The 56,805-nt window shown below is 72.6% G+C and carries 51 protein-coding genes (2 of these 51 running past the window's edge); 37 read left to right on the top strand and 14 right to left on the bottom strand.

Features of this window, described 5'->3' with window-relative positions; genetic code table 11:
• Positions 1–560: the 3' end of an allantoinase AllB gene (gene allB / locus ACFY0D_RS16285; protein WP_390799095.1), read on the top strand. Its footprint begins 775 nt before the window's first position; the window shows 560 of its 1,335 coding nt (coding positions 776–1,335); its start codon lies off the left edge, out of view; it ends in the stop codon at positions 558–560.
• 3 nt (positions 561–563) lie between these two features.
• The gene (gene alc / locus ACFY0D_RS16280) at positions 564–1,682 is read left to right on the top strand and encodes an allantoicase (protein ID WP_390798946.1); all 1,119 of its coding nucleotides are present in this window, start codon (positions 564–566) and stop codon (positions 1,680–1,682) included.
• A gap of 326 nt (positions 1,683–2,008) precedes the next feature.
• On the opposite strand, the gene ACFY0D_RS16275 is transcribed toward alc, so the two are convergent.
• Entirely contained in the window at positions 2,009–2,746 is a 738-nt protein-coding gene (locus tag ACFY0D_RS16275; protein ID WP_390798945.1) for an SDR family oxidoreductase, read from the bottom strand.
• Positions 2,747–2,943: 197 nt separating this feature from the next.
• Between ACFY0D_RS16275 and ACFY0D_RS16270 the strand changes: the two genes are divergently transcribed.
• Positions 2,944–3,561 carry a dihydrofolate reductase family protein gene (locus ACFY0D_RS16270; RefSeq protein ID WP_390798944.1) on the top strand — a complete coding sequence of 206 codons (618 nt, stop codon included), beginning with the start codon at positions 2,944–2,946 and terminating at the stop codon, positions 3,559–3,561.
• 22 nt (positions 3,562–3,583) lie between these two features.
• Here ACFY0D_RS16270 and ACFY0D_RS16265 read toward each other — a convergent pair whose 3' ends face one another.
• Positions 3,584–4,036, bottom strand: a complete 453-nt coding sequence (locus ACFY0D_RS16265; protein ID WP_390798943.1) for a hypothetical protein — start codon at positions 4,034–4,036, stop codon at positions 3,584–3,586.
• A 24-nt stretch (positions 4,037–4,060) separates the two neighbouring features.
• A complete protein-coding gene (locus ACFY0D_RS16260) occupies positions 4,061–4,441 on the bottom strand; it encodes a hypothetical protein (protein ID WP_390798942.1) in 381 nt (126 codons plus the stop codon).
• Between the two features lie 112 nt (positions 4,442–4,553).
• On the opposite strand from ACFY0D_RS16260, the gene ACFY0D_RS16255 reads away from it, so the two are divergent.
• Positions 4,554–5,504: a DMT family transporter gene (locus tag ACFY0D_RS16255; protein ID WP_390798941.1), complete on the top strand. Its 951-nt coding sequence runs from the start codon at positions 4,554–4,556 to the stop codon at positions 5,502–5,504.
• Positions 5,505–5,567: 63 nt separating this feature from the next.
• Here ACFY0D_RS16255 and ACFY0D_RS16250 read toward each other — a convergent pair whose 3' ends face one another.
• Positions 5,568–6,581 carry a Gfo/Idh/MocA family oxidoreductase gene (locus tag ACFY0D_RS16250; RefSeq protein WP_390798940.1) on the bottom strand — a complete coding sequence of 338 codons (1,014 nt, stop codon included), beginning with the start codon at positions 6,579–6,581 and terminating at the stop codon, positions 5,568–5,570.
• 225 nt (positions 6,582–6,806) lie between these two features.
• On the opposite strand from ACFY0D_RS16250, the gene ACFY0D_RS16245 reads away from it, so the two are divergent.
• The 9 genes from ACFY0D_RS16245 to ACFY0D_RS16205 all read left to right on the top strand — a co-directional run bounded on the left by ACFY0D_RS16245 (position 6,807) and on the right by ACFY0D_RS16205 (position 14,420).
• A complete protein-coding gene (locus ACFY0D_RS16245; RefSeq protein ID WP_390798939.1) occupies positions 6,807–7,787 on the top strand; it encodes a sugar ABC transporter substrate-binding protein in 981 nt (326 codons plus the stop codon).
• Positions 7,784–8,827, top strand: a complete 1,044-nt coding sequence (locus ACFY0D_RS16240) for an ABC transporter permease (RefSeq protein WP_351156553.1) — start codon at positions 7,784–7,786, stop codon at positions 8,825–8,827. Before ACFY0D_RS16245 ends, ACFY0D_RS16240 begins: the two co-directional genes overlap by 4 nt.
• Complete coding sequence (locus tag ACFY0D_RS16235) at positions 8,794–9,765, top strand: ATP-binding cassette domain-containing protein (protein ID WP_390798938.1); 972 nt, start codon at positions 8,794–8,796, stop codon at positions 9,763–9,765. The genes ACFY0D_RS16240 and ACFY0D_RS16235 overlap by 34 nt, the downstream gene beginning before the upstream one ends.
• Positions 9,762–10,934, top strand: a complete 1,173-nt coding sequence (locus ACFY0D_RS16230; RefSeq protein ID WP_351156548.1) for an ROK family glucokinase — start codon at positions 9,762–9,764, stop codon at positions 10,932–10,934. The genes ACFY0D_RS16235 and ACFY0D_RS16230 overlap by 4 nt, the downstream gene beginning before the upstream one ends.
• Positions 10,931–11,521 (top strand): hypothetical protein, encoded by a 591-nt coding sequence (locus ACFY0D_RS16225; protein WP_390798937.1) that lies wholly within the window; start codon positions 10,931–10,933, stop codon positions 11,519–11,521. Before ACFY0D_RS16230 ends, ACFY0D_RS16225 begins: the two co-directional genes overlap by 4 nt.
• Positions 11,522–11,550: 29 nt before the next feature.
• Positions 11,551–12,183 carry an MBL fold metallo-hydrolase gene (locus ACFY0D_RS16220; RefSeq protein ID WP_390798936.1) on the top strand — a complete coding sequence of 211 codons (633 nt, stop codon included), beginning with the start codon at positions 11,551–11,553 and terminating at the stop codon, positions 12,181–12,183.
• Positions 12,184–12,213: 30 nt separating this feature from the next.
• Positions 12,214–12,999 (top strand): exodeoxyribonuclease III, encoded by a 786-nt coding sequence (locus ACFY0D_RS16215; RefSeq protein ID WP_390798935.1) that lies wholly within the window; start codon positions 12,214–12,216, stop codon positions 12,997–12,999.
• An 88-nt stretch (positions 13,000–13,087) separates the two neighbouring features.
• Entirely contained in the window at positions 13,088–13,528 is a 441-nt protein-coding gene (locus tag ACFY0D_RS16210) for a DUF6278 family protein (protein ID WP_390798934.1), read from the top strand.
• Positions 13,529–13,676: 148 nt separating this feature from the next.
• Positions 13,677–14,420, top strand: a complete 744-nt coding sequence (locus ACFY0D_RS16205) for an amino acid ABC transporter ATP-binding protein (RefSeq protein WP_301374399.1) — start codon at positions 13,677–13,679, stop codon at positions 14,418–14,420.
• Between the two features lie 73 nt (positions 14,421–14,493).
• Here ACFY0D_RS16205 and ACFY0D_RS16200 read toward each other — a convergent pair whose 3' ends face one another.
• Positions 14,494–16,080, bottom strand: coding sequence for a CocE/NonD family hydrolase (locus tag ACFY0D_RS16200; protein ID WP_390798933.1), 1,587 nt, complete (start codon positions 16,078–16,080; stop codon positions 14,494–14,496).
• A 138-nt stretch (positions 16,081–16,218) separates the two neighbouring features.
• Positions 16,219–17,388, bottom strand: coding sequence for an Ig-like domain-containing protein (locus ACFY0D_RS16195; protein WP_390799094.1), 1,170 nt, complete (start codon positions 17,386–17,388; stop codon positions 16,219–16,221).
• Between the two features lie 246 nt (positions 17,389–17,634).
• On the opposite strand from ACFY0D_RS16195, the gene ACFY0D_RS16190 reads away from it, so the two are divergent.
• The 6 genes from ACFY0D_RS16190 (at position 17,635) to ACFY0D_RS16165 (ending at position 24,562) form a co-directional block, all read left to right on the top strand.
• Positions 17,635–18,804, top strand: a complete 1,170-nt coding sequence (locus ACFY0D_RS16190; protein WP_390798932.1) for a lipid II:glycine glycyltransferase FemX — start codon at positions 17,635–17,637, stop codon at positions 18,802–18,804.
• Between the two features lie 116 nt (positions 18,805–18,920).
• Positions 18,921–20,522: a murein biosynthesis integral membrane protein MurJ gene (gene murJ / locus ACFY0D_RS16185; protein WP_390799093.1), complete on the top strand. Its 1,602-nt coding sequence runs from the start codon at positions 18,921–18,923 to the stop codon at positions 20,520–20,522.
• Positions 20,523–20,563: 41 nt separating this feature from the next.
• Positions 20,564–21,247, top strand: a complete 684-nt coding sequence (locus tag ACFY0D_RS16180; protein WP_390798931.1) for a response regulator — start codon at positions 20,564–20,566, stop codon at positions 21,245–21,247.
• A 6-nt stretch (positions 21,248–21,253) separates the two neighbouring features.
• Complete coding sequence (locus tag ACFY0D_RS16175; RefSeq protein WP_390798930.1) at positions 21,254–22,699, top strand: ATP-binding protein; 1,446 nt, start codon at positions 21,254–21,256, stop codon at positions 22,697–22,699.
• On the top strand, positions 22,696–23,229 hold the full coding sequence (locus ACFY0D_RS16170) for a hypothetical protein (RefSeq protein WP_390798929.1): 534 nt from the start codon (positions 22,696–22,698) through the stop codon (positions 23,227–23,229). Before ACFY0D_RS16175 ends, ACFY0D_RS16170 begins: the two co-directional genes overlap by 4 nt.
• A 73-nt stretch (positions 23,230–23,302) precedes the next feature.
• On the top strand, positions 23,303–24,562 hold the full coding sequence (locus ACFY0D_RS16165) for a cytochrome P450 (RefSeq protein ID WP_390798928.1): 1,260 nt from the start codon (positions 23,303–23,305) through the stop codon (positions 24,560–24,562).
• Here ACFY0D_RS16165 and ACFY0D_RS16160 read toward each other — a convergent pair.
• The gene (locus tag ACFY0D_RS16160; protein ID WP_390798927.1) at positions 24,522–25,247 is read right to left on the bottom strand and encodes a hypothetical protein; all 726 of its coding nucleotides are present in this window, start codon (positions 25,245–25,247) and stop codon (positions 24,522–24,524) included. The two genes, ACFY0D_RS16165 and ACFY0D_RS16160, sit on opposite strands and share 41 nt — an antisense overlap.
• Positions 25,248–25,348: 101 nt before the next feature.
• Between ACFY0D_RS16160 and ggt the strand changes: the two genes are divergently transcribed.
• Positions 25,349–27,148, top strand: a complete 1,800-nt coding sequence (gene ggt, locus ACFY0D_RS16155) for a gamma-glutamyltransferase (RefSeq protein WP_390798926.1) — start codon at positions 25,349–25,351, stop codon at positions 27,146–27,148.
• Between the two features lie 49 nt (positions 27,149–27,197).
• On the opposite strand, the gene map is transcribed toward ggt, so the two are convergent.
• Positions 27,198–27,965 (bottom strand): type I methionyl aminopeptidase, encoded by a 768-nt coding sequence (gene map, locus ACFY0D_RS16150; protein ID WP_390798925.1) that lies wholly within the window; start codon positions 27,963–27,965, stop codon positions 27,198–27,200.
• A 64-nt stretch (positions 27,966–28,029) separates the two neighbouring features.
• Between map and ACFY0D_RS16145 the strand changes: the two genes are divergently transcribed.
• From ACFY0D_RS16145 to ACFY0D_RS16095, 11 genes are all read left to right on the top strand, one after another.
• Positions 28,030–28,281, top strand: coding sequence for a helix-turn-helix domain-containing protein (locus tag ACFY0D_RS16145; protein ID WP_030714642.1), 252 nt, complete (start codon positions 28,030–28,032; stop codon positions 28,279–28,281).
• A 100-nt stretch (positions 28,282–28,381) separates the two neighbouring features.
• Positions 28,382–29,581, top strand: coding sequence for an alginate lyase family protein (locus tag ACFY0D_RS16140; protein WP_390798924.1), 1,200 nt, complete (start codon positions 28,382–28,384; stop codon positions 29,579–29,581).
• Positions 29,582–29,600: 19 nt separating this feature from the next.
• On the top strand, positions 29,601–29,981 hold the full coding sequence (locus tag ACFY0D_RS16135) for a PPOX class F420-dependent oxidoreductase (RefSeq protein WP_390798923.1): 381 nt from the start codon (positions 29,601–29,603) through the stop codon (positions 29,979–29,981).
• A 45-nt stretch (positions 29,982–30,026) separates the two neighbouring features.
• On the top strand, positions 30,027–31,529 hold the full coding sequence (locus ACFY0D_RS16130; RefSeq protein ID WP_390798922.1) for a hypothetical protein: 1,503 nt from the start codon (positions 30,027–30,029) through the stop codon (positions 31,527–31,529).
• 177 nt (positions 31,530–31,706) lie between these two features.
• The gene (locus ACFY0D_RS16125) at positions 31,707–32,549 is read left to right on the top strand and encodes a nitrilase-related carbon-nitrogen hydrolase (RefSeq protein WP_189740752.1); all 843 of its coding nucleotides are present in this window, start codon (positions 31,707–31,709) and stop codon (positions 32,547–32,549) included.
• Positions 32,546–33,841: an aspartate aminotransferase family protein gene (locus ACFY0D_RS16120; RefSeq protein WP_390798921.1), complete on the top strand. Its 1,296-nt coding sequence runs from the start codon at positions 32,546–32,548 to the stop codon at positions 33,839–33,841. The genes ACFY0D_RS16125 and ACFY0D_RS16120 overlap by 4 nt, the downstream gene beginning before the upstream one ends.
• A gap of 9 nt (positions 33,842–33,850) precedes the next feature.
• Positions 33,851–35,251: a dihydropyrimidinase gene (gene hydA, locus ACFY0D_RS16115; RefSeq protein WP_382550316.1), complete on the top strand. Its 1,401-nt coding sequence runs from the start codon at positions 33,851–33,853 to the stop codon at positions 35,249–35,251.
• Positions 35,252–35,270: 19 nt separating this feature from the next.
• On the top strand, positions 35,271–36,272 hold the full coding sequence (locus ACFY0D_RS16110) for a TIGR03842 family LLM class F420-dependent oxidoreductase (protein WP_390798920.1): 1,002 nt from the start codon (positions 35,271–35,273) through the stop codon (positions 36,270–36,272).
• A 188-nt stretch (positions 36,273–36,460) separates the two neighbouring features.
• Positions 36,461–37,285 (top strand): inositol monophosphatase family protein, encoded by an 825-nt coding sequence (locus tag ACFY0D_RS16105; RefSeq protein WP_301365014.1) that lies wholly within the window; start codon positions 36,461–36,463, stop codon positions 37,283–37,285.
• A gap of 101 nt (positions 37,286–37,386) precedes the next feature.
• On the top strand, positions 37,387–38,805 hold the full coding sequence (locus ACFY0D_RS16100; RefSeq protein ID WP_390798919.1) for a phytoene desaturase family protein: 1,419 nt from the start codon (positions 37,387–37,389) through the stop codon (positions 38,803–38,805).
• Positions 38,805–39,323 (top strand): O-acetyl-ADP-ribose deacetylase, encoded by a 519-nt coding sequence (locus tag ACFY0D_RS16095; protein ID WP_390798918.1) that lies wholly within the window; start codon positions 38,805–38,807, stop codon positions 39,321–39,323. The genes ACFY0D_RS16100 and ACFY0D_RS16095 overlap by 1 nt, the downstream gene beginning before the upstream one ends.
• Before the next feature lie 16 nt (positions 39,324–39,339).
• On the opposite strand, the gene ACFY0D_RS16090 is transcribed toward ACFY0D_RS16095, so the two are convergent.
• Positions 39,340–39,825, bottom strand: coding sequence for an Lrp/AsnC family transcriptional regulator (locus ACFY0D_RS16090; protein WP_390798917.1), 486 nt, complete (start codon positions 39,823–39,825; stop codon positions 39,340–39,342).
• A 135-nt stretch (positions 39,826–39,960) separates the two neighbouring features.
• On the opposite strand from ACFY0D_RS16090, the gene ACFY0D_RS16085 reads away from it, so the two are divergent.
• The 4 genes from ACFY0D_RS16085 to ACFY0D_RS16070 all read left to right on the top strand — a co-directional run bounded on the left by ACFY0D_RS16085 (position 39,961) and on the right by ACFY0D_RS16070 (position 45,821).
• Entirely contained in the window at positions 39,961–40,938 is a 978-nt protein-coding gene (locus ACFY0D_RS16085) for a DMT family transporter (RefSeq protein ID WP_390798916.1), read from the top strand.
• Positions 40,931–42,187: an aromatic amino acid transaminase gene (locus ACFY0D_RS16080; RefSeq protein ID WP_390798915.1), complete on the top strand. Its 1,257-nt coding sequence runs from the start codon at positions 40,931–40,933 to the stop codon at positions 42,185–42,187. The genes ACFY0D_RS16085 and ACFY0D_RS16080 overlap by 8 nt, the downstream gene beginning before the upstream one ends.
• A 327-nt stretch (positions 42,188–42,514) precedes the next feature.
• Entirely contained in the window at positions 42,515–43,618 is a 1,104-nt protein-coding gene (locus ACFY0D_RS16075; RefSeq protein ID WP_390798914.1) for a molybdopterin-dependent oxidoreductase, read from the top strand.
• 136 nt (positions 43,619–43,754) lie between these two features.
• Complete coding sequence (locus ACFY0D_RS16070) at positions 43,755–45,821, top strand: SpoIIE family protein phosphatase (protein WP_390798913.1); 2,067 nt, start codon at positions 43,755–43,757, stop codon at positions 45,819–45,821.
• Positions 45,822–45,902: 81 nt separating this feature from the next.
• On the opposite strand, the gene ACFY0D_RS16065 is transcribed toward ACFY0D_RS16070, so the two are convergent.
• The gene (locus tag ACFY0D_RS16065; RefSeq protein ID WP_390798912.1) at positions 45,903–48,704 is read right to left on the bottom strand and encodes a SpoIIE family protein phosphatase; all 2,802 of its coding nucleotides are present in this window, start codon (positions 48,702–48,704) and stop codon (positions 45,903–45,905) included.
• The gene (locus ACFY0D_RS16060; protein WP_390798911.1) at positions 48,701–49,696 is read right to left on the bottom strand and encodes a GlxA family transcriptional regulator; all 996 of its coding nucleotides are present in this window, start codon (positions 49,694–49,696) and stop codon (positions 48,701–48,703) included. Before ACFY0D_RS16060 ends, ACFY0D_RS16065 begins: the two co-directional genes overlap by 4 nt.
• Positions 49,697–49,794: 98 nt before the next feature.
• Between ACFY0D_RS16060 and ACFY0D_RS16055 the strand changes: the two genes are divergently transcribed.
• On the top strand, positions 49,795–50,376 hold the full coding sequence (locus ACFY0D_RS16055) for a cysteine hydrolase family protein (protein WP_390798910.1): 582 nt from the start codon (positions 49,795–49,797) through the stop codon (positions 50,374–50,376).
• Positions 50,377–50,732: 356 nt separating this feature from the next.
• Here the strand turns inward: ACFY0D_RS16055 and ACFY0D_RS16050 are convergent, their stop codons facing one another.
• Positions 50,733–51,881 (bottom strand): glycerate kinase, encoded by a 1,149-nt coding sequence (locus ACFY0D_RS16050; protein WP_301364999.1) that lies wholly within the window; start codon positions 51,879–51,881, stop codon positions 50,733–50,735.
• Between the two features lie 143 nt (positions 51,882–52,024).
• Between ACFY0D_RS16050 and ACFY0D_RS16045 the strand changes: the two genes are divergently transcribed.
• Entirely contained in the window at positions 52,025–53,752 is a 1,728-nt protein-coding gene (locus tag ACFY0D_RS16045) for a BCCT family transporter (RefSeq protein WP_390798909.1), read from the top strand.
• A gap of 21 nt (positions 53,753–53,773) precedes the next feature.
• Here ACFY0D_RS16045 and ACFY0D_RS16040 read toward each other — a convergent pair whose 3' ends face one another.
• Both ACFY0D_RS16040 and ACFY0D_RS16035 read right to left on the bottom strand, forming a co-directional pair.
• On the bottom strand, positions 53,774–56,197 hold the full coding sequence (locus tag ACFY0D_RS16040) for a hypothetical protein (protein ID WP_390798908.1): 2,424 nt from the start codon (positions 56,195–56,197) through the stop codon (positions 53,774–53,776).
• Between the two features lie 83 nt (positions 56,198–56,280).
• A protein-coding gene (locus tag ACFY0D_RS16035) for a glycosyltransferase family 2 protein (RefSeq protein ID WP_390798907.1) crosses the window boundary here: on the bottom strand, positions 56,281–56,805 show its 3' portion. It continues 495 nt past the right edge of the window; the window shows 525 of its 1,020 coding nt (coding positions 496–1,020); its start codon lies beyond the right edge, outside the window — the gene reads right to left on this strand; it ends in the stop codon at positions 56,281–56,283.

The following is a 56,805-nucleotide window of genomic DNA, read 5'->3' as shown; positions in this document are numbered from 1 at the left end:
TCGAGTCCTGCCCGCACTACCTCACCCTCACGGCCGAGGAAGTGCCCGACGGCGCCAGCGAGTTCAAGTGCTGCCCGCCCATCCGCGAGGCCGCCAACCAGGACCTCCTGTGGGACGCGCTCGCCGACGGCACGATCGACTGCATCGTCTCCGACCACTCGCCCTCCACCGCGGACCTGAAGACCAGCGACTTCTCCACCGCGTGGGGCGGCATCTCCTCCCTCCAGCTGGGCCTTCCCGCCATCTGGACCGAGGCGCGCCGCCGCGGCCGGACCCTGGAGGACGTCGTCCGCTGGATGTCCGCCGCCCCGGCGAACCTCGCGGGCCTCGGCCAGAAGGGTGCCATCGAGGCCGGCCGCGACGCCGACTTCGCCGTCCTGGCACCTGAAGAAACGTTCACTGTGGACCCCGCCGAGCTCCACCACCGCAACCAGGTCACGGCGTACGCGGGCAAGACCCTGCACGGCGTCGTGAAGTCCACCTGGCTGCGCGGCACGCAGATCGCCGACCACGGCACCCCGACCGAGCCCACGGGCCTCCTCCTCGAAAGGCAGAACTGACCAGTGGCGATTGAATCCTTCACCGGCAACGCGAACCCGTACGGGGGCGGCGACCCGTACGCGGACTACCGCACCGCGGACTTCCCCTTCACCCAGTACGCGAACCTCGCCGCCCGGGAGCTGGGCGCCGGTGTCATCGCCGCCAACGACGAGTTCTTCGCCCAGCGAGAGAACCTGCTGATCTCCGAGGCCGCGCACTTCGACCCCGAGGACTTCGGTCACAAGGGCAAGGTCATGGACGGCTGGGAGACCCGCCGCCGCCGTGGCGTCTCCGCCACCCAGCCCTGGCCGACCCCCGAGGACCACGACTGGGCGCTCGTACGCCTGGGCGCCCCCGGCGTCATCCGCGGCATCGTCGTCGACACCGCCCACTTCCGCGGCAACATGCCGCAGGCCGTCTCCGTCGAGGCCACCAACTGGGCGGGCGCCCTCGCGCCGACCCCGGAGGAGCTCCAGGGCGACGACGTGAAGTGGACGACTCTCGTCGCCCGCACCCCGGTCGGTGGCCACGCGGCCAACGGCTTCGAGGTGGACGTGGAGCAGCGCTTCACCCACCTGCGCGTCAACCAGCACCCCGACGGCGGCATCGCCCGCCTGCGCGTCTACGGCGATGTCCTGCCCGACCCGAAGTGGCTCGACGCGCTCGGCTCCTTCGACGTGGTGGCCCTGGAGAACGGCGGCTCCGTCCAGGACGCCTCCAACCGCTTCTACTCCCCGCCGACCAACACCATCAACCCGGGCCGCTCCCGCAAGATGGACGACGGCTGGGAGACCGCGCGCCGCCGCGACAACGGCAACGACTGGATCCGCTACCAGCTCGTCGCCGAGTCCGAGATCCGCGCCGTCGAGATCGACACCGCGTACCTCAAGGGCAACTCGGCCGGCTGGGCCTCCCTGTCGGTCAAGACGGGCGAGGAGGGCGAGTGGACGGAGTTCCTGCCGCGCACCCGCCTGCAGCCCGACACCAACCACCGCTTCGTCCTGGACGCCCCGGCGGTCGGCACGCACATCCGGATCGACATCTTCCCGGACGGCGGCTTCTCCCGCCTGCGCCTGTACGGCTCCCTGACGGAGTCCGGCGCGGCGGCGCTGACCGCCCGCCACCAGGAACTGGGCGGCTAGTCACGCAGCACGTGAAACCCGCCCCGGGGGCCGACACCCCCGGGGCGGGTTTCGCCGTTCCGGCCCCGTATCCCAGCCCCGCCGGCATTCGGGGCGCGGCCCCCGAATCCAGCCCCGCCGTCGTTCGGGGCGCGGCCCCGAATCCAGCCCCGCCGGCATCCGGGGCGCGGGCCCGAATCCAGCCGCGCCGTCATTCGAGGCGCGGGCCCGAATCCAGCCCCGCCGGCGTTTGAGGCGCGGGGTCCGGGGCGGAGCCCCGTGCACGCGGGCCGGCACCCGCCCGCCGACGGTACGGCCCCGGGACCCGCCCGCACGCCCGGCGAGGGCTACGCGGCGTGCCCGCCGTCGACGGCGAACTCCGCCCCCGTGACGTACGCGGCCTCCTCACCCGCGAGGAAGGACACGACGGCCGCCACCTCCCGCGGTGCGCCGAACCGGCCCAGCGCCGTCATGGCCGCCTGTGGGCCCGCGTAGGGTCCGTCCGCCGGGTTCATGTCCGTGTCCACCGGCCCCGGGTGCACGATGTTCGCGGTGATCCCGCGCCCGCCCAGCTCCCGGGCGAGGGCCTTGGTCAGCCCGATCAGCGCCGACTTGCTCATGGCGTAGAGCGTCCCGCCCGGACCCGGCACCCGCTGGGTGATGCAGCTGCCGATGGTGATGATCCGCCCGCCGGAGTCCAGGTGCGCGGCCGCCGCCCGCGTCGTGTGGAACACCCCGCGCACGTTGACCGCGATCACGCGCTCCACGTCGGCCGGAGCCAGCTCCGCCAGCGGCCCGAGCACGCCCACACCGGCGTTGTTCACCAGCACGTCGAGCCGCCCGAACTCCGTCACGACCCGCTCCACCGCCGCGCCGGCGGCCGCGGGATCCCCGGCGTCGGCCCGCACGGCCAGGGCCCGCCGCCCGAGCGCCTCCACCTTCCCGACGACCTCGGCCGCGGCCTCCGCGTCGCTGACGTACGTGATCGCGACGTCGGCCCCGTCCTCGGCGAGCCGCAGTGCGACGGCCGCCCCGATCCCCCGACTTCCCCCGGTCACCAGGGCGACGGTGTTGTTGCTGTCCATGCCGTTCCTCCCGCATCAGTTGGTTGCGAGTTCAATCAAATCCTCCCGGGGCCCACCCCGCTGGCAGGAATCCGACCTGGCGCCTCCCCGGTCCGGGCGGTCGAAACGGGTGGGAGCTTGCGTGGCGTGGCGATGAGTTCCGGCGGGTCCGGGAGTCTGGGTCCGTGTAAGCACGACCGAGCGAGGAGCGCAGAGCCATGGGGAAGCTGACCCTGACCACCTTCGTGACGCTGGACGGCGTGACACAGGCGCCCGGTGGACCCGACGAGGACCGCAGCGGCGGGTTCGAGTACGGGGGGTGGGTCGCGCCGTTCGCCGACGAGGGGATGGGGGAGTTCATCACCGAGGTGTTCGGGCGGGCCGAGGCGTTCCTGCTCGGGCGGAAGACGTACGAGATCTTCGCCTCGTACTGGCCCGAGCACGACGACCCCGCCGACCCCGTCCCGGCCAACCTGAACCGGCTGCCCAAGTACGTGGCCTCCACCACGCTCAAGGAGCCGGCCTGGGGGCCGGTGACCGTGCTCGACGGGGAGCACCTGCAGGGAGAGATCGTCCGGGTCAAGGACACGCTGGAGGGGGAGCTGCAGGTGCACGGCAGCGGGCAGCTCGCGCAGTGGCTGCTCGCCCGGGACCTCGTGGAAGAGATCAACCTGCTGGTGTTTCCCGTGGTTCTCGGCGCGGGGCAGAGGCTGTTCCCCACGGGCGGGCTGCCGACCGCTTACGAACTGGTGGCCTCCCGTACGACGTCGGCCGGAACGGCCATCCAGACCTACCGGCCGACGGGCCGGGCGTCGTTCGGCACGGTCGGCACCTGACCCGGCGCTGCGGCTCCGTCCTTCATCTGCCCGGATGCCACCGGAACCAGTAGTCGGGCCCGTCGGCCCGGTAGCGGTCGCCGGCGTCGAACCCCAGCTCGCCGACCAGCCGCCGCGCACCCTCCGCCGGCTGCCGGTGCGGGGCGAGCAGCCGGGTCAGCTCGTCGTAGCGGGCGTCGACGCGACCAAGGTCCGGATGACTCTCCGGACCGGCCTCCCCGGCTTCGCTGCGCTGGTTCCACCCGACGAAGATCGCCCACTGCTCGCGCTCCAGCACCACCGCGGCCTCGCCCGCCGGCCATACGAGGTACTCGTCGGACTCGTCGGCGTGGTCGTAGTCGTAGCCCTGGAAGTAGTGCGGCCTGCCGTCGACGTCGGCGAGGCCCGCACGCGGTCCGTCGTACCACTCGAATTCGGCGTACACGCGCCGGAATCCGCCCGCGATCAGCCGCTGCTCGTCCCAGGTCTCAGCCATGCCGGGCAGGCTGCAACGGCACCCCTACCGCGGGTCCAGCGCCAGCTGGACCACGCGGCCCTCGCGCAGGACCAGCAGGTCCGGGGACTCGTGCTCGTAGAAGCGGATCCGGCCGACCGGGCCCGGAGGGCGGATGTGGGGTGCGAGGAGCATCAGGAGGTCCTCCAGGTCGGGGAGCTGCTCCGCGTGGATCTCCTGGCGGGCGGTCAGGGCCCACCCGCCGCGCTCGCCCGGCCCGAACTCCCCGACGAGCATGCCGCCCACGCGCCACGCCGGGCCCCGGGTCGAGAGGAGGGCGGCACCGTCCTCGTCCGGCGCCAGCTGGCGCCGCACCTCCGCGAGCACGTGGTCGGGCGTGGTGTCGAGCAGGTCGAACGCCAGGTCCAGGGCGTAGAGATCAGCCATGCCACCGATGCTACGGGGCGGGGGTCGCGGGCCCGGAAAGGGGTCGCCCGGCATGATCGGCTCCGGTACGGTGTGCCCGCACCCGTGCGAGCCGCCGACGTCTCCACCCCCGATGAGCCGTTGGAGACCTCCGTTGACCGCGATCTCGCCCGCCCTCGAAGCCGCCCCCCGCCGGGCCTGGCTCGCCGATCTGCCCGTGCTGGCCGTCGCCGTCGTCTGGGGCGGCAGCTATCTCGCGGCCAAGGGCATCACCACCACCCACACCGTCATCGCCGTGCTCGTGCTCCGGTTCTCTCTCGTGCTGCCCGTGCTCGTCGTCGCCGGGTGGGCCCGGCTGCGCGCCCTGAGCCCCGCCCAGCTGCGCGGCGCCGGGCTGCTGGGCCTCGTACTCGGCGGGATCTTCCTCCTGGAGACCTACGGGGTCGTCCACACCTCCGCCACCAACGCCGGGCTGATCATCAGCCTGACGATGATCTTCACCCCCCTCGCCGAAGCGGCCGTCAGGAAGCAGGCGCCCTCCCCCGGGTTCCTCGGCGCCGCCGCCGTCTCCGTCGCCGGGGTCGTGCTCCTCACCCAGGGCGCCGGCTTCACCGCGCCCAGCACCGGCGACCTGCTCATCCTCGGCGCCGCCCTCGCCCGGACCCTGCACGTCCTGCTCATGGCCCGCATCGAGGCCGTGCAGGACGCCGACTCGCTGTCCCTGACCACCGTGCAGCTCGGCGCCGCGGTCCTCGTCTTCGCCCTGCTGGCCGCCGCACCCGGGACCGGTGACAGCCCCTGGGCCGCCGCCGCCGGCTTCGGGGCCGCCGAATGGGCCGGGCTCGCCTTCCTCTCCGTCTTCTGCACCCTCTTCGCCTTCTTCGTGCAGATGTGGGCCGTACGCCGCACCTCGCCCTCCCGGGTCAGCCTGCTGCTGGGTACCGAGCCCCTGTGGGCGGCCGTCGCCGGTATCGCCATCGGCGGGGAGGAGCCGGGGCTCCTCGGCTACGCCGGAGCCCTGCTGGTCCTCGCCGGCACCGCATGGGGGCGGAGCGCCGTGACCCCCGCCCCGACCACCCCCTGAGCGTGGCCGGAAAGCGCCGCAGCCGACGCTGATCACCCGCCGTACTGTGGCCCCGTGCCCCCCTTACAGAGCCGGCAGGTCCGGGAGTTCCTCCAGCCGCACCCGGCGCCGCTCCCGGCGCGAGAGTTCGCAGGCCTCCGCGATCCGGAACGCCGCCAGCGCCTCCCGGCCGTCGCAGGGGTTGGCGCCCTCGCCCCGGACCAGCTGGACGAAGGCCGCGAGCTCGGCCTCGTAGGCCGGGGCGAAACGTTCCAGGAAGCCCGTCCACGGCTTGCTCGCCGGGGGCGGGCCGTGCGGTTCGGTGGAGGCGATCGGCGTCCGGTCGTCCAGCCCGACGGAGACCTGGTCCCGCTCCCCGGCCAGCTCCATCCGCACGTCGTACCCGGCGCCGTTGCACCGGGTACCGGTCGCCGTGACCAGGGTCCCGTCGTCGAGCGTCAGCACGGCGGCCGCCGTGTCGATGTCGCCCGTCTCCCGGAAGAGCGCCGGCCCCGCGTCCGACCCGGCCGCGTACACCTCGACCACCTCGTGCCCGGTGACCCAGCGGACCATGTCGAAGTCGTGCACCAGGCAGTCCCGGTACAGCCCGCCCGAGGTCGCCAGGTACGCGGCCGCCGGCGGCGCCGGGTCGGCCGTCATCGTCCGGACGGTGTGCAGCCGCCCCAGGGTGCCCGAACGGACCAGGTCCCGGGCCGTGCCGTAGCCCGCGTCGAAGCGGCGCATGAAGCCCACCTGGAGCAGTCCGCCCAAGGCCGTGACCTCGCGCAGTGCCGCAAGGGTCCGGTTCAGGTCCGGGGCCAGCGGCTTCTCGCAGAACACCGGCAGGCCGCCGCGGACCGCCCGTACGACGAGGTCCGCGTGCGCCTCGGTCGCCGACGACACCACCACCGCGTCCACGCCCCAGGTGAAGACCTGCTCCACGGACGGCGCGGCGGTGGCCCCGAGCCGGTCGGCGAGGCGCGCCGCCCGCGCGGGGTCGGCGTCCGCGAGCAGGAGCGAGCCCGCCTCCGGGTGGCGGGCCAGTACCGCCGCGTGGAAGGACCCGATCCGGCCCGTTCCGATCAAGCCGATGCGCATGCACTCAACCTGACCCTGTCGGCGGAACCTGTCAATCCGCCCGCGCATGTCAACCTGACCGTGCGTGCCCCGATGACCCTTCATGGTCGACTGTGGCGGATACTGAGCGGCTGGACCGGAATGGAGCCGGAATGACCGGATTGGTGACCGGCTCGACGACGGACCGAATTGGTGACGAGGGAAGGGCGCGGCGACGTGGCTAGGGTTCGGACAGGGGTACGCGTCGTGGGCGCCGTGCTCGCGGCGGTACTGGGGGCCTCGCTCGCGGGCTGCAGCAGTACGGGCGGCAAGCGCGCCGAGGAGCGCGCGAGGGCCGCCGAGGCGGGCCGGCCGGCCGTCTCCACGCCGCGCTGGACCTTCGCGATGGTCACGCACGCGGGCGACGGCGACACCTTCTGGGACATCGTCCAGAAGGGCGCCAAGGAGGCCGCGGCGAAGGACAACATCAACTTCGTCTACGCCCACGACGACCAGGCCCAGCAGCAGGCACAGTTCGTGCAGAACGCCATCGACCAGAAGGTCGACGGGATCGTCGTCAGCCTGGCCAAGCCCGAGGCCCTCAAGGACGTCCTCGCCAAGGCCGTCAAGGCCGGCATCCCGGTGATCACGGTCAACTCCGGCTCGGCCCAGTCCGCCGAGTACGGGGCCCTGACCCACATCGGCCAGGACGAGGTGATCGCGGGCGAGGCCGTTGGCACCGAGCTGAACAAGCGCGGGAAGAAGCGGGCCGTCTGCGTCCTGCACGAGCAGGGCAACGTCGGCCACGAGCAGCGCTGCGCCGGAGCCAAGAAGACCTTCTCCGGGACCATGGAGAACCTGTACGTCGAGGGCACCAACATGCCCTCCGTCCAGGCGTCCCTCCAGGCCAAGCTCCAGGCGGACCCCTCGATCGACGCGATCGTCACCCTCGGCGCGCCCTTCGCGCCCACCGCCGTCAAGGCGAAGGACGCGGCGGGCAGCAAGGCCGAGGTCGACACCTTCGACCTCAACGCCTCGGTCGCCCGCGACCTGAAGTCCGGCGCCCTCGGCTTCGCCGTCGACCAGCAGCCCTACCTGCAGGGCTACGAGGCCATCGACCTGCTCTGGCTCTACCGCTACAACGCGAACGTGCTCGGCGGCGGCCGCCCGGTGCTCACCGGACCGCAGATCGTCACCGCCGCCGAGGCCGCCGAGCTGGAGGAGTACATCAAGCGGGGCAGCCGATGAGCGCGGCCGCACCCTTCGACGGGCCCGACGAACGGCTCGCCCCCACCTCCACCCTGCGCAAGCTGCTCGCCCGCCCGGAGCTGGGCTCGGTGGTCGGCGCCGTCGCCGTCTTCGTCTTCTTCTCCATCGCCGCCCCCAGCTTCCTGCAGGCCTCCAGCCTCAGCACGGTCCTGTACTCGGCCTCCACCATCGGGATCATGGCCGCCCCGGTGGCCCTGCTGATGATCGGCGGCGAGTTCGACCTCTCCGCGGGCGTCATGGTCACGACCTCGGCACTGGTGAGCTCGATGTTCAGCTACCAGATGACCGCCAACGTCTGGGTCGGCGTCGGCGTGTCCTTGCTGGTCACCCTGGCCATCGGGTTCTTCAACGGATTCATGCTGACCCGCACGAAGCTGCCCAGCTTCATCATCACGCTCGGCACCTTCCTGATGCTGACCGGCCTGAACCTCGGCTTCACCAAGCTGATCACCGGCACGGTCTCCACCAAGACCATCGCCGACATGGAGGGCTTCTCCTCCGCCCGCGCCCTCTTCGCCTCGCAGTGGAACATCGGCTCGGTCACCCTCAAGGTCACCATCCTGTGGTGGTTCGCCATCGTGGCCGTCGCCACCTGGATCCTGCTGCGCACCCGCGCCGGGAACTGGATCTTCGCCGTGGGCGGCGGGGCCGACGCGGCCCGCGCCACCGGCGTGCCCGTCGTGAAGACCCGTATCGGGCTCTACATGGGCGTCGCCCTGTGCGCCTGGATCTCCGGACAGCACATCCTCTTCTCGTTCGACGTGGTCCAGTCGGGCGAGGGCGTGGGCAACGAGTTCCTCTACATCATCGCGGCCGTGATCGGCGGCTGTCTGATGACCGGCGGCTACGGTTCGGCCATCGGCTCGGCGGTCGGCGCCTTCATCTTCGGCATGACCAGCAACGGCATCGTGTACGCCCAGTGGAATCCGGACTGGTTCAAGTTCTTCCTCGGCGCGATGCTCCTGCTGGCCACGCTGCTCAACGCATGGGTCCGCAAGCGGGCGGAGGCAACCAAGTGAGCGCGACCGAAAAGACCGCGAGCGGGCCCGGAGCGGCCACCGCCCTGGTCAAGCTGACCGGCGTCAGCAAGTTCTACGGGAACATCCGGGCCCTCCAAGGGGTCTCCCTGGAGGTCTCGGCGGGCGAGATCACCTGTGTCCTCGGCGACAACGGCGCCGGCAAGTCCACCCTCATCAAGATCATCGCGGGGCTGCACCGGCACGACGCCGGCACCTTCGAGATCGAGGGGGAGGAGACCGTCCTCGCCAACCCCCGCGCCGCCCTCGACCACGGCATCGCCACCGTCTACCAGGACCTCGCCGTCGTCCCGCTCATGCCCGTCTGGCGGAACTTCTTCCTCGGCTCCGAGCCCACCAAGGGCCGCGGCCCCCTCCGCCGCCTCGACGTGGACCTCATGCGCGAGACCACCCGCACCGAGCTGCTGCGCATGGGCATCGACCTGCGCGACGTGGACCAGCCCATCGGCACGCTGTCCGGCGGCGAGCGGCAGTGCGTGGCCATCGCCCGCGCCGTGTACTTCGGGGCGAAGGTCCTCGTACTCGACGAGCCCACCGCGGCCCTCGGCGTCAAGCAGTCCGGAGTGGTCCTCAAGTACGTCGCCGCCGCCCGGGACGCCGGCCTCGGCGTGGTCCTGATCACCCACAACCCGCACCACGCGTACCTGGTCGGGGACCGTTTCGTCCTCCTCAAGCGCGGCACCATGGCGGGCAGCCACACCCGCGACTCGATCACGCTCGACGAGCTCACCCGGCAGATGGCGGGCGGCTCCGAGCTGGACGAGCTGAGCCACGAACTGGAGCGAGTGGCAGAATCAGGGGCAGGCGCCCCACACGCCACGGCCGCGACGGACGGCGCAGCCGGTCGCAGCGGCCCGGCCGACGAGGCCGGCCGGACCCCCCGAACCACCGCACCGAAGAAGGACGACACGACTCGATGAGCACGTACCGGGACTTCACGCTCACCCACCGGGGGTCGGCGCGAGGCACCGTCCTGCGGACCATCGGGACCCGGGAGCGCCGGTCGCACCTGACGGCCCCGCGCGTCCCCACGGTCGGCATCGACATCGGCGGCACCAAGGTGATGGCCGGCGTCGTCGACGCCGACGGGATCATCCTGGAGAAGATCCGCACGGAGACCCCGGACAAGTCCAAGAGCCCCAAAGTCGTCGAGGACACCATCGTCGAGCTGGTGCTGGACCTCTCCGACCGGCACGACGTGCACGCGGTCGGCATCGGGGCGGCCGGCTGGGTCGACGCCGACCGCTCCCGCGTGCTGTTCGCACCCCACCTGGCCTGGCGCGACGAGCCCCTGCGCGACGCCCTCCAGTCCCGGCTCGCGGTCCCGGTCATGGTCGACAACGATGCCAACACCGCCGCCTGGGCGGAATGGCGCTTCGGCGCCGGACGCGGCGAGGACCACCTCGTCATGATCACGCTCGGCACCGGCATCGGCGGGGCCATCCTCGAAGGCGGCCAGGTCAAGCGCGGCCGGTACGGGGTCGCGGGCGAATTCGGCCATATGCAGGTCGTCCCCGGCGGCCACCGCTGCCCCTGCGGCAACCGCGGCTGCTGGGAGCAGTACAGCTCCGGGAACGCCCTGGTCCGCGAGGCCCGCGAGCTGGCCGCCGCCGACTCGCCGGTCGCGTACAACATCATCGCCCGGGTCGGCGGCAACGTCTCCGAGATCACCGGACCGCTGATCACCGAGCTGGCCCGCGAGGGCGACGCCATGTGCGTCGAGCTGCTGCAGGACATCGGCCAGTGGCTGGGCGTCGGCATCGCCAACCTCGCCGCCGCCCTCGACCCGTCCTGCTTCGTCATCGGCGGCGGCGTCAGCGCCGCCGACGACCTGCTGATCGGTCCGGCCCGGGACGCCTTCCGCCGCCACCTCACCGGCCGCGGCTACCGCCCCGAAGCCCGTATCGCCAAGGCCCAGCTCGGACCCGAGGCGGGCATGGTCGGCGCCGCCGACCTCGCCCGGCTCGTCGCCCGCCGCTTCCGCCGCGCCACCCGCCGCCGGGTCGAGCGCTACGAGCGGTACGAGCGCTACGCGCAGCAGCTGGGGCGGCGCGACCCCGCCGCCCCCAAGGACCAGGACGAACAGTGAACCCGCCCACCCTGCCCCACCAGGCCTCCGCCCCCGACGCCGAAAGCACCCCGGCTCCCACCGCCGAGGACCGCAGGCACGTCGTCAAGCGCCGCTGGATCACCGCGATCATCATCCTGCTGCTGGTCGGCGTACCCGCGGGTTACCTGGCGATCTCCACCCAGCAGAGCCGCGAGAGCGGCCGCGACAAGGCCGCCAAGGTCGGCGCGTCCCAGGTGCGCCCCGGCTGGCCCTCCAAGGTGCAGCGCAGCATCTACGAGGTCCCGGTCCCGGACAAGGCCTGGCGCGTCGGGTTCCTGGAGACCAACAACTGGCGCACCAGCCGGCTGTACGTCCAGTTCGCGGTCACCCCGCCGGAACTGGACGGCTTCCTGTCCTCCCTCGGCATCAGCCGGGAGGACCTGACCCCCGGCGTCTCGGTCTCCGCGCACGACACCTCGATCGCCGGCTGGCACTGGAAGCCGGAGACCTCATGGCTGGGCACCACCCTCGAACAGGACGACCCCCGCCCCACCCGGGACATCACCGTCGACCTCACCGATCCCAAGGTCTCCAAGGTCTACGTCGTCTCCTCCACCACCCCCTGACCGGCAAGACACCCCCTAACCTTGGGATCATGAAGCTCACCAAGCGGCTGCATTCCTGCGTCCAGTTGGAGAAGGACGGGCGCACGCTCGTCATCGACCCGGGCGCCTTCAGCGAACCGGACGCGGGACTGGGGGCGGACGCCCTGCTGGTCACGCACGAACACCCCGACCACTTCGAGGAGGGCCGGCTGCGGGCCGCCCTCGACGCCGGTCCGGCGGTCGAGCTGTGGACCCTGCGCAGCGTCGCCGAGAAGCTCGCCCCCGCCTATCCGGGCCGGGTGCACACCGTCGGCCACGGCGACGCCTTCACCGCGGCCGGGTTCGAGGTCCAGGTCCACGGGGAGCTGCACGCGGTGGTCCACCCGGACATCCCGCGCGTCACGAACGTCGGGTACCTCGTGGACGGTTCCCTCTTCCACCCCGGGGACGCGCTGACCGTGCCCGGTGTGCCCGTCGAGACCCTGATGGTTCCGGTGCACGCACCCTGGAACAAGGTCTCCGAGGTGATCGACTACCTGCGGGAGGTCAAGCCGCGCCGGGCCCTGGACATCCACGACGCCTACCTCTCCGACATCGCCCGGCCGATCTACGACCACGCCCTGGACGCCCTCGGGGGCACCGACCACGGGCGACTCACCGCGGGGGACTCCGCCGAACTGTGACTGTCGGTGCCGGGCGGTAGGTTGGCAGGCATGCGTATCGCCACCTACAACGTCAACTCCATCACCGCCCGGCTGCCGCGCCTGCTGGCCTGGCTGGAGAGCTCCGGTACGGATGTCCTGTGCGTCCAGGAGACCAAGTGCTCGGCGGAGCAGTTCCCCTACGACGAGCTGCGTGAGCTGGGCTACGAATCGGCGGTCAACGCCACCGGCCGCTGGAACGGCGTGGCCCTGCTCTCCAAGGTCGGCCTGGAGGACGTGGTCCTCGGGCTGCCCGGCGGGCCCGACTACGAGGGCGTCCAGGAGCCCCGCGCGATCTCCGCCACCTGCGGCGGGGTCCGGGTCTGGTCGGTGTACGTGCCCAACGGGCGCGAGGTCGAGCACGACCACTACGGCTACAAGCTGGACTGGTTCCGCGCCCTGACCACGGCCATCGCCGCGGAGGCGGCCGGTCCGCGGCCGTTCGCGGTGCTCGGCGACTTCAACGTGGCCCCGACCGACGAGGACGTCTACGACCCGGCCGTCTTCGCGGGCCTCACCCATGTCACCCCTGCCGAGCGGGCCGCCCTGGAGGCGCTGCGCGCCGCCGGGCTCTCGGACGTGTTCCCGCGCGCACTGAAGTACGACCGTCCCTACACCTTCTGGGACTACCGGATGCTCGCCTTCCCCAAGAACAAGGGCATGCGCATCGACCTGGTCTACGGGAACGAGTCCTTCACCAAGGCCGTGACCGATTCCTACGTCGACCGCGAGGAGCGCAAGGGCAAGGGCGCGTCCGACCACGCGCCCGTCGTCGTGGACCTGGACCTGGCCCGGTAGCCGGTGGCCGGTGGCCGGTGCCATCCGGGCCGACGGATCCAGGCGCGCCCTGTGGTCAGCGGCGGATCCTGGTGCGACGCTGGGCGGTATGAACATCCCCTTCCTGGACAACTGGCTGAACCGACGCGAAACGGAACAGGGCGCGGGACTCGCCGCCGCCCTCGCGGACGACCCCGAGGGCGTCGCCGAGTTGTTCTCGGAGTGCGAGATGCTGCGCGTCCAGGCACGGGCGGCCGGGCTCGAACTCGACGAGAGCCAGGCCTCGTTGGAGGCCCTGGACCAGCTGATGCCGCGCTGGCGACGGGATCCCGAGGCGGTGCCCTGGCTCGGCAACGACGCCGGTTTCTACCTCGGGACCGTGATCATCCGGACGGTTCAGGGGGCCGCCTGGCGGGTGTGGCCCAACGGCCAGCCGGTGATCCGGCTGGCCTCGGGCCGGGAGCTGAACGTGATCGAGTCGGGCCTGTCCTGGGCGATGACCGGATCCCCCGAGCTCAGCCAGGCGTACGCGGAGGCCTCCGAGGGCTGACGCCTCGGCGTGTCGCGGTCCCCCTCCCGTGCGAAGTGCCCTTCCGTGGCCGGATAGTTTGCGCTGACCCCGGCACACCGGGACCGGGACCGGGGCCGGCACTCGGGCCGTCGCCGAGACCGGCTCCGACAAGTGGACAGGGCAGCACATGGCCGTCGAAACGTTGATCGAGCTGCGGGACGTCAACAAGCACTTCGGGGCGCTGCACGTACTGCGGGACATCAGCCTCACCGTCGGCCGCGGGGAGGTGGTGGTGGTCATCGGCCCCTCCGGTTCGGGGAAATCCACCCTGTGCCGGGCGATCAACCGGCTGGAGACCGTCGAGTCGGGCACGATCCTGATCGACGGGGAGGCACTGCCCGCCGAGGGCAAGGAGCTGGCCCGGCTGCGTGCCGAGGTGGGGATGGTCTTCCAGTCCTTCAACCTGTTCGCGCACAAGACCGTCCTCGCCAACGTCTCGCTCGCGCAGGTCAAGGTCCGTGGCCGAAAGCGGGGCGAGGCGGACCGGCGCTCCCGGGAGCTCCTGGAGCGGGTCGGCCTGGCCGACCAGGCCGAGAAGTTCCCGGCCCAGCTCTCCGGCGGTCAGCAGCAGCGCGTGGCGATCGCCCGCGCCCTCGCCATGGACCCCAAGGCCCTGCTCTTCGACGAGCCCACCTCCGCGCTCGACCCGGAGATGATCAACGAGGTGCTGGAGGTCATGCGGCAGCTCGCCCGCGAGGGCATGACCATGGTCGTGGTCACCCACGAGATGGGCTTCGCACGCTCCGCCGCCAACCGCGTGCTCTTCATGGCCGACGGGCAGATCATCGAGGACCGCACCCCGGAGCAGTTCTTCACCGCCCCCGAGAGCGACCGGGCCAAGGACTTCCTCTCGAAGATCCTCAAGCACTGACGGTGTCGGCCGCCGGGTGCCGGGCGCCCGGCGGCTGCTGCCGGGCGGCCCGGCCCCTGGCAGCAGCCGTGGCTCACTGCTCGCGCAGCGGCACCGACAGGTAGCTGGGATCGGTGCGCGGCGAGGAGAAGGTCAGCTGCGCGCCGAGGGGGTTGTGCTCGATGTAGAGCGGGTCGACCGTGTCGATGACGAGAGCGAGCCGGTGGCCCGCCGGGACGTCGTAGGCGGTGGAGAACAGCTCCAGGTCCGCGCCGAAGGCCTGGCCGGGAGCCTTCCCGTGGAAGGTGTACGGGGCGTTGCTGACGAGCTTGCCGATGCCGAGCGGGCCGACGTCGTAGAGGTACGCGACGAAGGTGCCGTCGCCCTTGGTGGGGGTGACCGTGGTGTGCAGCTTCGCGGTGCCGCGGATCCGGCGAGCCTCGTCGTAGCGCTCCGACTGCCAGACGGCCGCGAAGGCCCGGGGGAGGAGCGGGATGGAGGCGATCGGCGGCGCCTTCACGAACTGGTCGAGGGCGCTGGAGAGGAGGAGGATGCCGCCGTTGGCGCCGGAGTCGACATTGGCGAAGAGGTGCTCGCTGTCGGGGAGCGCCAGCTTCTCGGTGCCCCCGGAGCCGACCGACTTCCAGTCGGCGTAGCCCTCGTACCCGTCGTTGCTACGGGACTTGATCTGCACCGGGGCCTCGGTGTCGACGCCGTTGCGCTCGCCCTTGAGGTAGCGGTCGAACCAGCGGTGTGCGTTGGTCCAGGTGTCGTTGGGCAGCCCCAGCAGGCCGGTGCCCTCGGCGGTGGCGTGGTCCCCGGGCCGGAATTCCAGGCGCTTGGGGCCGGTCAGCCGCTCGTAGAACTTCGCGTACTGGTTGGGCGGGAAGATGGTGTCGCCCCAGGCGTTGCCGAGCATGATCGCGGCGCCGTTGGCGTTGATCCGGTCCACCTGCTCGGAGGCCGAACGCTTCCTGCCCCATTCGATCATCTGCTGCTCCTGGTCCAGCCGGGAGCCGAGGAAGTTGCCGAGGAGCGTCTTGAGTTCGGGGCCGGGGCGGCCGGTGAGGTATCCGGCGGCGCCGAGCATTCCGGCGGCCTGGAGGTGCTGGGTGCGGCCGGAGTAGATGGATTCGATGAGGTCGGCCCAGCCGCTCATCGCGACCACGGCCTTGACGCGCGGGTCGTGGGCGGAGGCCAGCAGGGTGATGCCGGCGGCGTACGAGACCCCGCCGAGGCCGATGCGGTCCGCGTCGGCGGGGGAGTTGGCGAGGGCCCAGTCGATGACGGCGCTGACGTCGGCGATGTCCGGCGGGCCGGCCACCTCGATGTCGCCGCCGGAGAGCCAGAAGCCGCGGGAGGTGTAACTGACCACGACGTAACCGGAGTCGGCGAGCTTCTTGGCCTGGGCGATGTACTCGATCTGCGGCAGGCCCCAGCTGGTGGGCAGCACGATCAGCGGGTACTTCCGGCCGCTCTCGGCTCCGGCCGGGGTGAAGACGTTGCCCTTGAGGGTGATTCCGCCGGATCCCGGGATGTCGTGGAAGCGCAGCTGCGAGGAGGCGTCGGCGGCGGCTGCCGAGGTGGCGGCGGGAGCCGCCTGGGCCTGATGGGGGGCCAGGCCCAGGACGGCTGCCGCCAGCAGGGTCGCCACGGCCGCTGCGGTGGTGGTGCGTTGCATCTGTCGCTCCTCGCGCGTGCGCCGGGATTGTCAAAGTGACCCGACGGTAACGGGAGCGTGTTACCGAAAGTAACCCGTGGGTAAGTTACGCGCTGGTAACGATTGGGTGAGGGCGGTGGACCGCCCGCGGACCGGCCGTCAGCCGTTCTGCGGGGCGCCGGACAGGGCGCTCTTGGCCTTCCACTGGTCGAAGGAGAGGTTCCACTCGCCGTAGCCGTTGCCGATCGGCGCCTGGCCCTTCGAGCCCTCGCCGACCACCTCGAAGAGGTCGCCGACCTGGGACTGCCCGAAGAACTCCTTGGCGTCGGCGTCGCTCATCCCCACGCAGCCGGAGCTGCTGTTGGCGCGCCCGAAGTTGCCGGAGTTCCACGGGGCGGCGTGCGCGTACATGCCGGACCAGGTGAGCCGCATCGAGTAATCGACCATCTTGTCGTAGGCATTGTCCAGGCCCACCGTCTGGGAATCCATCCGGATGGTGCCCTCCTTGGTCATGATCACCATCTTCCCGGACCAGGAGGCCTTCTTGCCGCCGGGAGTGCCGGCCGAGATCGGGATCGTCCTGAGCGCCTGGCCGTCCTGGGTGACCGACATCTTCTTCGTGTCGAGGCTGACCTGGACCCGGCGGTCCTTGCCGATCTTGAACTCGGTGTTGTAGTCGCGGGCGAACAGCCCGCCGCCCTTGCCGGAGTCCACGCCGTTCAGGTGCATGTCGACCTTCACGTCCGTGCCGGACTTCCAGTAGTCCTTGGGCCGCCAGTCGACGCGGTCCTTGCCGTCGTGGTCCTGCATCCAGCCCCAGGAACCCTCGGTGTTGTCCGAGGTGGTGACCTTGAGCTGCTTCTCCACGTCGGCCTTGTTCGTCACCGGGTTGTCGAAGACGAGGGACACCGGCATCGCCACGCCCACCGTGCTGCCCTTGGAGATGTTGATCGAGACCTTGTTCACCTTGTCGGCGGGGCCGGTCTTGAACTGCGTGGTGGCGCTCTGGCTGTCGGTGTTCTGGGCTTCGACCTTGTACTCCGCACCGGGCGGGGCGTTGCGCTCCGAGGTCCAGGTCTTCCCGTCGTCGGCTATCTTCCCCGGCAGCTCCGCGCCCTTGGCGTCGGTCACCTTCACCTGGGCCAGCTTGCCCTCGGCGACGGTCACCGTCACCGGCTGGCCCGCCTTGACCTGATCGCCCGCGAGGTTCACCGAGACCGCCATGGGCGCCTTCGGCTTCAGCTCGGCCTTGCCCTTGTCGTCACCGCCACCGTCGCTCCCGCCCGAACAGGCGGTCAGCGAGGCGGCCAGAAGTGCGGTGCCCGCCATGGCGGTGCGGCGTATACGGCTCAACGAAGGGCCCTTTCCAGGAGCGGAGGAGGTGAACGTCCGCAAAAGAGGATGCGAACGACCCGACTTTAGGTTCCGCGAGCGGCGGAAAAAGTCGTCCTTTCTCTTGTGACGCCGACCGCAGCGAAACGGTCATCATCCGGTCACAATCGCCGCGCACTTCGGTCACGGGCGGCTGTGAGAGTCCTGTGAGAGACCGTCAGGACGACAGGAAGGCCGTCTGCCGTGTGTGCACTGCTCGTGACCCCAGCCCAGCAGAACCATGACCAGGACCGGGAGCTCCGGGTGCGTTCCCTGTCGGTCTCCGAATACCAGGCGTTCCTTTCCCGCCACGGCGGGGCGAGCTTTCTCCAGTACCCGTCCTGGGCCCGCGTAAAGGACCTTTGGCGCTCGGAAAGGGTCGGGTGGCACTATCCGGACGGTCAGATTCAGGGTGCTGGTCTCGTTCTCTACCGGCAATTTCCCGGCACCCGCAAATACTTCGCCTACCTCCCCGAGGGGCCCGTCGCCGACTGGTCCGATCCGCACATCGACCGCTGGCTGACCCCGCTCATGCGCCACCTGCGCTCCTCCGGCGCCTTCGCCGTCCGCATCGGCCCCACCCCCGCCTACCGGCGCTGGGACGCGGCCACCGCCAAGTCCGCCTCCGGGCCGGGCCGGCAGATATCCGACGTGCTCGCCACCGAGGTCGACCCGGTGGGTGCCGCCCTCGCCGACCGGCTGCGCACGCGCGGCTGGACGCGGTGCGGCGGCGAGGACGACGGCGACGCACAGCCCCGTCACGTCTTCCGCGTGCCGCTGGCCGGCCGCACCCTCGACGAGGTGTGGGCGGGCCTCAACCAGGAATGGCGGCGCAACGTACGCAAGGCCACCAAGTCCGGCGTGGAGACGGTCATCGGCACCTTCGCGGACCTGCCCGAGTTCTACCGGCTGCTGCGCATCACCGAGGAGCGCGACGGCTTCCGGCTCGGCCGCTCCCTCGCGTACTACGAGCAGCAGTACCGGGTCCTCAACGAGGAGGCGCCCGGCCGGATGCGGCTCTACCTCGGCGTCCACCAGGGGGAGATCCTCGCCGCCCACACGATGATCACCGCCGGGAAGCGGGTCTGGTACCAGACGGGCGCCTCCGCCGACCACCGCCGCGAGGTACGGCCCAGCAACGCCCTGCAGTGGCGCATGATGTGCGACGCCCACGCCCTCGGAGCGGAGGAGTACGACATGCGCGGGGTACCCTCCACCCTTGACCCCGACGAACGTTCCTTCGGGCTGCTGCGCTGGAAGCTCGGCACCGGCGGACAGGTCGTCGAGACGCTCGGAGAGTGGGAGATACCGATGGACGGAGTCGCCAACACGGCCCTCTACAAGGCGTTCCAGGCGTACCTGGCCCGCCGGTGACGGCCACCGACACCGACAGCGGTACCGACACGGGTACCGACACGGGCACCGACACCGGCACCGGAGCGGCCGCCGCCGCGCCCGGAGCCGCCGCCGCGCCCTCCGGGAAGACCTCGGTGCTGCGCAGCGGCGCGCTCATGGCGGCCGGTTCGATCGTCTCCCGCGCCACCGGCTTCATCCGCTCCGCCGTCGTCGTCGCGGCGCTGGGCACCGGACTCCTCGGCGACAGCTACGCCGTCGCCAACACGGTCCCGAACATCATCTACATGCTGCTCATCGGAGGCGCGCTCAACGCCGTCTTCGTACCCGAGCTCGTCCGGGCCGCCAAGGAGCACGCGGACGGCGGATCCGCCTACACCGACCGGCTGCTCACCGCCTGCACCGCCGCCCTCGTGGCGCTCACCACCGTCGCGGTCCTCGCCGCCCCGCTGATCGTCTCGGTGTACACCGACTACGACGGGGCCCAGGCGAGCACCACCGTGGCCCTGGCCCGGTACTGCCTGCCGCAGATCCTCTTCTACGGGCTCTTCACCCTGCTCGGGCAGGTGCTGGGCGCCCGCGGCAGGTTCGGCGCCATGATGTGGACCCCGGTCCTCAACAACCTCGTCATCATCGGCGTCTTCGGGCTCTTCCTCTACCTCTCCCACGACGCGGCGGACGGCCTCACCGCCGCCGAGACGCGGCTCCTGGGCCTCGGCACCACCGTCGGCATCGTCATCCAGGCCCTCGCCCTCGTCCCCTCGCTGCGCGCCGCCCGCTTCCGCTGGCGCCCCCGCTTCGACTGGCGCGGCAGCGGCCTCGGACGCCCGCTGCGCAACGCGGGCTGGCTGGTCATGCTCGTCCTCACCAACCAGATCGCCTACTGGGTCGTCACCCGGCTCTCCACCACCACCGGACAGCACGCCGTGGACGCCGGACTCGCCGGCGGCGCCGGCTACACCGCCTACAGCAACGCCTACCAGCTGTGGATCGTCCCGCAGGGCATCATCACCGTCTCCCTCGTGACCGCCCTCATGCCGCGGATGAGCGCGGCCGCCACCGACGGCGACCTCGGCGCCGTACGCCGCGACATCTCCTACGCCCTGCGCTCCAGCGCCGCCCTCGTCGTGCCCGCCGCCGCCCTCTTCGCCGCCCTCGCCCCCTGGGTGATGGGCAGCGTCTTCGAGTACGGCCGCACCGGCGCCGCCGACATCGAGGTCATGGCGGGCATCCTCATCGCCTTCGCGCCCGGCCTGATCGCCTTCTCCGCGCAGTACGTCCTCTCGCGCGGCTTCTACGCCCTCTCCGACACCAGGACCCCCTTCTTCCTCAACCTGGTCATCGCCGCGCTCACCGCCGGACTGTCCGCCGCCGCCTACCTTCTGCTGTCCCCGCGCTGGGCCGTCACCGGCATGGCCGCCGCCTCCTCCGTCGCCTTCCTCGCGGGCGCCGCCGTCACCGCCTGCACCCTCACCCGCCGGCTCGGCCCGCGCGCGGGCACCCGTACCGAACGGCGCGCGACCGCCGTACGGACCCACCTGCGGCTGCTGGTCGCCTGCACACCGGCGGCCGCCGCCGGGTACGCGGCCGCCCGCGCCGCCGACCCGTTCGGCAACTTCGCCGCGGTCGGGGCGGGAACCGCCGCCCTGGCCCTCGTCGTCGTCATCCTCGCCGGGCCGCTGCGCCTGACGGAGATCACCGACATGCTGGACTCCCTGCGGCGCAGGATCGGCCGCTGACGGGAGGCAAGGCCCCGCAACACCTTTGGGATACTGACCGGATGCCACGCGTACTGCTGATCGAGGACGACCCTTCCATCCGCGAGGGGGTCGGCCTCGGCCTGCGCCGCCGGGGCCACGACGTGAGTTCCGCCGAGACCGGCGAGGAAGGACTGGCCCTGATGGGCGGCTTCCGCCCCGAGCTCGTCCTGCTCGACCTGATGCTGCCGGGGATCAACGGGGTCCAGGTCTGCCGCCGCATCCGCGAGACCAGCCAGGTGCCGATCATCATGCTCACCGCCCGCGGCGACGACTTCGACATAGTCGTCGGCCTGGAGGCCGGCGCCGACGACTACATCGTCAAACCCGCCCGCACCGAAGTCATCGAGGCCCGCATCAAAGCCGTACTGCGCCGGCTCAGCGACCCCGTGGGCACCCGCCCGGGGGTCGAGCACCACGGCGAGCTGACCATCGACCGCGCCGGGCTGAGCGTCGCCAAGAACGGCGAGCGCGTGCCCCTCGCCCCCAGCGAGATCAAGCTCCTGCTGCACCTGTCGGCCTCGCCCGAGCAGGTCTTCTCCCGCCAGCAGCTCCTCGAATACGTCTGGGACCACAGCTACCACGCCGACGCCCGGCTCGTGGACGCCTGCGTCCGCCGGCTGCGCACCAAGGTCGAGGACCCCGATGCGAGCCCCCGCTACATACAGACCGTGCGCGGCTTCGGCTACCGCTTCGGTCCGCTGTAGGCGACCGTGCGACGCATAGCGCCGCTCGGCCTGCGCACCCGGCTGATCGCGGCCTTCCTGCTGGTCGCCGCGATCAGCGCGGTGACCACGGCCGCCCTCACCTACCAGCAGGCGCGCAACGCGATCCTCAAGCAGACCCAGGACACCGCCATCAGCACCCTGCGGGACCAGGTCGAGCAGCAGGAGTTCCGGCTTCCGCTGGACCAGCAGGAAGTCCAGCGCATCGTCATCGAACTCGGCAAGCGCGGCAAACCGCACCCGTGGATCATCTTCGGCGAGTACGGCAGCGTGCGGGTCTCCACCAACCCCGGCACACCGACCTCCAGCGTGATCACCGACGACCTGCGCGAGAAGGTCCGCCGCAACGACTACACCGCCTTCCAGCGGGTCGAGGACCAGCGCGGCAACCCGTGGCTCACCATCGGGGTCCCCGCCCTCATCGAGCACAACGGCTCCACCGAAGCCACCGGCGCCGTCTTCTACGCCAGCGTCCCGCTCGCCACCGAGAAGCAGACCGTCGAGGCCATGGTCGACGCCGCCAAGCAGGGCGCCGTCCCGGGGCTGGCCATCGCCATCGTGCCCGCGCTGCTGGCCGCCCGCAGCGTCCTGCGGCCGGTCCGCGACATGCGCCGGGCCGCCCAGCACCTCGGCCGCGGCCGCCTCGACACCCGGATCGAGGTCAGGGGCGCCGACGAGCTCGCCGGACTCGCCCGCACCTTCAACGAGACCGCCCGCGCCCTGGAGCAGTCCGTGCGCGAGCTCCAGGACGCGGAGGTCCGCGCCCGCCGCTTCGCCTCCGACGTCTCCCACGAACTGCGCACCCCCCTCGCCGGGATGCTCGCCGTCACCGAGGTCCTCGACGAGGACGCCGAACGCCTCGACGCCGACACCGCCAAGGCCCTGCGCCTGGTCAGCGCCGAGACGGGCAAGCTCGCCGTCCTCGTCGAGGACCTGATGGAGATCTCCCGCTTCGACGCCCGGGCCGCCGAGCTCAACCTCGACGACGTGGACATCGCCGAAGCCGTGCGCAAGACCCTGGAGCGCCGCCACTGGGTCGACGACCGCATCGTCACCGAACTGCCCGAGCGGGTACGCGCCCGCCTCGACCCGCGCCGCTTCGACGTGGTCCTCGCCAACCTCGTCGGCAACGCCCTCCGCCACGGCGGCGCGCCCGTACGCGTCACCGTACGAACGGCACCGGGCGAGCACGGCACACGGCTCCTGATCGACGTCGCCGACAGCGGACCCGGCATCGCCCCCGAGGTACTGCCGCACATCTTCGACCGGTTCTTCAAGGCCGACGCGGCCAGGACCCGCTCCGCCGGCAGCGGTCTCGGCCTCGCCATCACCCTGGAGAACGTCCGCCTGCACGGCGGCACCCTCCTCGCGGCCAACGGGCCCGCCGGGGGAGCGGTCTTCACCCTCGACATGCCGCTGGAGGCCCACGCGTGACCGGGCACGGAACGAGATCCCGGGCAGCCGCGGCCACGGCAGTGCTGGTCAGCTGCGCCCTGCTGCTCACCGGATGCGGGATCAAACGCACCGGGGTGATCGACAGCGGTCACGCCGCCACCGTCAGGATGTCCGGGGGCAACAAGAGCAACTTCCTCTACTTCGTGTCCAAGGAGGGCGATCGGCTCGTCCCGAGCCCCTTCAGTCTGTCGGAGGGCTACAGACTCAACCCTGTGGTGCTGTTGCGGCTGCTGCTGGACGGCCCCCGCGGCCGGGCCGGCGAGGTCGGGCTCACCACGGCGCTGCCCCAGCTGCCCGTCGGACAGGAGGAACAGCTGGCGGTGAGCCCGTACACGCACGACGGAACGACGGTCCGGGTGCCGTTCGCCGTGGGCAACCTGTCGGACCTGGCCCGCATGCAGCTCGTGTGCACCATCGGCGCCGCGGTCGTGACCGACACCCTCAGCCCCGTCGTCCTGCAGGGCTCCGACACCACCCTCCCGGCCGCCGACTGCGAGCGGAAGCGCTGACCGGCACGGCGCACCCCCGGCCCGCGGGGCCGCACCCTTGCGGCCGGGGGCGCCCACCCGTCACGGTGGCCCCATGGACCACGCCGCGGACGTCCCCGACGTCTTCGACCCCCGCATCTACGCCGCCGGCATCCCGCACGAGCGCTACAGGCTGCTGCGCGAGCGGCACCCCGTGACCTGGCAGGCGGAGCCGGAGATCCAGGGATGGCCCGCCGGCCCGGGCTTCTGGGCCGTCACCCGGCACGCCGACGTCGTACGCGTCCTGCGCGACCACCGGACGTACTCCTCCTGGCTGGGCGCCACCCAGATCCGCGACCCCGACCCGGCCGACCTGCCCTTCCTGCGCCGCACCATGCTCAACCAGGACCCACCCGAGCACGGCCGGCTGCGGCGGCTGGTGTCCCGCGCCTTCACCCCCGCCCGCGTCGACGCCTTCGCCGGGCGGGTACGGGAGCGCGCCCGCGCCCTGCTCGCCGCCGCCCGCCAGGACGCCGAGGACGGCGCCGCCGATCTCGTACGCGCGGTCACCGACGAGTACGCGCTGCTGAACCTCACCGACCTGCTGGGTGTCCCGGCCGCCGACCGGGCCCTGCTGCTGGAGTGGACCGTACGGATCATCGGGTACCAGGACCCCGACGACGCCCCGGCGCCGCTCCCCGGGCCGGACGGCACACCGCTCAACCCGCGCTCCCCGGCCCTGCTCGGCGAGATGTTCGCGTACGCCCGCGAACTGGCCGGACACAAGCGCACCCACCCCGGCGACGACGTGATGACCGCCCTCGCCGAGGCCGGACTCGACCCGGCCGAACTGGAGATGTTCTTCTTCCTGCTCACCGTCGCGGGCAACGACACCGTACGCAGCGCCGCCCCCGGCGGCCTCCTCGCACTGGCCGGGGCCCCGGACGCCTACCGCCGGCTCGCGGACGGAACCGTCCCGTTCGACCGGGCCGTCGACGAACTCCTGCGCGTTCACCCGCCGGTGCTCAGCTTCCGCCGCACGGCCGCCGTCGACACCGAACTGGCCGGGCGATCCATCCGCGCCGGGGAGAAGGTGGTGGTCTTCCACGCCTCCGCCAACCACGACGAGCGCGCCTTCACCGACCCCGGCCGCCTCGACCTGGCGCGGACGCCCAACCCGCACGTCTCCTTCGGGGACGGCCCGCACGTCTGCCTCGGCGCCCACTTCGCCCGGCTCCAGCTGCGCATCCTCTACGAGGAGTGGTGCGCGGCCATGCCCGCGCCGGAACTGGCGGGACCGCCCCGGAGGCTGGTCTCCAACTTCATCAACGGGATCACACGGCTGCCGGTTCGGGTGTCAGGGCGGCCCGGGTGACATCGGCCGCGAGCTCGGTCACATCGGGGCCGTAGGCATCGGAGTTGACCACCTTCAGCACCAGGCAGAAGGGATCCTCCTTGTACGTGCGGGCCAGCCGCTCGTGGTGGCGGGCGAGATAGCGGGCGGCGGCCTGGTTGCTGACCGCCGTCTGCCCGGAGAGCAGGAAGACGGGACGGCCGCCCTGTGCGCCCGTCAGCCTGGCCAGCAGCACGTACTCCACCCGCCCCTTGGCCCACCGGTAGCTCTCGCCGCCCACCTGGATCGCGCCCCGGTCCGCGTGCTCCTGGGTGTCGACGTTCACCCGTACCCCCGGCAGCATCGAAGCCAGGTGCGCCACCGTACGGGTGTTGGACGTCGGGCCGCCGACACAGAACTCGGCGCGCTCGCCGAAGCCCTGACGCGCCTCGTCGTGCGTGACGATCTGCACGTTGGCACCGCAGTCCTTGATCAGCGCGGATATCTCCAGCAGCGCGAACGCGTCGTTGCGGTGCACCGACGACTCCTTGCCGCCCATCTGCCGGTTGACCACGAACAGGCACTCGGCGCCGGCCGGCAGTCCGAAGAACCCCTGCTTGCGGCGCAGCGTACGGCGCCACAGGTAGGTCCGGGCGAACCAGCCGAACCCGCCGCTGACGGCGGTGGCTATCACCCCGAGCACGATGTTGCGCACGTCGTCGTTCATGCGGCGGATGGTAGCGGCCGGGCCGCCTTCCTGACGCGGGGGGTGCGGTGAAGTTACGCTGCGCGAACCAGACCTGACAGGCCGTCGACCGGAGGAACCGCATGCGTGCTCCCGCCGCACGTCAGTTAGCGCTCGTCGCCCTCGCCGGGGCACTCGTCTCCACCGGGGCCGCGGCCCCGCCCACCACGACCACCCCGCCGGCCAAGGTGCCGGTCGCCGCCGGCTACGGCGGGGCCGTCGCCAGCGTCGACGCCGACGCCACCGCCGTGGGCATCGCCGTCCTGCGCTCCGGCGGCAACGCCGTGGACGCGGCGGTCGCCACCGCCGCCGCGCTCGGGGTGACCGAGCCCTACTCGGCGGGCATCGGCGGAGGCGGCTACCTCGTCTACTACGACGCCCGCTCGCACCGGGTGCACACCGTCGACGGCCGCGAGACCGCCCCCGCCACGGCCACCGAGGCGCTGTTCCAGGAGAACGGCCTCCCCATCCCCTTCGCGGAGGGCCAGACCAGCGGCCGCGGGGTCGGCGTGCCCGGCACCCCCGCCACCTGGAAGAGCGCCCTCGACGCCTGGGGCACCCGCCCGCTCGCCACCCTGCTGAAACCCGCCGAGAAACTGGCCCGCGAGGGCTTCACGGTGGACAGCACCTTCCGGGCCCAGACCGAGCTCAACCAGGACCGCTTCAAGGACTTCCCGGCGACCTCGAAGCTCTTCCTGCCGGGCGGCGCCCTGCCGGTGGTCGGCTCCACCTTCAAGAACCCCGACCTCGCCGCCACCTACGCCGAACTCGGCCGCAAGGGGACCGGCGCCCTCTACCGCGGACCCCTCGCCGAGGACATCGTCCGGGCGGTGCGCACACCCCCGGTGGACCCGGCGGCCACCCGCAAGGTCCGCCCCGGCGACCTGACCACTGCCGACCTGCGCGCGTACGCGACCAAGCGGCAGGACCCGACCCGGGTGAGCTACCGCGGCCTGGACGTCTACAGCATGGCGCCCTCCTCCTCCGGCGGCACCACCGTCGGCGAGGCGCTGAACATCCTGGAGCGGACCGACCTCTCGAAACTGTCCGACACGCAGTACCTGCACCGCTTCATCGAGGCCTCGCGGATCTCCTTCGCCGACCGGGGCCGCTGGGTCGGTGACCCGGCGGCGGTGGACGTGCCCACGCGTGAGCTGCTCTCGCAGCGGTTCGCCGACTCGCGCGGCTGCCTGATCGCGCCGGACCGTACGCTGACCAGCCCGCTGGCCCCCGGCGACCCGCGCCACCCGGCGGCCTGCGGCGGCTCCGGCCAGGCCGCCCCGACCACGTACGAAGGGGAGAACACCACGCACCTGACGGTCGCCGACCGCTGGGGCAACGTGGTCTCCTACACCCTGACGATCGAGTCCACCGGCGGTAGCGCGATCACCGTTCCCGGACGCGGCTTCCTGCTCAACAACGAGCTGACCGACTTCTCCTTCGCCCCGGCCGCGCCCGGGGTCCCGGACCCGAACCTGCCCGGCCCCGGCAAGCGGCCGCGCTCCTCCATGTCCCCGACGATCGTGCTGGAGGACGGCCGCCCGGTGCTCGCGGTGGGCTCCCCGGGCGGCGCCACCATCATCACCACCGTGCTGCAGACCCTGATCGGCCACCTGGATCGGGGGCTGCCGCTCGTCGACGCGATCGCCGCGCCGCGGGCCAGCCAGCGCAACCAGACCACCACCGAGCTGGAACCGGGCCTGTGGAACAGCCCGCTGCGGGCGGAGCTGGAGGCGATCGGCCAGGGCTTCCGGCAGAACCCGGAGATCGGCGCGGCCACCGGCGTGCAGCGGCTGCCCGACGGCCGCTGGCTGGCGGCCGCCGAGACCAGCCGCCGGGGCGGCGGCTCGGCGATGGTGGTCCGCCCGCACGGGAAGCCGTAGGGACCGGAGGGCGGTTCGGAGGCGATCGGGGTGCGGTGCGGGAGGCGGTTCAGAGGGCGGTGAGGATCCGCGGACCGTCGGCGGTGATCGCGACCGTGTGCTCCGAGTGGGCGGCGCGGCTGCCGTCGACGGTGCGCAGGGTCCAGCCGTCCGCGTCGCAGGTGTAGTCGTCCGTACCGCCCGCGATCAGCATCGGCTCGATGGCGAGGACCAGGCCGGGGCGCAGCTTCATGCCGCGTCCCGGCGGGCCCTCGTTGGGCACGCCCGGGTCCTCGTGCATGGTGCGGCCGACGCCGTGGCCGCCGAAGCCGTCCGGGACGCCGTACCCGGCGGCGCGGCAGGTGGTGCCGATGGCGTGGGCGATGTCGCCGATCCGGTTGCCGGGCACGGCGGCGGCGATCCCGGCGGCGAGGGCCGCCTCGGAGGTCTCGATCAGCCGGAGGTCGGCGGGGCGGGCCCGGCCGACCGTGAAGCTGATGGCCGCGTCCCCGGCCCAGCCGCCGAGCAGCGCACCGAAGTCGGCGCTGACCAGGTCGCCGTCCCGCAGGGGGGCGTCGCCGGGGATGCCGTGCACGATCGCGTCGTTCACCGAGAGGCACAGGACGGCGGGGAAGGGCACCGGCGCGAACTGCGGCCGGTAGCCCAGGAAGGGCGAGGTGGCGCCGGCCTCGCGGAGCACCTCGTGGGCCACCCGGTCCAGGTCCAGCGGGGACACCCCCACGTCGGCGGCCTCCCGTACGGCGGCCAGGGCGCGGGCGACCACCCGGCCCGTCGCCCGCATCTCGTCGATCTCTCGGTCCGTCTTCAGTTTCACCATGCCAATAACTATACCGGTATAAAAATAACGGGATAGTTATTGGTGTGCGGGGTAGGATGACGGCATGGTCCGTACCCCCCTCACCCCCGAAGAGCGCGAGCGCGGCGAGCGGCTCGGCGTCCTGCTGCGCGAGGCCCGCGGCGACCGGAGCATGGTCGAGGTCGCGGCCGGCGCCGGGCTCTCCGCCGAGACCCTGCGCAAGATCGAGACCGGCCGGGCACCCACCCCCGCCTTCTTCACGGTCGCCGCCCTCGCCGCGGCCCTCGGCCTCTCCCTGGACGACCTGCTGCGACGCTGCGCCGTCGTCCCCGCCTGAGGCGTGTCCCGGCCTGCCGTTCGGGCGGGCCCGGCGGCCAGACGGCCCAATCGGCGGTGGGCGGTCCGGAGCGCGGGGCAAGCGTGAAGGCGTGTCAGCCATGAACGCATCCAAGCGAGTCGGTTTCGCAGTCGTCGGCGCCCTCCTCGCGGGCGGCCTGCTGCTCGCGGCGTGTGCCGCCCCCGAAGGCCGCCCCCGCGCGGGCGAGGTGGTCTTCCGCCACCCCGGCGTCGTCGTCAGCCACGGCCAGCTTCGGCAGGCGAAGCAGATGGTCGCGGCCGGCAAGGAACCCTGGCTCTCCGCGTACCGGGCCCTCCTCGGAAGCCGCTACGCCTCGCTCGACTACGCCCCGCACCCGGCCGACGTGGTGCCCTGCCCCTTCAACAGCGGACCGCAGTCCTGCCTCGACGAACGGCAGGACGCGATCGCCGCCTACACCCACGCCCTGCTGTGGTCGGTGAACGGCAGGACCGCCCACGCGCGCAAGGCCGTACAGATCATGGACGCCTGGTCGGCCGTGATGAAGAGGCACCGCGAGGACAACGCCGGACTCCAGGCCGCCTGGTCCGGATCCAGCTGGGCGCGGGCCGCCGAGATCGTGCACGCCGACTACCCGAACTGGGAGGAGCCCCAGGTCACCCGGTTCAAGGAGATGCTGCGCAAGGCCTACCTGCCGGCCGTGCGCACCCAGGTCCCCGCCTACAACGGCAACTGGGAACTGGCCATGACCGACGCCGCCGTCTCCATCGCCGTCTTCCTGGAGGACCAGGTGATCTTCCGGGAGTCCCTGGAGCGGTTCCGGGCGCGCGTGCCGGCGTACTTCTACCTCCGGATGGACGGCCCGCGCCCGATGGCCCCGCCGTACGCCGCCATCGAGACGGCCGCCCAGGTCAAGGCGTACTGGTTCGACCAGGGCACCTACGTCGACGGCATCGCCCAGGAGACCTGCCGCAACCTGATGCACGTCGGCTACGCGCTCGCCGCGTCCGCGCACATCGCCGAGACCGCCTGGCACCAGGGCGTAGACCTGTACGGCGAGCAGTCCGCCCGGCTGCGCACCGCGCTGGAGTTCCACGCGAAGTACCAGCTTGGCGCCGAGGCCCCGCCGTGGCTGTGCGGGGGCAAGGTGGAGCGGACCATGGGGCCCGACCTGGAGGTGGCCCTGCACCACTACGAGACGCGGACCGGCGCGAAGCTCCCGTACACCCGCGCCCTGGTCGAGAAGACGCGTCCGGCCGGGACGGACGAGCTGTTCGTGGCCTGGGAAACGGTCAGCCACGCAGAGACCCCGCCCGCCTGACACCCCCTAGGGTGCGGTCATGGATCTCGAAGAGCTCGGCAGGGCGCGGTACGTCAGTCTCACCACCTTCCGCAAGGACGGCACGCCCGTGGCGACACCGGTGTGGGCGGTCGCGGACGGGGGTGAGCTGTACGTGTGGACGCGCAGCGATTCGTGGAAGGTCAAGCGGATCCGCACCAACGGGCGGGTCACCGTCACCGCCTGCGACATGCGCGGGCGCGTCGAAGAAGGGGCGCAGACACGGGAGGGCGAGGCCCGGCTGCTCGACGAGGCGGGGCTGCGGCGGGTGCGGAAGCTGATGTCGCGCAAGTACGGCTGGCAGTTCTGGTTGGTGGACGTGCCCGCCGCCCTGGCCCGCCGGGGCAAGCGTCCGCACACCGCGATCGCCGTCAAGCTTTGAGACTCCCGTAGCCCGCCCGTAACACGGGTGGGATCCAATGCGGTCATGGAGACCGCGACTTCGCTGGCGATCAGTCAACTCTCGGGGTACTTGCGGGGGTTGACGCAGAGGCTGGATCCCGGGGCAGGCTGGTACGGGGAGTTCCTGCGCCGGGATCCGGAGGGGATGAAGGCCTGTCTCGACGGGACGGCGATGCCCCCCTGGGACGTGGTGGAATCGCTGCTGCGGGACCTGGCCGGGGCGCGGGGGGCGGAGTTCGCGACGCGGGAGACCGTATACGCGGCCCAGCTGCGGGCGGCGGCCGTCGCCGTGTGGGACCGGCTGCCGGGCGGCGAGGGGGAGCTGCGGACCCTGATCGCGGCGGCGGTGGCACAGCGGGCCGATGCGCAGACGGCCCTGCGGAGCCTGACGGTACGGCTCGGCAGGGCCGCCGACCGGACCGAGACGGACGCCCTCACCCGGGAACTCTCCTGGGCCCAGGACGACGTGGCCCGTGCCGTGGCCAGGCACGAAGACCTGGCTGCCCGCCTGCGGGCCCTGCGGGCGGGCCCCGACGGGCTGTGGCCGGCGCGGCCGGAGACCGCGGAGTGGCTGCCCGGGGTGCCCCGGCAGCGGAAGGCGCACGCCGAACCGGGCGCCGGGCCGGGCAACGGGTCGAGTGCCGGGCCGGGCATGGAATCGAGCGCCGGGCCGGACACCGCGCCGCAAGCGCCCGTCGCCGAGGAGCCCCCCGCCCGCGCCGAGGCGCCGGTCGGCCGGGCCGAGGGGCGGTGGCTGCGCGGTGCGCGGCGCGCCGGCGGCGCCCGGTACGCGGGCTCGGCCGCCCCCGAGGCCCCGGCCTTCACTCCGCCGCCCGGGCACCCCGCCGGGGACGGCACGCCGGGTTCCGGTCCCGGCGCCGCGCTCCCCGCGCCGCGCGGAGCCCGCTTCGGCATCCCGGACGCCCCCGCACCCGAGGCCCCTGGCCCCTCCGAGGCCGCGCCCCGCCCCGTACCGCGTCCCGAGCACCGGGCAGGGCCCGCGGCGGGCGCCCCCGGAGCCGTCGCCGCCGCCCTGCTCGCCCTGCGCGCCCAGGGCCGCAGCGGTGAGGCGCACGTCCTGCTGTGCGAGGCCGCGGCCCGGCCCGCCGAGCACCTGCCCGCACTCGCCGCCGAGCTGACCCGGGCGGGGCTCGCGGCCGACTGGGCCACCCTGCTGTGGGAGGCCTCCTCGCTTCCGCCCGAGCGGCTCGCGGCGGCCGCGGCCGCCCTCGGCGCCGCCGGCCGGGAGGCCGACAGCGACGCCCTGCTGCGCCAGGGCGCCGCCCGTCCGGCCGCCGAGGTCGCGGCCGCGGCGCTCGCCCTCGACGGGGCCGGCCGGATCCGCGAGGCCGACGCCCTGCTCGGCGCCTTCGTCCGGGTGCGCACCGCCGAGGAGGCGGCGGGCCTGGCCCGGCACGACCCGCGGTGGTTCGCCCCGCGACTGCTCCGCGCGGCCCGGGCGCTGCCCGGGCCCCGGCACCGCGACCTGGTCCACGCCCTGCGGGTGGCGGGCATCGCCGACGCGTAGGGGTACTTAACCCGTCCGTCTCCTGACCGCATTCGACCGCGGGGCGACGTAACGTGATCGACTACTCCAACCGCGCACGGCGGTCTTGCCCCACGCTGTGACGAGGCCTACGTTCTACTCCCTACGCATACCGTCTACGTGCGTAGAACTCGGCGTTCCCGTCGCGAGGAGCAGCTCATGGCCCAAGTCGTCCGCGCCGCGCTGGTCCAGGCCACCTGGACCGGAGACACCGAATCGATGATCGCCAAACACGAGGAGCACGCCCGCCGGGCAGCCGCCCAGGGCGCGCAGATCATCGGATTCCAAGAAGTCTTCAACGCCCCCTACTTCTGTCAGGTCCAGGAGCCCGAGCACTACGGCTGGGCCGAGGCCGTCCCCGACGGCCCGACCGTACGCCGGATGCAGGACCTCGCCCGCGAGACCGGCATGGTGATCGTCGTACCGGTCTTCGAGCTGGAGAGCGAGGGCTTCTACTACAACACCGCCGCCGTCATCGACGCCGACGGCAGCTACCTGGGCAAGTACCGCAAGCACCACATCCCCCAGGTCAAAGGCTTCTGGGAGAAGTACTACTTCCGTCCGGGCAATCTCGGCTGGCCCGTCTTCGACACCGCCGTCGGCCGGATCGGCGTCTACATCTGCTACGACCGCCACTTCCCCGAGGGATGGCGCCAACTGGGCCTGGCCGGAGCCCAGCTGGTCTACAACCCCTCCGCCACCTCCCGAGGCCTGTCCGCGTACCTGTGGCAGCTGGAGCAGCCCGCCTCCGCCGTCGCCAACGAGTACTTCGTCGCCGCCATCAACCGCGTCGGCCAGGAGGAGTACGGCGACAACGACTTCTACGGCACCAGCTACTTCGTCGACCCGCGCGGCCAGTTCGTCGGGGAGGTCGCCAGCGACAAGGACGAGGAACTCGTCGTCCGCGACCTCGACTTCGACCTGATCAAGGAGGTCCGCGACCAGTGGGCCTTCTACCGCGACCGCCGACCCGACGCCTACGGAGGACTCGTACAGCCGTGACCAACCCGACCCCGCTCCACAGCCGCCACCGCACCGTCCTGCCCGACTGGCTCGCGCTCTACTACAAGCACCCCATCGAGCTCACCCACGGAGAGGGCCGCCACGTCTGGGACGCGGACGGCAACCGCTACCTCGACTTCTTCGGCGGCATCCTCACCACGATGACCGCCCACGCCCTGCCCGAGGTCACCAAGGCCGTGTCCGAGCAGGCCGGACGGATCATCCACTCCTCCACCCTGTACCTCAACCGGCCGATGATCGAGCTGGCCGAGCGGGTCGCCGCCCTCTCCGGCATCCCCGACGCCCGGGTCTTCTTCACCACCTCCGGCACCGAGGCCAACGACACCGCCCTGCTGCTCGCGACGACGTACCGCCGCTCCAACCAGATCCTGGCGATGCGCAACAGCTACCACGGCCGGTCCTTCTCCACCGTCTCGATCACCGGCAACCGCGGCTGGTCCCCGACCAGCCTCTCGCCGCTGCAGACGTACTACGTCCAGGGCGCGGTCCGCACCCGCGGCCCCCTCGCCCACCTGGACGACGCCGCCTTCACCGCCGCCGCCGCCCGGGACTTGGAAGACGTACTCGGCCAGGCCCGCGGGGGAGTGGCCGCCCTCATCGCCGAACCCATCCAGGGCGTGGGCGGCTTCACCTCCCCGCCCGACGGCCTCTACGGGGCCTTCCGCGAGGTCCTGAACCGCCACGGCATCCTGTGGATCAGCGACGAGGTGCAGACCGGCTGGGGCCGCACCGGCGACAACTTCTGGGGCTGGCAGGCACACGCCCAGAACGGCCCGCCGGACATCCTCACCTTCGCCAAGGGCATCGGCAACGGCATGTCCATCGGCGGGGTCGTGGCCCGCGCCGAGGTGATGAACTGCCTGGACTCCAACTCCATCTCCACCTTCGGCGGCTCCCCGATCACCATGGCGGCCGGCGTCGCCAACCTCGCGTACCTGCTGGAGCACGACCTCCAGGGCAACGCCCGCCGCGTCGGCGGCCTGCTCCTGGAGCGGCTGCGCGCCATCGCCGCCACCGTCCCCGCCGTACGGGAGATCCGCGGCCGGGGCCTGATGGCCGGACTCGAACTCACGAAGCCGGGCACGGACGAGGCCGACCCGGACGCGGCCGCCGCCGTCCTGGAGGCGGCCCGCGAAGGGGGCCTGCTGCTCGGCAAGGGCGGCGGGTACAACACCAGCGTGCTGCGCATCGCGCCGCCGCTCTCCCTCACCGTCGCCGAGGCGGAAGAGGGCGCCGAGATCCTCGAACAGGCATTGCGCAGCATCCAGTAGGGGGATCACATGAGCATCCGCACCCTGATCCGCGGCGGCCTCGTCGTCACCGCCTCCGACGAACTGCACGCGGACGTCCTGATCGAGGACGGCCGCGTCGCGGCGCTGGCCGCACACGGCTCGGCGGCCGCCGGAGCCTGGACGGCCGACCGCACGATCGACGCGACCGGGAAGTACGTGATCCCCGGCGGGGTCGACGCGCACACCCACATGGAACTTCCCTTCGGAGGCACCTCGGCCTCCGACACCTTCGAGACCGGAACCAGAGCCGCCGCCTGGGGCGGCACCACCACCATCGTCGACTTCGCCGTGCAGAGCGTGGGCCACTCCCTGCGCGAGGGACTCGACACCTGGTACGCCAAGGCCGACGGCAACTGCGCCGTCGACTACGCCTTCCACATGATCCTCTCGGACGTCAACGAGAGAACCCTCAAGGAGATGGACCACCTCGTCGGCGAGGGGGTCACCTCCTTCAAGCTGTTCATGGCCTACCCCGGCGTCTTCTACAGCGACGACGGGCAGATCCTGCGCGCCATGCAGCGCGGCGCCGCCAACGGCGGGCTGATCATGATGCACGCCGAGAACGGCATCGCGATCGACGTCCTCGTCGAGCAGGCCCTGGCGCGCGGGGAGACCGACCCCCGTCACCACGGTGAGGTCCGCAAGGTGCTGCTCGAAGCCGAGGCCACCCACCGCGCCATCCAGCTGGCGCGGGTCGCGGGCGCCCCGCTGTACGTGGTCCACGTCTCGGCGGAGGAGGCGGTGGCGGAGCTCGCCGCCGCCCGCGACAAGGGCCTCCCGGTCTTCGGGGAGACCTGTCCGCAGTACCTCTTCCTGTCCACCGACAACCTGGAGGAGCCCGACTTCCAGGGCGCCAAGTACGTCTGCTCCACGCCGCTGCGGCCCAGGGAACACCAGGCGGCGCTGTGGCGGGGCCTGCGGACCAACGACCTCCAGGTGGTCTCCACCGACCACTGCCCCTTCTGCTTCCGGGGCCAGAAGGAACTGGGCCGCGGGGACTTCTCGAAGATCCCGAACGGGCTGCCGGGCGTGGAGAACCGTATGGACCTCCTCCACCAGGCCGTCCTGGACGGGCACATCAGCCGCCGACGCTGGATCGAGATCGCATGTGCGACCCCGGCCCGGATGTTCGGCCTCTACCCGCAGAAGGGCACCATCGCGCCGGGCTCCGACGCCGACATCGTGCTCTACGATCCGCACGCCGAGCAGGTCATCTCCGCCGAGACCCACCACATGAACGTGGACTACTCGGCGTACGAGGGCAGGCGGATCACCGGACGCGTCGACACCGTGCTCTCGCGCGGCGAACTCGTCATCGACCAGCGCGAATTCACCGGCCGGGCCGGCCACGGGGCCTTCGTCCCCCGCTCCACCTGCCAGTACCTGTAAAGCGTCAAGGAGCCGCCCCATGGACTTCGGCCTCGTCCTGCAGACCGACCCGCCCGCATCCCAGGTCATCAGCCTCATGAAGCGCGCCGAGCGCAACGGCTTCCGCTACGGCTGGACCTTCGACTCCGCCGTGCTGTGGCAGGAGCCGTTCGTCATCTACAGCCAGATCCTGGAACACACCCGCAAGCTGCACATCGGCCCCATGGTCACCAACCCCGGCACCCGCACCTGGGAGGTGACCGCCTCCACCTTCGCCACCCTCAACGACATGTTCGGCAACCGCACCGTCTGCGGGATCGGCCGCGGGGACTCGGCGATGCGCGTCGCCGGGCGCAAGCCCAACACCCTGGCCCGCCTGGGCGAGGCCATCGACGTCATCCGGGACCTGGCCGAGGGCCGCGAGGCCCTGGTGGACGGCAACCCGGTCCGCCTGCCGTGGGTCCGCGACGGGAAGCTCCCCGTCTGGATGGCGGCGTACGGGCCGAAGGCCCTGGCCCTGGCGGGGGAGAAGGCCGACGGGTTCATCCTCCAGCTCGCCGACCTCTACCTCACCGAGTGGATGGTCAAGTCGGTCCGCGAGGCCGCCGTCGCGGCCGGCCGCGACCCGGCGGAGATCACCATCTGCGTGGCGGCGCCCGCGTACGTGAGCGAGGACCTCGCGCACGCCCGCGACCAGTGCCGCTGGTTCGGCGGCATGGTCGGCAACCACGTCGCGGACCTCGTCGGCCGCTACGGCGAGCACTCCTCGATGGTCCCCGACGAGCTCACCGAGTACATCAAGGCCCGACAGGGCTACGACTACAGCCACCACGGCCGGGCCGGGAACCCGTCCACCGACTTCGTCCCCGACGAGATCGTCGACCGCTTCTGCCTGCTGGGCCCGGCCGAGGCGCACATCGAGAAGCTGCGGGCCCTGCGCGACCTGGGCGTCGACCAGTTCGCCGTCTACGACATGCACGACGCACGGGAGGCCACGATCGACGCGTACGGCCAGCACGTCATCCCGGTGCTGCGCGACTGACCGACCCACCACGTCCGCCCGGCGGGCCGCCTCCGCGTGGGAGGCGGCCCGCTCCGGCTTTCACGCAGGTCGAGGGCGCGCTCGACCCGGCCACCCCGGGGCCGGTTCACCCCCTGGACACCCGGTGTCCAGGAGCCGGTACGGGAATGGCGGTGGGGTTTGTCGGTCGGGCGTGCTTTGCTGGAGGCATGATCGATGAGTTCCTGGCCCATGGCCTGTCCGATGTGGAAGAGGCCGTCCGCAAGGCGGCGGCGATCGAGATCATGCCGAGATTCAGGCAGCTCGCCGAGCACGAGGTCGACGAGAAGAACGGCCCCCACGACCTGGTGACCGTGGCCGACCGCCAGGCCGAGGAGTACCTCACGGCCGCCCTGACGCGGCTGCTGCCCGGCTCCGCCGTGGTCGGCGAGGAGGCCGTGCACGCCGACCCCGGGGTGTACGCGGCGCTGCGCGCGGACGCCCCGGTGTGGATCGTCGACCCCGTCGACGGCACCCGCCAGTTCGTGAACGGCGACCCGGCCTTCTGCACCCTCGTCGCCCTGGCCCTGCGCGGGGAGATCCTCGCCTCCTGGACCTATGCCCCGGCACTGGAGGAGCTGGCGACAGCCGTGCGCGGGCAGGGTGCGTACGTCAACGGCGAGCGGATCCACTGCGGTTCGCCGGAGCCGGGCGCCGCGCTGCGGGTGGCCATCGCCCACCCGCTGTACACGAGCGACGAGAACAAGCGGACGCTGGCCCGGCTGGACGTACCCGGGGTCGCGGCCCGCCCCTGCGGCTCGGCGGGCCTGGAGTACCTGAAGGTGGCCCGCGGAGAGATGGACGGCCTGGCCTTCACCTGGCCCTCGGCCTGGGACCACGCGGCCGGGCTGCTGCTGGTCGCCGAGGCCGGCGGGACGCAGAGCACAGTCGACGGGGTCCCCTTCCGGGTGGACCGGGACAACGCGCTGCCGTTCGCGGTCGGGCGCGACGAGGCCACCACCGTACGCATCCGGGAGCTGCTCCGGGGCGCCTGACCGGTTCCGGTACGGTCCGGGCGGGCCCGGTCGGGTCCGGACGGTCCGGGCAGCGGAATATCCTGGAGGCGCAGGCGCCGCCGGAGACGAAGGAGTCGCAAGTGCCGTCGATTCTCGATGTGGTCGTGGTGGGGGCGGGGCCGAACGGGCTGACCGCCGCCGTCGAACTGGCCCGGCGCGGCTTCTCGGTGGCCGTTTTCGAAGCCGCCGGCACGGTCGGCGGCGGTGCCCGGACCGAGGAGCTCACCCTTCCCGGCTTCCGGCACGACCCCTGCTCGGCGGTGCACCCGCTGGGGGCCGGCTCGCCGGTCTTCGCCACGATGCCGCTGAAGCGGTACGGGCTGGAGTGGCTGCACCCCCCGCTGCCCATGGCGCACCCCTTCGACGACGGCACGGCCGCGGTCCTGTCCCGCTCGGTCGCGGAGACGGCGGCGTCCCTCGGGCCGCGCGACGCGGGCGCCTACCGGCGTCTGGTCGGGCCGTTCCTCGGCAAATGGGACACCCTGGCCCGGGACTTCATGTCCCTGCCCAGCACCGCGCTGCCCCGGGATCCGCTCACGCTCGCCCGCTTCGGGCTCACCGGACTGCCGCCCTCCACCTGGCTCATGAGCCGCTTCCGCGACGAACGGGCACGGGCGCTGTTCGCGGGCCTCGTGGCCCACGTCATCGCACCGCTCGGCGGGATCGCCACCAGCGCGGTGGGCCTGGTCTTCGCGCTGGCCGCGCACGCGAACGGCTGGCCGATGCCGCGCGGCGGCTCGCAGTCCGTGTCCGACGCCCTCGCCGGGTACCTGCGCGACCTCGGCGGGACCATCCACACCGGCTTCGAGGTCAAGCGGCTCGACGACCTCCCGCCCGCCCGCACCTACGTCTTCGACACCTCGCCGACCGCGCTGGCCCGCATCGCCCGCCTGGGGCGCGCGTACGACGGATACCGGTACGGCGCCTCCGTGTTCAAGCTCGACTACGCGCTGGACGGGCCGGTCCCGTGGACGGCCGAGGCGCCGCGCCGCGCCGGCACCGTCCAGATCGGTCCGCGCGCCCGGGACATCGACGCCGCCCTGCAGCTCGCCTCCGGCGGCCGGGCCCCGCGCGCGCCCTTCCTCATCACCGCGCAGCCCAGCCTCGTCGACCCCGGCCGGGCACCCGAGGGCAAGCACGTGTTCTGGGCGTACGGACATGTCCCCGCGGGCTGGGACGGCGATCTCACCGAGGCCGTCGAATCCCAACTGGAGCGCTTCGCCCCGGGCTTCCGCGACCTGGTGCTCGCCCGTGCCACGGCCGGCCCGCCCCAGCTCGCCGCCCGCAACCCCAACTACGTCGGCGGGGACATCGCCTGCGGTGCCGCCTCGGGCCTCCAGCTCCTGCTGCGTCCCAAGATCTCCCTCACCCCGTACACGACGGCCCACCCGGCCGTCTTCCTCTGCTCCTCGGCCACCCCGCCGGGCCCGGGTGTGCACGGCATGTCCGGGCACAACGCCGCCAAGGCGGTCTGGCGGCACCTGCGAAAGGGCTCCTGATGGTGCGCATCACCCTGGTCCGCGGCGACATCACCGCGGAGAAGGCCGACGTCATCGTCAACGCGGCGAACTCCTCGCTGCTCGGCGGCGGCGGGGTCGACGGCGCCATCCACCGGCGCGGCGGACCGGAGATCCTCGCGGCCTGCGAGGACCTGCGGCGCTCGCACTACGGCAAGGGGCTGGCGACGGGCCGGGCCGTCGCCACCACGGCCGGGAGGCTCGCCGCCGGGCACGTCATCCACACGGTGGGCCCGGTCTGGTCGCGCGAGGAGGACCGGTCGGCGCTGCTCGCCTCCTGCTACCGCGAGTCGCTGCGGATCGCCGACGAGCTGGGGGCCCGTACGGTCGCGTTCCCGGCCATCTCCACCGGCATCTACGGCTGGCCGATGGACGACGGGGCGCGGATCGCGGTGGAGACGGTGCGTCGCGCCCCCACCGAGGTGCAGGAGGTGCGGTTCGTGCTCTTCGACGCGGCCGCCTACGAGGCCTTCGAGACGGCGGTGGCGGCCGCCTCCTGAGGTGTGCCCGGCTCCGTCAGCGCGGCGCGCGCACGGAGGCACCCGGGGCGGGCCGCGGGTAGGTCCGGGACTGCTTGACGCTGCCGAACGCGAAGCTCGACTCGATCGAGGCGATCCCGGGGATGGCGTGGATCCGGTGGCGCACCAGGGATTCGTAGGCCTCCAGGTCCTCGATGACGACCCGGAGCAGGTAGTCGCTGCTGCCCGCCATCAGGTAGCAGTCCTGGATGTGCTCGATGACCGCGACGTGCTCCTCGAACAGCCGCACCGCCTCCGCCGTGTGGCGTTCCAGGCGGATCCGGACGAAGACGGTGACCGGGAGCCCGAAGGCGACCTGGTCGACCATGGCCGTGTAGCCGCGGATCAGGCCCGCCTCCTCCAGCCGCCGCACCCGGCGCAGGCAGGGCGACGGGGACAGCCGGACGCGGTCGGCGAGGTCCTGGTTGGACAGACGCCCGTCGGCCTGCAATTCCCTGATGATCTGCAGATCCACTGCGTCCATGGTCACTCCTTGGCAGATTCTGCCCCAAACGTATGCCCGAGAGGCAGAACTGGCAATCGGCTGCCCCGCCCCAAGCTCTAGCGTTGCCCAGGCACGGACCGGACCGGTCCGGGTCTCAGAGGCTGGAGCAATTCCTTGGTCGCGACGAACACCACCCGGGCGACCCTGCCTCCCGATGCGGCGGGCCCGCAGGCCGGACACCCCGGCCGGCGCGGGCTCTCCCCACAGGCCGAGGGCATGCTGGCCCTGCTGGTCACCGTGTCGATCTGGGCGGCCTTCGCGCTCAGCGCCCGGGCCCTGAGCGGTTCCTCCCTGCTGCCCGCGGACGCGGCCCTGCTGCGCTTCGGCGTCCCCCTCGTCGTCCTGTTCCCCGCCCTGTGGCGGCGCCGGCGCGCCATCGCCGCGGTGCGGCCGGGCCCCGCGGTGAAGATCGTCTGCGGTGCCGGGGTGCCGTTCTTCCTGGCCGCGATGCACGGCGGCGCGCTGACGTCCGCCGCCTTCGTCGGCTCCATCGTCCCCGGCATGGTCCCGCTGTTCGTCTCCGCGATCATGATCCGCCGGGGCCACGGCGTCCCCCGGGGCACACAGGCCGCGGGGCTCGCCCTGATCGCGGCCGGCGTGGCCGCCCTCGTCTGGCGCTACGTCGTCCCCGTCGACACCGATGTACTCGCCGGCGCCGGCACGCTCCTGGTGGCCAGCGGCCTCTGGGCCCTCTACACCGTGGGGCTGCGCGAGGTCGGCCTCGACCCGATCGGGTCGATCGGACTGCTGTGCCTGCCCTCCTTCGCCGTGATCGGGGTCCTGGTGCTGACCGGGGTGCTCCCCACGGGCATCGCGCACGCGGCGGGCAGCGACATCGCGCTGTTCCTCGTCGTGCAGGGGCTGGGGGTCGGCCTGTGCGCGGGCCTGCTGTACGCCTTCGCCATCCGCCGCCTCGGCGCCGAGCGCAGCGCCGTCGTCGGCAGCCTCAGCCCCGTCGCCGTCGTCCTGCTCGCCGTCCCGCTGCTCGGCGAGACGCCGACCCTCGCCGTACTCGTCGGCGTACCCCTCATCACCGCCGGCGTCGTCCTCGCCAACCGCCGCCCACGACCCAAGGTTCCCGCAGATGCTTGAGCTCCTCCCCACGCCGCCCACCGACCCGCTGTGGGACCTGACCTACGAGTTCGGCAGTGACGAGCGGCCCGAACGCCTCAACCTCGTCCTCGGCGTCTACCGGGACCAGACGGGCACCACACCCGTCATGACCGCCGTGCGCGAGGCCGAGATCCGGCTGGCGGAGCGATCCGACTCCAAGGAGTACCGCGGGCTCTCCGGCAACGCGGTCTTCAACCGCTCCCTGCTGGAGCTGGTCCTGGGCCCGGCCGGCCCGACCGACCGGGCCGCGGCCGTCCAGACCGTCGCGGGCTCCGGCGCGCTGCGGCTGCTGGCCGACCTGATCTGCCGGACCCGCCCGGGCGCCACGGTGTGGATCAGCGATCCGGCCTACGTCAACCACCGGCCCATCCTGGAGGCCGCCGGGCTGCGCGTGCGCCCGTACGGCTGGCGCGACGCCGAGGGCGGCTTCGACACGGCCGGCGTGCTGCGGGAACTGCAGGAAGCGGAACGGGACGACGTGGTCCTGCTCCAGGGCTGCTGCCACAACCCCACGGGCGTGGACCCGCTGCTGGACGACTGGGAGGCGCTCGCCGAATCGGCCGCCCGCAGGGGCTGGGTGCCCTTCGTCGACCTCGCCTACCACGGGCTCGGCGACGGCCTGGAGGCCGACCTGCTGCCCACGCGGATGCTGGCGGCGCGGGTGCCGGAAATGCTGATCGCGGTCAGCTGCTCGAAGAACTTCGGCCTCTACAGCGACCGCGTCGGCTGCGCCATCGTGCTCGGCGCCTCGACCCAGGCCGTCCGGCACGCCGAGACCGCCCTGCAGAACGCCGCGCGGACGCTGTACTCGATGCCGCCCGAGCACGGCGCGGCCGTGGTGACCACGATCCTGGAGGACGACGGGCTGCGGGCCGCCTGGCGCGCGGAGCTGGAGGTCATGCGCGGCCGGATCATGGACAACCGGGCCGATCTGGTCGCCCACCTGAGCGCGCTCGGCTGCGCCGACCAGGCGCGCTCGCTCGCCCGGCAGAAGGGCATGTTCTCGATGCTGCCGCTGTCCGCGCAGCAGATGCTCCGGCTGCGCAGGCAGTACGCCGTCTACGGCACGACCTCGGGGCGGATCAACATCGCGGGCATCCCGGCGCACCGGATCCCCTGCCTCGCCCGGGGCATCGCCGGAGTCCTCGGCACGGCCGAAGCACCCCGCACGCTCCCGACGCTCCCGCGGCAGCAGCAGTCCGGACCGGCCGCCATCGTTCAGGCGTAAAGCCGTTCAGGCGTAAGGCCCGGTCAGGGGGCATGGGGGGCATGGCCGCAGAGGACATGACAGTCCCCGGCAGTCCGTCGATTCCATGAGCCATCCGCCGTCGCCGATGGCTCCCCTGGTCGACAAGTGCTGCCGGGGGCCTGGCCAGAGCCTGGACAAGGGTCACGCGGGCCTGAGGACGTCTCCAGAGGGAGGTGCGGCTCTTTCCGGTTATCCGGTGTATTGATGAGTTTCCTCCCAATTCGCACCCAGTCAAGGCTTTGTTCGGACGTAGTCTGTAAAGAAATCCGCGTCGCGCCCGCCACGAGCCCGACGGAAGGTGCCGCCATGACCACATGGCCCGTTTCGCGACCCGCCCGAGGGCCCGGCGCCACGGTCTGGGCGCCCGAAACCGTCACCGCAGACCCGTACAACGCCCAGACCCCCTCGGCCGCGCTGGCCGAGCCGGTCACCCCCGTCGGTGCCTTCTTCGTACGCGACCACTTCGGCATCCCGCGCACCCCACCCGGCCGCTGGCGGCTGCGGATCGGCGGCGCCGCGGCCGCCCCCTTCGCCATCGGCTACACAGAGCTGCTCGCGATGGACCACCGGGAACTGGACGTCGTGGTGGAGTGCGCGGGCAACGGCCGCAGCCTGATGACACCCCGCCCGCCCGGCCTGCCCTGGGGCCAGCAGGCGGTGGGCTGCGCGCACTTCGCCGGAGTGCCCTTCCGTCTCCTCGCCGAGCGGGCCCTGATCGGTCCGCCGACCGTGGAGGTCGTCTTCACCGGGGCCGACTCCGGCGCGGTGCGCGGCCACCGGGCGGCCTTCGAGCGCAGCCTCCCGCTCGCCGTGGCCCTCCACCCGGACACCCTCCTCGTCACCCGCATGAACGGAGAGCCGCTCACCCCCGAGCACGGGGCCCCGGTCCGCCTGGTGGTCCCCGGCCGCTACGCGGTCGCCGACGTGAAGTGGCTGGTCGGAGCCCGGGCCGTGACCCGCCCGTTCGCCGGTGTCTTCCAGAGCGAGGAGTACCTCTACGTGGCCCCCCGCGGCACCCCCGAGGGCCCGGTGACGAACGTGCGGGTCAAGTCGCTCATCACCGAGCCCGAACCGGACACGGCCGTGTGCCGGGGCCACGAGACCCTCGTCCGCGGCCGCGCCTGGTCGGGCGGCGGGGTGCCGCTGCGGAGCGTCGAGGTGCGCGCCGAGTACGAGGACGACGACCGCCACCGCGAGCGCGGCTGGCACCAGGCCCTCCTCGAAGCGCCCGCCGGCCCCTACGGCTGGAGCAGCTGGTCGTACCGGTGGACGCCGCAGCAGCCCGGACCGTACCGGCTGGTCTCCCGCGCCACCGACGCCCACGGCGACACCCAGCCGCCGCAGGCCCCGTGGAACGCCCGCGGCTACGGCTGCAACCCCGTGGCCTGCGCCGAGGTGGTGGTCGTATGAGCGACGCGGGTGATGCGCACGAGGAGGGCCGGGTGGTCCGCGCCACGGCCGGGACCGGCCGAGACAGAGCCCCGCGCGCATGCCTCGGATAGGGTGAATCGGTAGGAATCAGGCCCCCCGGGGTGAGGTCGGTGCGTTGGACACTTACCAGGCGACGAGCGAGGTGCCGGACCCGTCGGCCGCGGCTGTCGGGTACGCGGGCGTACTCAACGAGCTGCTGCCGATCGCCCTGTGGCGGGAGGACGCCGACGGGCGCATCGTGGAGTGGTCTCTGGCCGCCCAGGACCTGCTCGGGCACCGGCCCGAGGACATCATCGGCCTCCCCGGCAGCGCCATGCTCGTCCCCGAGGCCAACCACGAGCTCGCCGACCAGCTGACCCGGCGCGTCCAGTCCGGCGAGACCGTCGTCGGCACCCTGCCCGTGCGCCACCGCGACGGTCACCGCGTCCCGATGGAGATGTGGATCGTCCCCGCCGTCGACCCCCAGGGCCGGACGGGGGCCATGCTCATCGCCGTGGAGACCTCCGAGGTGCTCCACATGCGGGACTCCCTCGCCGCTCTCCAGAGCCTGTTCACCCAGTCGCCCATAGGTCTCGCCACCCTCGGCACCGACCTGCGGTTCCTCCGCGTCAACGACGCCCTGGCCCGGATGAACGGCGTCTCCGCCGCCGAGCACCTCGGCAAGCGGCTCACCGAGGTGGTCCCCGGGGTCAACGCCCTCGCGCTGGAAGCGACGATGCAGCAGGTCCTCGACCGGGGCACCGCCGTCGTCGACGTCCGCCGCACCGGGCGGACCCCCGCCGACCCGGAGAACGACCGGACCTGGTCCTGTTCGTACGCCCCGCTGCTGGACGGCTCCGGCCGGGCCCTCGGGGTGATCGCCTCGCTCATCGACATCACCGAGGGCCAGCGGGCCCAGGCCGACGCCGAACGGGCCCGGCACCGGTTCGCCCTGCTCGCCGAGGCGGGCACCCGCATCGGCACCACCCTGGACCTCCACCAGACCGCCCAGGAAATCGTGGACGTGCTGGTGCCGCAGCTCGCGGACTCGGCCGACGTCCAGCTGCTCGAAGCGGTCCTGCTCCCCGACGAGGGCCCGGTCCACGCGGCCTCCACACGCGGTGTCCTGCGCCGGCTGGCCGCCCACTTCCCCGACCCGACCGCCCCCACCGCGAAACTCGCCCCCGGCCAGACCTTCCAGATCCCCATGGGCACCACCTACGAGCAGGTCATCGCCGAGGGACGGCCCATGAACCTCTACCTCGCCGACATCCCGGCCCTGATCACCTCCCCGCGCGCCGAGGCCCTGCGCACCTACCTCGCCACCCTGGGCTCGGCCCGCCTGGTCCCGCTCGTCGCCCGCGGCACCGTGCTCGGCGCCGTCGCCGTGACCCGTACGCGCGAGCGGGAACCGTTCGACGAGCAGGACCGCATCCTCGTCGACGAGCTGGTCGCCCGCGCGGCCCTCAACATCGACAACGCCCGGATGTACACCCTCCAGCGCCAGGCGGCCCTCACCCTCCAGCGCAGCCTCACCAACAGCGAGCTGCCCGAGGTCCCGGGCCTCGAACTCACCGGGCGCTACCTGCCCGCCAGCGACCACGACGTCGGCGGGGACTGGTACGACGTCATCCCGCTGCCCGGCGGCCGGACCGGGCTGGTCATCGGGGACGTCATGGGCCACGGCGTCCACGCCGCCGCCGTCATGGGGCAGCTGCGCACGGCCGTACGGACCCTCGCACGCCACGACGTGCCCCCGGCCCAGCTGCTCCGCTCGCTCGACGCCGTCGTGGCCGACCTGGGCGAGGACGAGATGGCCACCTGTGTGTACGCCGTCCACGACGCGGCGTCCGGCGGCTGCGTGATCGCCCGGGCCGGCCACCCGCCCCCCGCCGTGGTCACCCCCGACGGAGCCATCGCCTTCCTCGACGGCCCGCCCGGGACCCCGCTGGGCACGGGCGGGCAGGACTTCCGCACGGAGGAGGTACGGCTGCCGCCGGGGAGCCTGCTCGTGCTCTACACCGACGGCCTGATCGAGGCCCGGGACCGGGACCTCGACCAGGGGATGGCCCAGCTGGCGGAGGCCCTGAACCGGGTGGAGCAGCCCCTGGAGGAACTGTGCGAGGGGATCCTGCGGATGCTGCTGCCGTGCGCCCAGCAGGACGACGTCGCGGTGCTGCTGGCCCGCACCCGGCCGGTGTGACCCCGGGTCCACGGGCCCCGGGCCAGGGCCCGGGCCCCAGGGATCCGGCCCCAAGGCCCCGAGCCCGGCCGGCCGGCCGGCTCACCAGGCCAGGTCCTCCAGCGCGTCCAGGTCCAGCGGGTCCGCCGCCCGCGGCTCCGGGCCCCCGGTCAGCGGCAGCTCGGCCCAGATGACCTTGCCGCGCTCGGTGTAACGGGTGCCCCACCGGTCGGCGTACTGGGCGACGAGGAACAGCCCGCGCCCGCCCTCGTCGGTGGTCGCCGCGTACCGCAGGTGCGGCGAGGTGCTGCTGCCGTCGGAGACCTCGCAGACGAGGCTGCGGTCGCGCAGCAGCCGTACCCGCACGGGCGCGCTCCCGTACCGGATGGCATTGGTGATCAGCTCGCTGAGGATCAGCTCGGTGGAGAAGGAGATCTCCTCCAGCCCCCACGCGGCGAGCTGCGCCGCGCCCGCGCTCCGCACGCGCGAGACGGCCGAGGCCTCGCCCGGCACCTCCCACTCGGCGATCCGGTCGGCCTCCAGCCGCCGGGTGTCGGCGATCAGCAGGGCGATGTCGTCGCTCGGCACCGGGAACAGCATCGCGGCGAGCACGTCCGAGCAGGCCTGGTCGGGGCTGCGGCCGGGTCGCGCCAGCGACTCGCCCAACAGGTGCAGTCCGGCGTCGAAGTCCCGGTCGCGGTCCTCCACCAGGCCGTCGGTGAACAGCACCAGCCGGCTCCCCTCGGGGAGCGTGAACTCGGCGGCCTCGAAGGGCATGCCGCCCACGCCCAGGGGCAGCCCGGCCGGCAGCTCGGGGAACTCGACGTCCCCTCCGGGGCGGATCAGCGCGGGCCCGGGATGGCCGGCGCTGGCCATCAGACACCGCCCGGAGACGGGGTCGTAGACCGCGTAGAGACAGGTGGCACCGGTGACCCCGGCCGGCTCGGCGGCCCCGTCCAAGGCGTCCTCGGCGCCGCCCTCCCCGCCCGCGAGCCCGCTCCCGGTGTCGTTCTGGTCGATCCGGCTGATCAGCTCGTCCAGGTGCCCGAGCAGCTCGTCGGGGGGCAGGTCCAGGGTGGAGAAATTGTGCACCGCGGTCCGCAGCCGGCCCATGGTCGCCGCGGCGTGCACCCCGTGCCCCACGACATCGCCGACGACCAGCGCCACCCGGCCCCCCGGCAGCGGGATCACGTCGAACCAGTCCCCGCCCACCCCCGCCTTCGCGGGCAGATAGCGGAAGGCCACGTCCACGGCGTTCTGGGCGGGCAGCACCCGGGGCAGGAGGCTGCGCTGGAGCGTCACGGCCATCGCGTGCTCGCGGGTGAAGCGGCGGGCGTTGTCGATGGAGACGGCCGCGCGCGCACCCAGCTCGGCCGCGAAGGACCGGTCCTCCTCGTCGAAGGGCTCCGGGGTGTCGGCCCGCCAGAAGTTGGCCATGCCCAGGACCACGCCCCGGGCCCGGAGCGGTACGGAGATCAGCGAGTGCAGCCCGTAGTCGAGCGCCACCCGGGTGCCCTGCGAGTCCTGGGCCCGCCAGCCCATGGCCGCGTTCAGGTCGGCCGCGAGCACCGCGTGCCCGGCATCCAGGGCCGCCGCCATCGGGGCCGTCGGCACGACGAACCGGATGATGTCGCCCACCGGCTGGAGCGGCGAGTCGGCACGCACGCCGGTGATGGCGGCCCGGCGCATCTCGGTGTAGACACCGGTGGCCAGGGAGGGCTCGTCACCGTGCAGCACCGGCTCCAGCAGCTCCACCGTGACGAAGTCCGCGAACCGGGGGACGGCGACCTCCGACAGCTCCTCGGCGGTCCGCACCACGTCCAGGGTGGAACCGATCCGCACACCGGCGTCGTAGAGCAGCTGCAGCCGGCGCCGGGCCACCTCCGCCCGGCCGGAGAGCGCGGCGAGCTCGGTGGAGTCGCGCAGGGTCACGACGCTTCCCGTGGACATGCCCTTGTACTGCGCGGTGGGCCGTACGTTGACGGCGAGCAGCCGGTCGCCCGCCAGGTGCACGTGGTCCGTCACGACCTGGCCGGAGGCGAGCAGTTCGGCGGTGCGCGGGTCGAGACCGAGGTCGGTGACGTGCCGGTTCTCGGGGTCGGGCGGCAGGCCGAGCAGCCGGCGGGCCTCGTCGTTGGCCAGGACGAGCCGCTGGTCGGCGTCGATGATGACCACGCCCTCGCGGACGGCGTGCAGGACGGCCTCGTGGTGCTCGTTGATCCGGCTCATCTCGGCGGCGCCCAGGCCCCGGGTCTGGCGCCGCAGCCGGCCGCTGACCAGGGCGGCGCCACCGGTGCCGAGCAGCAGGGCGCCCGCGGCCGCGCCGAGCAGGAGCGGGAGCTGGCCCTCGACGACCTGGGAGACGTTCTCGACGTCTATGCCGGTGCCGACCAGGCCGATGACGACGCCGTCGGAATTCCGTATCGGGACGATGGCCCGGACGGCGTCGCTCGGCTCGCCCCGGAACGTTTCCGTGAAGGCATGCCCGGCGAGGGCGCGGCTGAGGTCACCGGTGGCCCGTCGGCCGATCAGCTCGGGCTGCGAGTCGGTGTAGCGGATCCCGTCGGTGTTCATGACGGCGATGAAGTCGACGCCCGAGCCCCGGCGGGCGGCCTCGGCCAGCGGCTGGAGCAGAGCGGTCGGATCCGTCGAGAGCAGCGCCGACACGATACCGGGGGCGTGCGCGAAGGACTCGGCCGCCGCGAGCGAGCGGTGACGGGCGTCGCGCTCGCTGTCGTACCGGGCCTGGAACACCAGGGCCGCGGCGGCGGCGGCGATCAGCAGGAGCACGATCATCGCCTGGAGGGCGAAGACCTGACCGGCGACGCTGTGTGCCCACCGGGACAGGCGCGCGAACAGCCGCGAGCCCCACCCGGTCGGCTGGCGACCAAAACGTCCGGTCATGAGCCCTTTCTAACACTGTCCGGGGGGTTTGGTGCGGCTGCCGGTGCGCAGGAGGCCGCACGGTACGCGCGAGGGCCGAGGCCGACATGCGCGGTGAAGTGCTGGCGGAAGGTGACCTCACTGGCGAAACCGGCCCGCCGGGCCACTTCCGGCACCGGATGGTCGGTGCGTTCCAGCAGCTTGCGGGCCGCGTCCAGCCGGTGTCCCAGCAGCCACCGGTGCGGGGTGGTGCCGGTGGCGGCGGTGAAGTGCCGGGCGAAGGAACGCGGGGACATCCCCGCCCAGCCGGCCAGGGTCGCCACGGACAGGGGATCGTGCAGCGAACGCAGGGCGCGCGCCCGTACGGCGGCCAGCGCCTCGGCCGTCCGGTCCGCGGCCGGGACGGGCCGGTCCAGATACTGGGCGTGGTCCCCGGTACGGAAGGGGCCCGTCACCATGGAACGGGCGATGGCGGCGGCGGCCTCGGCGCCGTGTGCCTCCCGGACCAGGTGCAGGCACAGGTCGATCCCGGAAGCCACCCCGGCGGAGGTCCACAGCCCGCCGTCCTCGACGTAGAGCGGGGCGTCCTCGACCACGATCCCCGGGTAGCGCGCGGCGAGCTGCGGGGCCAGCCACCAGTGGGTGACCGCCCGGCGGCCCTCCAGCAGACCGGCCTCCGCCAGGATGAACGCCCCGGCACACAGGGCGGCGACCGGCACGCCCCGGCCGTGCGCCTCGCGCAGGGCGGCGAGGACCGGCGCGGGCGTCGGATCGGCCGGCTCGGCCAGCGCCGGCACGACGACCAGGTCCGCGGTGGCCAGCCAGTCCAGCCCCCGGTCGGGGGACAGGGTCAGCCCGCCGGGCAGCGGGATCGGACCGGGTTCCAGGGCGCACCGGCGCAGCTCGAAGCCCGGCACCCCGGCGTGGCCGCGGTCGGGGCCCCAGACCTCGGTGATGACGGCGAGGTCGAAGCTGCGGATCCCGGGCTGGACGACGATCGCGACACGGTGCATCCGGCCAGTTTGTCAGAACTGCCAGTCTGGCAGGATCTCATCGGTACAGGGCCTCGTGGGCGCTGTCGGGCCCGCGGCCCGGCGGACAGCATGGAGCCATGACAACGACCGCGATCGAGATCGCCCCCGACAGTGCCCTGCTGGTCATCGACGTGCAGAAGGGCTTCGACGAGGAGTCCTTCTGGGGGCCCCGCAACAACCCGGCGGCCGAGGACAACATCGCGGCCCTGATGGACGCCTGGCAGGCGGCCGGCCGCCCGGTGGTCCTCGTCCGGCACGCGTCCGTGCAGCCCGGCTCCGTCCTCGCGGCCGACCATCCCGGCCATGCCTTCAAGGACCTGGTCGAGAAGCGGAGCCAGGGGGCCCTGGTGATCACCAAGACCGTGAACTCGGCCTTCTACGGCACCCCGGACCTGGCCGACTGGCTGGGGGCCCGGGGGATCGGCCAGCTGGTGCTGGTCGGCATCCAGACCAACATGTGCGTCGAGACCACGGCCCGGATGGCGGGGAACCTCGGCTACGACGTGCTCGTCCCGCTCGACGCCACGCACACCTTCGACCTCGCCGGGCCGGGGGGCCTCGCCCTGACGGCGGACGAGCTCGCCACCGCCACCGCGGTGAGCCTCCACGGCGGCGGCTTCGCCCGCGTGGTCACCACGGCGGACCTCCTGTCGGCGTAAACCGCTTCAGCCTCGCCGACGCCCGATCCAGCCCCTCCGGCCACCCCCAGCCCCTCCGGCGTTTGTGGAGCGGGTCCGGGCGGGGCCCGGGGCCCGGCGGGGCCGGGTTTGGGGGGGGGGGGGGGGGGGCGGCCCCCGCCCCGCCCCCCCCCCGCCGGGCGCGGGGGGGGGCCGGGGGCCCCCCCCCCCCCCCCCCCCCCACAACCCCCGGAGGGGCTGGGTTTGCCGGGCGAGGCCGGATTGCCCGGCGAAGCCGAATGACGGCGCGAGGCTCGGGCGGCCCGGCGGAGCCGGAAACGGCTGGGGCCCGGGCCCCCGGGGAGGGGGCCCGGGCCCTCAGGGGCCCGGCGGCCGTATCAGAGGACGTCGGCGGCGATGTTGGCCGCGACCTGCTCCAGCAGGGGACCCGCGTTCGGGATGGACTTGGCCGGGTCGGGCTCCAGGTCCGTGAGCGGGTACGCCTTGCGGATGCCGGCCCCCTCCAGGGCCTCCTGGGTCAGCAGCAGCCGTCCGCAGACGGCCACCACCGGCTTGCCCGCCGCCCGCGCCGCGGCCGCGACACCCGCCGGGGCCTTGCCGTGCAGGGTCTGCTCGTCCAGGGAGCCCTCACCGGTGATGACCAGCGTGGCCCGCTCCAGCGCGGGGGCGAAGCCCAGCACCTCCAGCATCAGCTCGATGCCGGGACGGAACGTCGCGCCGAGCAGCAGGGCCCCGTAGCCGATGCCGCCCGCGCCACCGGCACCCGGGAGCACCGCGCACTCGGCGGCCTTCGCGCCGATCGACTTCTCCAGGACCACCGCGAAGTGCGCCAGCGCCGCGTCGAGCGTCGCCACGTCCTCGGGCGACGCCCCCTTCTGCGGGCCGTAGACCGCGGCGCAGCCCTTCGGGCCGGTCAGCGGGTTGTCCACGTCGCTCGCGAGGACGAACTCCACCTCCGCGAAGCGCGGGTCGACGCCGGACAGGTCGGCCGAGGCCAGCTCGGCCAGCGCACCGCCGCCCGGCCCCACCGGTTCGCCGTTCGCATCCAGGAACACCGCGCCCAGCGCGGCCAGCATGCCGGCGCCGCCGTCGGTGGTGGCACTGCCGCCCACGCCGAAGACGATCGAGCGCGCGCCCGCGTCCAGCGCGGCCTTGAGCAACTCGCCCGAGCCGTACGTGGTCGCCGTCAGCGCGGCGAAGGTGCCCGCCGGCAGCAACTGCAGCCCGGAGGCCTCCGCCATCTCGACCACCGCAGTGCCCTCGCGCAGCGCGAAGGCGGCCGTGACCTGGTCGCCGAGGGGTCCGGTGACCCGTACCTCCCGGCGTTCGAAGCCGGCTGCCACGGCTGCCGCGACCGTTCCGTCGCCGCCGTCCGCGACGGGGAGGGTCTCGATCTCCACGTCCGGTACGGCCCTGCGCAGGCCGGCCGTCACCCGCTCCGCGACCTGAACGGCCGTGAGCGAGCCCTTGAATTTGTCCGCGGCGATGAGCACGCGCGCGGCCTCAGTTACTGCTCCGTCCGTCACCTTGCTATTCCCTTGCTATCGAACAGTGCAGTCGCGCCGCCATGAGCTTATCCGGAGGATCCTCCTATGCCCATGAGTGGCCTGGGCCACACCCGGCGCGCCATGCCCCTAAATAGGGATATACGGCTGCATAGTGTGGCCGCATGAGCGCGGAATCACTGGAACGGCCACGTCCGGACACCCCCGGAGGGGGATCCGGCGGCCCCGCGGACGGCGCGCCCGACCATGCCGTCGTCACCGTGGGTGTGATCGCCGTGCTGGCCGTCGTCGCCTGGGCGGCCCTGGCCGGGGACTCCTTCGACACGGCCTCGGGAACCGCGCTCTCCTGGGTGCTGGGCAACTTCGCCTGGCTGTTCGTGATCGCCGCCGACGTCTTCCTCGTCATGTGCGTCGTCCTCGCGATCAGCCGGTTCGGCCGGATCCGTCTCGGCGCCGACGACTCCGAGCCCGAGTTCACCAACCTCGCGTGGATCGCGATGATGTTCAGCGCCGGTATGGGCATCGGCCTGATGTTCTACGGGGTGGGGGAGCCGCTCACCCACTACCTGGCGCCGCCCCCGGCCTCCGGGGCGGCCCCCCGCACCGGCGCCGCCGCCCTCGCGGCCATGGAGTACTCCTTCTTCCACTGGACCCTCACCCCCTGGGCGATCTACGGCATCGCTGGCCTCGCCCTGGCCTACGCGACCTTCCGCAAGGGCCGCGGCAACCGCCTCAGCTCCGCCTTCGTCCCCCTGATGGGAGCGGAACGGGCCAACGGCCGGCCCGGCAAGGCCATCGACCTGCTGGCCGTGTTCGCCACCGTCTTCGGCACCGCCACCAGCCTCGGCCTCGGGGCGCTCCAGGTTTCCAAAGGGCTCAGCCTCACGACCGGCATCGAGGACTCCGTCACCGTCGAGCTGGTCATCATCGGCTCGCTGTCGGCGGCCTTCGTCCTCTCCGCCTTCTCAGGCCTGCACAAGGGCGTGAAGTGGCTCAGCACCGTCAACATCGTGCTCGCCGCCACCCTGATGCTCTTCGTCTTCGTGCTCGGCCCCACCGTCTACATCCTCGACGTGATCCCTTCCAGCGTCGGCGGGTACCTGAGCGAGCTGGTGCCCATGGCCAGCCGTACCGGCGCCTTCACCGACTCCAAGTGGCTCGGCGCGTGGACGATCTTCTACTGGGCCTGGTGGCTCTCCTGGGCCCCCTTCGTCGGCACCTTCATCGCCCGCATCTCGCGCGGACGCACCATCCGCGAGTTCCTCATCGGCGTGCTGCTCGTCCCCAGCGGGGCCACCGTGGTCTGGTTCTGCGTCATGGGCGGCACGGCCATCCGACTCGACTCCACCGGCGCCGTCGACTTCGCCGTCAAGATCAAGGACGGTACGGAGGCCTCGCTCTTCGCGATGCTGGACGCCCTGCCGCTCTCCGCGGTCACCTCGTGGGTCGCCATGGTCCTGGTCATGACCTACTTCGTCACCAGCGCCGACTCGGCCTCCCTGGTGATGGGCTCGCTCACCAGCCGCGGCTCCCTCAACCCGCCCACCTGGCTCGTCGTCACCTGGGGCGTGCTGATGGCCGCCGTCGCCGCCGTCCTGCTCGTCGCGGGCGGCCTGAAGTCGCTGCAGACCGCCACCATCCTGGTCGCGCTGCCCTTCGTCATCGTCATGATGGTGCTCTGCTGGGCCCTGGTGAAGGAACTCCGCACCGACCCCGGCGCCGGACCCGCCCGCCACCACCCCCTGCACGGGATGCGGGACGCGGTCCGGGCCATAATCGGCGACGCCATCACCGAACAGGGGGCGGCCCGCCACCCGCGGCAGCGGCGCGTGGCCGGGTCCAAGGGGCGGGAGCACGAGGACGGCGAAGGCCCGGCGTCCCCGGAGGCGTGACACCGGGGGGCCGGCGGCCCGTCAGGAGAGCTCGTACACCGCCATCCGGCCGTTGTCGTAGACCTTCTTCGCGAGTTCGGCCAGGAGCGGCGACTCGGCGCCCGACGGGCGGTGCGCCACCACATAGCGGACGTGGTGCCGGTCGTGGAGCCGGCCCAGGATCTCGGCCGTCGGCCGGTAGACGGCGTCCTCGTTGAGCCGGAACAGCTCCTGGTCCCAGAAGGGGCCGCCGTAGGCGGCCGAGCCGCCCGACAGCGCCATGGCGCGCGGCGCGTACGCCCAGCCCTCGATCAGTACCGAGCGCTCCGAGTACGCGCTGAGCCACTGCGAGCGGACGTTGTCGCACGACGCCCCGGCGGGCAGCGGGCCCTCCAGCTCCCAGCAGTGGCTGTTGGTCGCCAGCACGTCCGACGGCTCGCTGTGGGCACGGATCCACCGCGCCGCCTCCACCTGCGAGCCGGGCATGACCCAGGAGTACGACCACAGGGATTCCCGGGACTGCAGGACGTCGTGGAAGAGCCCCGGGGTGCCGGCCGTGAGGGCGGCGGTCAGCAGGACGATCGCGCCGCGGCCGCGCAGCGCGGGCCAGACCCGGCCGCCGAGCCGCCACAGGACCGCGCCGACCAGGGCGGCCAGGGCCAGCGCGCCGGCCAGGGCGAGCGCGGGCAGCAACACGGAGTAGGGGGTGGCCCGGCTCCGCTCGTCTCCGGCGAGCCGCAGGACGTAGGCCGACCAGCGGCCGGAGTAGTGGTAGATCCCGAACGTGAGCAGCGCCGAGAAGGCGACCACGCCGAAGGCGAGTGCGGCCTTGGCCCGTGCGCCGAGCGCGGCGCGTTCGAAGGTCTCGCAGAAGCCCCAGGCCGAGAGCACGGCCCCGAAGGGCAGCGCGGCGAGCGTGAAGTAGCTGGCGTTGTAGCCGTTGACGGCCAGGTAGGCACAGGGTCCCGCCACGGAAGCACCGAGCAGGAACCACTGGACGGGCTCCAGCCGGAAACGCCGCTTCGAGATCAGCGGGATCATGCCGAGCAGCTTCAGCTGGTGGTTGAGCACGAAGGCGACCAGGGTGCCCACGACCACGAGGGCCTGGAACGCCGGCGAGCGCAGGTGCCCCGGATCGGCCCAGTAGCCGCGGATGTTGCCGAACGGGATGACTTCGAGGCCGTAGCTCTCGAAGTTGAAGATGACGGCCGTCGCGAAGAGCTGGGCACCGCCGAGGATCGCGCCCAGCCCGACCACGTGCCACGGAATGCGCCGGGTGGTGATCAGCAGGACGAGGCCGGTCAGGGCCAGGCCGGCCAGGGTGACGGGCAGGGTGCTCGCCTTGGCCGCGGTCGAGGCCAGGGCGAACAGCGCGACGAGGACGTACACCCCGCGGCCGAAGAGCGGGGCCCGGTCGCGGCCCTCGCCGTCCGCGGCCGCCTCGCCGTCCTTGCGGCTGCGGCGCAGGGCGTCGCCGACGACCCCCATCAGCGCGATCAGCAACGGCTGGCTGTACGTCTGGGAGAGGCTCGACCAGGACATCAGCCGGACGGCGGGGGCGCCGAAGGTCCAGGTGGGAACGGGGTTGGGGTAGATCGCGGTGAACTCGGCGACCGCGAAGACCAGCAGCGCGGCCAGCGGTCCCGCCCAGGCCCTGCCGATGAGGCGCCGGGCCACCACGGCGGTGATCACCATGCCGAGCGCCGCCAGCGCGGGGACCATGAGCCTGGACTCGATCACCGCGAGGTCGAGGTGACCGACCATGTCGGTCATCGCCATGTGGGCGAAGGTGAACCAGTGGTAGTACAGGGGCTCGCCGGAAGCCTGGGGAAGGGTCAGCGGGACGTTCTGCTTCGCGTTCGCGGCGAGCGACAGCATGTACGGCATGTCGCCGAAGAGCCTGCTGTCCTCCTTGTCCGGGAGCACCGGGTAGAGGGACAGGAAGACCTGGTGGAAGTAGACGCTGCTGAGCATCACGGTTCCGGAGACCGACCAGGACCAGCCCAGCGAGGGGCTGGTGTACCCGCGCGGACGCCAGTGCCGGCGGAGCTTGGGTACGGCGGCGAAGGGGACCACCACGGCGAGCGGCCACGCGAGGGCGAACCCCTGGGCGCCGGCCCCGACGAGGACCGCCCAGGCGGCCAGTTCCAGCACGAGGCCGGTGACCGCACCGAAGGCGAGGTCCTCGACCAGCGAGTGCGGCCGCCGGCGCAGGGCCCGGAAGACCAGCGTGCCGGGGAGCATGACGCCCCAGAGCACGTAGAAGGTGTACCGGGCGATGTCGCCGACCGGGGTGTCCGAGGCCAGCAGCAGGGAGACCAGGAGAAGGTACGCGGCGGCCGCCGGCAGGAAGCGCCAGAAGGCGTGCGGTCCGGGCCGGCCGGTCGCGGAGGACGGGGACGAGCCGCTCAGCGGCCGCGCTCCGAGGTCGGTCCGCTCGGGCGTGGCGCTGCCAGTTGTACCCATGTGTCTTGTTCTTCCCTACCTGCTGTGCGTCGGCCGCCCCGGACGGGGGCGGCCGGGAGCGCCCCGGACCGGGGCGCCAGGGATCAGGCCGCGTACTCGGAGACCCGCTGACCGCGGTCGGCGGCCGCGGTGTCCTCGGCGGAGTCGTAGCCGACGAAGTAGGCGGGCCGGGCCTGGACGGCCGAGTAGATCCGGCCTATGTACTCGCCGAGCAGGCCCACACAGATGAGCTGGACACCGCCGATGAAGAGCATGCCGATGAACAGCGACGACCAGCCGGGCACGGTCGAGCCGAACGCGTACTGGAGCGTGGTGTAGATCGCCAGGCAGAAGCAGACGAGGAAGCTCAGCAGGCCGAGCCAGGTGGCGAGCCGCAGCGGGCTGGCGGAGAAGTTCGTGATGCTGTCGAGGGCCAGGCGGACCATCTTGGACAGCGGGTAGTGGGTGCTGCCGGCGACCCGCTCCTCGCGGACGTAGACGACCTCACCGCTGCTGAAGCCCAGCCACGGCACGAGCAGCCGGTAGACCGGCTGGTGCTCGGGCAGGGACTTGAGCGCGTCGACGGCGGCCCGGCTGAGCAGGCGGAAGTCGCCGGCCTGGTTGGGCAT

Origin of the sequence: Streptomyces sp. NPDC001502, assembly GCF_042894785.1 — a bacterium.
In the GTDB taxonomy this organism is placed as follows: domain Bacteria; phylum Actinomycetota; class Actinomycetes; order Streptomycetales; family Streptomycetaceae; genus Streptomyces; species Streptomyces kutzneri.
The sequence above is the reverse complement of the archived record's forward strand: the minus strand, read 5'-3'. Positions and strand labels throughout refer to the sequence as shown.

Excerpts from the sequence above, each read along its gene's own strand:
- ACFY0D_RS16275 (WP_390798945.1), bottom strand. The coding sequence starts at position 2,746 with ATGGACAGCAACAACACCGTCGCCCTGGTGACCGGGGGAAGTCGGGGG.
- ACFY0D_RS16270 (WP_390798944.1), top strand. The coding sequence starts at position 2,944 with ATGGGGAAGCTGACCCTGACCACCTTCGTGACGCTGGACGGCGTGACA.
- ACFY0D_RS16265 (WP_390798943.1), bottom strand. The coding sequence starts at position 4,036 with ATGGCTGAGACCTGGGACGAGCAGCGGCTGATCGCGGGCGGATTCCGG.
- ACFY0D_RS16260 (WP_390798942.1), bottom strand. The coding sequence starts at position 4,441 with ATGGCTGATCTCTACGCCCTGGACCTGGCGTTCGACCTGCTCGACACC.
- ACFY0D_RS16255 (WP_390798941.1), top strand. The coding sequence starts at position 4,554 with ATGAGCCGTTGGAGACCTCCGTTGACCGCGATCTCGCCCGCCCTCGAA.
- ACFY0D_RS16250 (WP_390798940.1), bottom strand. The coding sequence starts at position 6,581 with ATGCGCATCGGCTTGATCGGAACGGGCCGGATCGGGTCCTTCCACGCG.
- ACFY0D_RS16240 (WP_351156553.1), top strand. The coding sequence starts at position 7,784 with ATGAGCGCGGCCGCACCCTTCGACGGGCCCGACGAACGGCTCGCCCCC.
- ACFY0D_RS16235 (WP_390798938.1), top strand. The coding sequence starts at position 8,794 with ATGGGTCCGCAAGCGGGCGGAGGCAACCAAGTGAGCGCGACCGAAAAG.
- ACFY0D_RS16230 (WP_351156548.1), top strand. The coding sequence starts at position 9,762 with ATGAGCACGTACCGGGACTTCACGCTCACCCACCGGGGGTCGGCGCGA.
- ACFY0D_RS16220 (WP_390798936.1), top strand. The coding sequence starts at position 11,551 with ATGAAGCTCACCAAGCGGCTGCATTCCTGCGTCCAGTTGGAGAAGGAC.
- ACFY0D_RS16215 (WP_390798935.1), top strand. The coding sequence starts at position 12,214 with ATGCGTATCGCCACCTACAACGTCAACTCCATCACCGCCCGGCTGCCG.
- ACFY0D_RS16210 (WP_390798934.1), top strand. The coding sequence starts at position 13,088 with ATGAACATCCCCTTCCTGGACAACTGGCTGAACCGACGCGAAACGGAA.
- ACFY0D_RS16205 (WP_301374399.1), top strand. The coding sequence starts at position 13,677 with ATGGCCGTCGAAACGTTGATCGAGCTGCGGGACGTCAACAAGCACTTC.
- ACFY0D_RS16200 (WP_390798933.1), bottom strand. The coding sequence starts at position 16,080 with ATGCAACGCACCACCACCGCAGCGGCCGTGGCGACCCTGCTGGCGGCA.
- ACFY0D_RS16195 (WP_390799094.1), bottom strand. The coding sequence starts at position 17,388 with ATGGCGGGCACCGCACTTCTGGCCGCCTCGCTGACCGCCTGTTCGGGC.
- ACFY0D_RS16180 (WP_390798931.1), top strand. The coding sequence starts at position 20,564 with ATGCCACGCGTACTGCTGATCGAGGACGACCCTTCCATCCGCGAGGGG.
- ACFY0D_RS16165 (WP_390798928.1), top strand. The coding sequence starts at position 23,303 with ATGGACCACGCCGCGGACGTCCCCGACGTCTTCGACCCCCGCATCTAC.
- ACFY0D_RS16160 (WP_390798927.1), bottom strand. The coding sequence starts at position 25,247 with ATGAACGACGACGTGCGCAACATCGTGCTCGGGGTGATAGCCACCGCC.
- ggt (WP_390798926.1), top strand. The coding sequence starts at position 25,349 with ATGCGTGCTCCCGCCGCACGTCAGTTAGCGCTCGTCGCCCTCGCCGGG.
- map (WP_390798925.1), bottom strand. The coding sequence starts at position 27,965 with ATGGTGAAACTGAAGACGGACCGAGAGATCGACGAGATGCGGGCGACG.
- ACFY0D_RS16145 (WP_030714642.1), top strand. The coding sequence starts at position 28,030 with ATGGTCCGTACCCCCCTCACCCCCGAAGAGCGCGAGCGCGGCGAGCGG.
- ACFY0D_RS16140 (WP_390798924.1), top strand. The coding sequence starts at position 28,382 with ATGAACGCATCCAAGCGAGTCGGTTTCGCAGTCGTCGGCGCCCTCCTC.
- ACFY0D_RS16135 (WP_390798923.1), top strand. The coding sequence starts at position 29,601 with ATGGATCTCGAAGAGCTCGGCAGGGCGCGGTACGTCAGTCTCACCACC.
- ACFY0D_RS16130 (WP_390798922.1), top strand. The coding sequence starts at position 30,027 with ATGGAGACCGCGACTTCGCTGGCGATCAGTCAACTCTCGGGGTACTTG.
- ACFY0D_RS16125 (WP_189740752.1), top strand. The coding sequence starts at position 31,707 with ATGGCCCAAGTCGTCCGCGCCGCGCTGGTCCAGGCCACCTGGACCGGA.
- hydA (WP_382550316.1), top strand. The coding sequence starts at position 33,851 with ATGAGCATCCGCACCCTGATCCGCGGCGGCCTCGTCGTCACCGCCTCC.
- ACFY0D_RS16110 (WP_390798920.1), top strand. The coding sequence starts at position 35,271 with ATGGACTTCGGCCTCGTCCTGCAGACCGACCCGCCCGCATCCCAGGTC.
- ACFY0D_RS16105 (WP_301365014.1), top strand. The coding sequence starts at position 36,461 with ATGATCGATGAGTTCCTGGCCCATGGCCTGTCCGATGTGGAAGAGGCC.
- ACFY0D_RS16095 (WP_390798918.1), top strand. The coding sequence starts at position 38,805 with ATGGTGCGCATCACCCTGGTCCGCGGCGACATCACCGCGGAGAAGGCC.
- ACFY0D_RS16090 (WP_390798917.1), bottom strand. The coding sequence starts at position 39,825 with ATGGACGCAGTGGATCTGCAGATCATCAGGGAATTGCAGGCCGACGGG.
- ACFY0D_RS16080 (WP_390798915.1), top strand. The coding sequence starts at position 40,931 with ATGCTTGAGCTCCTCCCCACGCCGCCCACCGACCCGCTGTGGGACCTG.
- ACFY0D_RS16075 (WP_390798914.1), top strand. The coding sequence starts at position 42,515 with ATGACCACATGGCCCGTTTCGCGACCCGCCCGAGGGCCCGGCGCCACG.
- ACFY0D_RS16065 (WP_390798912.1), bottom strand. The coding sequence starts at position 48,704 with ATGACCGGACGTTTTGGTCGCCAGCCGACCGGGTGGGGCTCGCGGCTG.
- ACFY0D_RS16060 (WP_390798911.1), bottom strand. The coding sequence starts at position 49,696 with ATGCACCGTGTCGCGATCGTCGTCCAGCCCGGGATCCGCAGCTTCGAC.
- ACFY0D_RS16055 (WP_390798910.1), top strand. The coding sequence starts at position 49,795 with ATGACAACGACCGCGATCGAGATCGCCCCCGACAGTGCCCTGCTGGTC.
- ACFY0D_RS16045 (WP_390798909.1), top strand. The coding sequence starts at position 52,025 with ATGAGCGCGGAATCACTGGAACGGCCACGTCCGGACACCCCCGGAGGG.
- ACFY0D_RS16040 (WP_390798908.1), bottom strand. The coding sequence starts at position 56,197 with ATGGGTACAACTGGCAGCGCCACGCCCGAGCGGACCGACCTCGGAGCG.